Here is a 56,176-nt window from a genome sequence, read left to right on the forward strand (position 1 = left end):
AGGGGCGCGAGATGTGGCGGGTGGACGTCTTGGGCGGAGACGGGCCGCTCGACCGCGTGCAGAACCCGCAGGAATCGCTTGCTCTCGCCTTCGACTCGTTGAACTGGAACCGGGTTAAAGCGAGCCTTTCGCGTTGATAAGACGACGCGGCGGCCGTCTCGCAGGTGCGGGCGCTCGCGGACATCGTCGACCAGGCCGGCGCGACGGGGATACCGGCCTCGCGATCCGCACCCACTCGCTGCTGTCGAAGCTGCTCGACGAGCTCCGTGCACGCCGTGTCGAGCAGGGCACGCAGGCGGCCGCAGTCGCGTCGGCGCCAAACGTCACCCCGATCGCGTTGAAACGGCCCGTGCCCCGCCCGCAGTGACGGTATGCAAACCGACGCAACACCGACGTCCATTTAACGGATGTGTTTCGTTTGTCGTATCCGGAAGCCTGCTTAACTGCAGGGACAATCGGTAATTCCTGATGCCGACACGTGGAGCGGCTTGTCACACGTAGCTCGCGCGCTCGTGGCACCAGTGCCTATGCAGCATCCATCGTCTGCTCTAAAGTTGAGCTCGCGATCCTCGGTCTATGTTCACTTAAGAACTAGCATGGTGAGAGGAATCACCTGTCAAATTGCGGAGAGGCGAGAGTAAAGTTTTGACTGAACTTCGCATCGAGCCTATATTTGAAGGAAACGACAGCATAAGCATCGTTTCAACCGCAGGAGAATCGGACCGTGTTGCTGAATTCCTGACAAGCCTCAATGACCGTGTGCGTTCTCGTTTCCACTACTTCTTTTTGAAACTAAGCATGAAAATGCGCCTGAAAAGTCCGCAGCATATGCGACAGATCAAGGGAGTTAGGGATCCCTATGGCAAGGGAGCTGAAGTTCATGAGCTTAAGGTCGACGTAAGTCCTGGATACAGGGTGTACTTGGTTCGGTTCAACAACCGTTGGTTTGTAACGCATGGGCGAAAAGGCAAACCTAAGGATCGTGATGTTCCGAAGGAGGCCGAAAAAGCCTTGAGTATTTTCTATAGCGACATGGGACAAATCCAAGAAGGGGAAGACCAATGAGTGTGTTTCCAGTAGGCGATGCAGCTTATGACGCCATTTTTGCCGAAGAAGCAGCGATGATCGATGCTTCAGAATCGATCGCCGAAGCTCTTGAGCGCAGCGGCTTGTCCCAGGTCGAACTCGCCGAGTTGCTAGGCGTGTCGAAAAGTGAAATTTCAGCGCGACTCCGTGGCGAACGAAATATTACGGTTCGCAAGTTAGCCGCCACTTTGCACGTGCTCGGGGCGTCTCTGAAGATTGAAGCTAACTTCGCTGGGTCAGAGAAACCTCAGCAGTCGACGAAATGGCGATTTAAGCCAGAAGCACATGCTCATCGTGTTTCACAGAGCGAGCTAGCGTCCGCATACATCAGCCGTTCTTTGATGGCCGCATGAGCGGCTCTACACAGTTTCTACTAGTCAACCCAGAGGTCATCTCCATTTCATCGCATCGCCACGATGCAGAAGGAGACGAACTCATTTGGGAAACCGGAATCGCTCCCGAAGGGATTAGCGATATGGGTGGCCGAGTGGTTTTCGGAACTCTCCAAGCTGGCTGCGACTCAGGCGGCGGTGCGGTGATTGTGGCGTCGATCTTCCGTCAACCGGAGGGGGAGCTCCTAGAGCTTGAGGCTTTTGAAGAGGCTTTTGTAGATTCCGATGCTCTCGAAACACTTTACGACATTGCCAGGGCATCCTTAAGACAGGTTCTTTCGTTCATCGAAGTTCAGATCGACCTGCCCCGAAAAGCTCCAGAGCCCCAGATCGGCTACCTGACGAGACAACATGAGGATCGTGAAACGGAAGAGCTATACGAGGAGCCTGGCGCTTCTTGAGCTTTCGAAGCTGAGTGCGAACATGCCTCGATATGGCATTCGAGGATGCGGGAACCCTCTCCCGAAACATTTGTCGTGGCAACATCATGGCAACATTCGACGTGAAAGTTACTGATTCCGACTGATCCCGATAATCGTAGATCGCTGTAATAACGCAGATTCTGGCGGAGTCGACCAACTTGATTCGTGCTTTGGTGGAGTTCGATTCCCAGGATCCACCGACAGACACCCCGGCCTCAGTGCCGGGGGTGTTGTGTTTCACGTGGAACGTGTGACGAGGATCCGAAGTGCGGACGCGAGGGTAGGGGAAACCCGAATGGGACCGTCGGGCCTGCTGGCTCCTCTCGGGTGCGGGGGAGCGCCTACCGTAGAACCATGACCACTCCCCACCCCTCCGAAGCGCCGACGACGCCACTGCCGCCGACGCGCGGCCTTCCGCAGACTGCGACCGCAGGCATGCAGTCGGATGCGCAGAGCACGGCGCCGATGCACCCGCAGGCCGACGCGCAGGCATCGGCCCAGCCGCACGCGCAGACGACTCCGTACCCGCGGGTGGCGCCGCAGACCGCGCCCACAGCCCCACCGGCACCCCCGGCAGCAGCCGGTCTCCCGCACGCGGCCCCGCAGCAGCAGGTGCGATCGGCGGCCGCGCCCACCTCGAAGACCCCCTTCCGTCTGCTGCTCACCTGCCTCCACCTCGCCGCACTCGGCATCGTGGGATTCACCATCACGCTCGTGCTCGCCGCGCTCCTCGGCACCGGCATCGGCATGCTCATCATCGGGATCGGCCTGGTGCTGCTCGTCGCGGCGGTCTACGCGCTCTTCGGCATCGCCTGGTTCGAGACCTTCCGAGTCGGCGGCCTCTACGGGATCTCGGTCACGGCTCCGGCGTGGCAGCAGCGGCGCGGCCCGGGCTTCGGCGGTTGGTTGGGCTCCGTGCTGCGGCAGTCGGTGGATGGGCGGATGTGGCGCGCGGTCGCGAACTTCGCGATCTCGAGTGCGCTGGGCGCTGCCCTGCTCGGGCTCGTGCAGGGCTTCGTGCAGGCCTTCGTCTCCGTGTTCCGCACCTCGTCGGTGTGGTGGCAGCCGGGAATCATCGGCATGCTGATCTGCGCCGGCGGCATCGTGGGTCTCGCGCTGCTGCACCGACTGATCGCCGTCGCCATCATCGGTTCCACCGCGGCCGAGGCGGAGCTCACGGAGCATGCGCGCGTCTCCGACGAGCAGCGCGCGGGGGCGGTGCGCGCAGCAGACGTCGAGCGCACCCGCATCGAACGGGACCTGCACGACGGCGTGCAGCCCCGGCTGGTGTCGGTCGGCATGACGCTCGGGCTCGCGCAGCAGAAGATCGACTCCGACCCCGACGCGGCGAAGATGCTGGTCGCCGAAGCGCACACCTCGACGAAGGCGGCGATCACCGAGCTGCGCCAGCTCGCGCGGGGCATCTACGCCTCCGTGCTCGACGATCGCGGGCTCGACGCGGCCCTCTCCGCACTCGCAGCCCGGTCGCACATCCCCGTGCAGGTCGATGTGCGGCTCTCCGGCCGCTGCAGTCGCGATGCCGAGGCCGCCGTGTACTTCGCCATCGCGGAATCGCTGACGAATGCGGCGAAGCACTCCCGCGCGAGCGAGGCGCGCGTCATCGTGCGTATGCGCGACGACGACGATGCGCCGACCCCGTTCCTCTGGGCCCGGGTCGAGGACAACGGCATCGGCGGCGCGCGAGTCACCCCCGGGGGCGGCCTCGACGGCATCATGAATCGGGTGCTCGCCGCCGGCGGCACCACCCGCCTCGACAGTCCGCGCGGCGGCCCCACGACCCTGGAGGTGAGCGTCCCGTGCGCATCCTGATCTGCGAAGACTCGGTGCTGCTGCGCGAAGGGCTGGTCCGTTTGCTCGAGCACGGCGGGCACAGCGTCGTGGCGGCTCTCCCCGATGCGACGTCGCTGCACCAGACCGTCGCTGCGACCGAGCCCGAACTGTGCATCCTCGACGTGCGACTGCCGCCCTCCTTCACGGACGAGGGGATCCTCGCAGCACTCGAGCTGCGTCGCACGCACCCGCGTCTTCCGGTGCTCGTGCTCTCCCAATACGTGGAGGAGCGCTACGCGAGCGAGCTGATCGCCGCCCAGGGCGGGGCCTTCGGCTACCTCCTGAAGGATCGCGTCGCGGACGTCGGCGAGTTCATCGACTCGGTGCAGCGCATCGCGTCGGGGGCGACGGTGCTCGACCCCGAGGTCGTCGCCCAGCTGCTCACCCGCCGGTCTCGCGACGATCGCATGCGCGCACTCACGGAACGCGAGCGAACCGTGCTCGCGGCGCTCGCCGAGGGTCGATCGAATCAGTCGATCGCAGCCCTGCTGTTCCTCTCCGAGGCGAGCGTCGAGAAGCACATCACCGCGATCTTCCAGAAGCTGCAACTCGAACCCGACGGCGGCGGCAATCGCCGAGTGCTCGCCGCGATCGCCCATTTCGAGAGCGTGGGGGGTACGCCTGCAGCCGGGCCCGACGCCCGACGTTCCACCCCCGAACCACAGACCGGAGCCTCAGCATGACCACGCCCACCACTCCCGACGAGTCCCACGATGGATCGATCGCGCAGCCGACCCCGCAGCCGACGACTGCGCAGCCGACCCTGCAGAACGGTGCGCCGACGCCCGGGACCACCGGGCCGGACGCCCCGCAGCCCGGGGCATCGCAGCCCGGGGAGCCTCAGCAGGCGAGGCCCCAGCCGATGAGCACCGCACGCAAGGGAACGCCCTCGACGCGCGTGATCGTCGCGGTGACGGCGGCGGTCGGGGGAGTGGCGCTGCTCGCGGTCGCCGCATCGACCGCTTACTCCTCCGTCATGCCCGAGCGCTACGACGCGATCGATGCGTTCGTCGGCAGCGCGGTCGATTTCGACGGGAGCGAGGGTCCGGGCGGCGCGGCGCCCGGCTCGGAGCAGCTGGTCGATGACGGTTCGGGCACGGTGACGCACTTCGCCCCCATCGACGAGGTGCGGTCACTGGACGTGGAGATCGCGGGCGCATCGTTCGACGTGGCATTCGGCGACGTCGGCGAGGCGGAGCTCGCAGTGACGGGAGATCGCGCCGCGAACTGGACGCTCGCGGTGCGCGAGGGCCGTCTGGTCGTCGAGACGCCGGATCGCGGGTTCACCACGGGCTGCTTCGTCAATTGCGGCTCCGGCTCGCTCGGCGACGCCTCGGGCACGCTGACCCTGCCGCAGTCGATGATGGAGGATGGCATGCTCGACGCGGAACTGAGCGTCGAGGGCGGAGCACTGCGAGGCTCGGGATCCTTCCGCTCGCTCGACGTCAGCGTGCAGGGCGGCGACATCCGTCTCGACGGCAGCGCCCAGAACGTCGAGGTCGAGGTCGAAGCCGGCAAGGCGGAGCTCGAGCTCGCGGATGTGGGAACGGCCGAGGTCGGCGTGGAGGCGGGGTCGGTTCGGGTGACGATGACCGGCGCCGCTCCGGATCGCGTCTCCGTCGAGGCGAGCACCGGCAGTGCCGCGCTCGATCTGCCGGAGGCCGACTACCGCGTCGATGCGACGGCCGAGCTCGGCGAGCTCGACGACCGTCTCACGAAGAGCGAGGACTCGAAGCACGTGGTGACGGTGCGTGCGGAGGCCGCGAAGGTCGTGCTGCAGTAGCCTGCACGGACCGAGACGCCTGCGCACACCGAGACGCCCCGGCTCCGCGGGCGCACCGTACACTGGGCGCATGGACCACGGCGGAGACGCAGGGCGGGACGGCGGAAACGCAGGGCGTCACGGCGGAGACGCAGGGCGTCACGGCGGAGCGGTGCCGGTGCGCCCGGCGCCGGGCGCGCCGGCGCCGTCGGGCCCGCACGCGGACCGGTCGGCGACGCTCGGCGCCTCGGCCCGGTTCGCTCCGCGCGGGCCGGAGGGCCGGGCCCGCGCGGAGGCGAACGGGAGCGCCGGGCCCGCATCGTGGGCCCGCACCCCGCTGCGATGGGGCGCCGATGTGCTCGGCGAGGGCTTCGAGGCGGCGGAGCTGGACCTCGGCGCGGACGACGAGGGGCCGCTCGTCGCGACCCTCGTCCGCTCCCTGCCGACGCCGCCCGGCCTGATCGATCGCCTGCTGCGCCGCACACCGCCTCTCGCCGATGTCGATGTGCTCTACGTGCACGGCTGGTCCGACTATTTCTTCCAGCGCAGCATGGCGCGCTTCTGGACCGATCGGGGCGCCCGCTTCTACGCGCTCGACCTGCGCAAGTACGGCCGAAGCCTGCGCGACGGGCAGACGCCGGGCTACATCGAGAATCTCGATGACTACGATCTCGAGATCGGGTTGGCGCTCGCGGCGATCGGGCACGGCGAGCCGCTGTCCGGCGCGGAGCCCCCACCCGGTCCCGGGCCGCAGGGCGGGGCGGCTCCTGCCGGCTCGGCACCGCGAGACGGGGGCGCCCCGCGCAGACTCATCCTCTTCGGTCACTCCACGGGCGGCCTCATTCTGAGCCTGTGGGCAGCCACCCATCCGGGCCGGGCCGACGCGCTCGTGCTCAACAGCCCGTGGCTCGAGTTCCAGCTGACGGGAGCGGGCCGGCAGATGCTCGCCCCGCTCCTCGATCTCGGCGCGAGGTTCAATCTGCGGGACTCCGCACCGCAGTTCGATGCGGGGCTCTACACGCGCGCGCAGCGCACTGTGGGACCGCAGGACGAGCTGGCCGTGATCGACGAGCGCTGGAGGCCGGCGCGCAGTCACGCGGTGCTCACCGTGTGGCTCCGCGCGATCCTCGCCGGCCATGCGCGGGTGAGTCGCGGCCTCGCCATCGAGTCACCGATCCTCATGCTGCTGTCGGCCCGCTCGGCGCTCCCGCTGCGCTGGGACGAGTCGCTGACGAGCGCCGACACGGTGCTCGAGGTCGATGAGATCGCGAAGGCGTCGCTGCGGCTGGGCTCGACGCTCACCGTCGAGCGACTCGACGGCGCCCTGCACGACGTCTTCCTGTCGCGGGACACGGTGCGCGCCGAGGCGTACGCCCGACTCGAGCGGTGGGTGACGGGCTGGACGGCGGCGCAGCGCGCGGCGGGAGGGCGCGCACCGCGGCGCCGGCGCGAGCGGGCCCACCCCGGCGCGGTCTGAGCGCGTCGGCGCGGGCGGAGCGGCCTCGACGCCCGACCGACTAGGCTCGGATCATGGATCTTCGAGTCGCCGCCTACGCCGTCGTTGAGCGGCGCGGCAAGATCCTGCTCACGCACTGGCGTCGGGGTCATCTGCACGGGTGGACGCTGCCGGGCGGCGGCATCGAGAGCGGCGAGGATCCCCGGGACGCGGTCGTGCGCGAGGTGGCGGAGGAGACCGGCCTCGAGGCGAAGGTCGGCAAGCTGCTCGGGGTGGATTCGCGTGTGATGGTGCGCGAGGAGGTGCCGGCGGGCGACGACCCCGAGCTGCACACCATCCGGATCGTCTACCGGGCGACCGTCGTGGACGGGCCGCTGCGCAACGAGGTCGACGGGTCGTCGGACGAGGCGCGGTGGGTGGCGCTCCGCGACATCAAGTCGCTGCGGACGCTCTCGCTGGTGCAGACGGGGCTGCGAATGGCGGGGCTGAATCGGCGCCCGGTGGGCAAGCCGGGCAAGGGCGCGAACCGTCAGGGCCGCTCGGGGAAGCCGCGCAAGTAGTCGTTCGAGGGGATCGCGGCTCGCCGGAGAGAGGCAGCCGTTCGCGCACTGTCGGCGGGCGAGGATCGCGCCGACGGCGCGCAGAACGCGAATGGCGCCCCGGCTGGTGAGCCGGAGCGCCATTCGTCGTTGCAGATGCCTCAGTTCTCGGGCGCGACCCAGAGCTCGTCATCCGTGCGGAAGGCCTGCCAGAGCGCGTAGCCGACGCCGACCGCTGCGGCGACGCCGAGCCCGACGGCGACGACACCGCCGGCCTTCTTCTTCGGCTTCAGGTACCCCGAGCGCTCGCCGAACCCGCGGACCTTCTTCGCCGCCTTGGGGTTGTCGATCTCGTCGAGCGTCTGGATCGTGCGCGCGAGCGCGCTCGCAACGATCGGGGTGGTCGCGCGACGCACCGTGCTCGCCGCACGACGGGCCGTCGCCACACCGCGATCGAGCGTCGGGCGCACCGCCTCAAGCGCGCCGTCCACCCGCGGCATCAGATGCTCGTCGCTGAGGTGGCGGGCCTGACCGCCGACCTGGCCGAGCACCTCCCCGGCGTGCCCCAGCACCACGCGCTGCTGGTCGAGCAGCTCCTGGGCGTTCTTCCGCAGCTTCCGGAGTTCGCGGCGGCGCTTCCGTGAGAGATTCATTCGTATCCTCCTTGCTCGACGAGGCAATCCTTTGAGCCATATCACCCGTAGCCTCCACGCTACACCGAACCCGCCCGTCGGCGGCGGAGCGAGTTCCGAGAACCGCGCGTTGTCAGGGTTTCCCAGGCTCCGAAGGGCCTTGACAACACTTTCTTCCCACCCCTCCAGCCCTACACTGGTCGCATGACGATTCACTCCTCAGTAGCGACCATCCACACGAACCACGGCGACATCGTCGTCAACCTCTTCGGAGACCACGCTCCGAAGACGGTGAAGAACTTCGTCGACCTCGCCGAGAAGGGGTTCTACGACGGCGTCATCTTCCACCGCATCATCCCGAACTTCATGATCCAGGGCGGCGACCCGACCGGCACCGGCACGGGCGGCCCCGGCTACACCTTCGACGACGAGATCCACCCGGAGCTCACCTTCAGCGAGCCCTACCAGCTGGCTATGGCCAACGCGGGCAAGCGCCCCGACATGACGGGCCGTCTCGCAGGCACCAACGGCTCGCAGTTCTTCATCACGACGACGGCGCCCGACTGGCTGAACGGCAAGCACACCATCTTCGGCGTCGTGGCCGATGACGCCTCCCGTTCGGTGGTGGACGCGATCTCGAACGTGCAGACCGGTGCGCAGGATCGTCCGGTCGAGGACGTCGTGATCTCCGGCGTCGACGTCGCTGCGGCCTGAGGACGAGCGCAGGTGACGAACGGGTCGGGGCCGGTGTACGGCGAACGCGTCGAACCCGGCCCCGACGACGTCTGCTACCGCCACCCCGGCGTGCGCAGTTTCGCGCTGTGCCAGCGGTGCGGACGCACGATCTGCGGGGACTGCCAGGTCGTGTCTGCGGTGGGGGTGCTGTGCCCCGAGTGCACGAAGGAGATGCGCGCACCCGCCGGGCAGCGAGCGGCGCGATCGACTCGGGTCGCGGGGCGCAGGATCGCGGCGCTCGATGCGCCGGTGACGTACGGGATCATGCTGCTGTGCGCGGTCGTCTTCGTCGCGCAGTGGCTGAGCGCGACCTTCGGCGGGAACGGCGTCACGGCGGCCCTCTGGTACGCGCCGCTGTATTCGATGCCCGGCGCGTTCGAGCCGTGGCGACTGCTGACGGCGATGTTCACGCACTCGCCCACGTTCTTCCTCCACATCCTCTTCAACCTCTACGCGCTGTGGTTGTTCGGGAGGAATCTGGAGCAGGCGATCGGGCGGGCGGCGTTCGCCGTGCTGTTCCTGTTCGCGGGAGTCGGGGGATCGCTGGGCGTCATGATGTGGGCCTACGTCGATCCGCAGGCCCTGGTCGCGCCGACTGTCGGCGCTTCGGGAGCGATCTTCGGCGTGCTCGCCGCGACGCTCGTCGCGATGCGGGCCGCCCGCGCCAACATCACGTCGCTCGCCGTGCTGATCGCGATCAACTTCGCGATCGGCCTGATTCCCGGAGCCGCGATCTCCTGGCAGGCGCATCTCGGCGGTCTGATCGTCGGGGCGGCGACGATGTGGCTGCTGCTCGCGACGCGCGGGCCGCGGTTGCGCCGGCGGCGCGTGGCGGGGCTCGTCGGGCTCGGCGCGCTGCTGGTGCTGATCTCGGGAGCGTACTTCGTCGTCGCGCCCGCAGCGCAGTTCGTCGGCTGATCTCTGCTCGACAACTGACTGAGGCCCGGCGGATGCCGGGCCTCAGTCAGTTATCCACAGGTTCCTCCCCAACTGGGGAGAATTACACCCGTGTGATTCACGACACGTTTCGGGTCACTTCCACCACGGTGTCATGAGGAAGCCGACGAGCACGAGCCCGAAGCCGATGAAGATGTTGGCCTGACCGAAGGCGGGGATCGGCAGTTGCAGGCTCGAACTCGTGATGTAGTAGAGCACGATCCAGATCAGACCGAGCAGCATGAAGCCGAACATGACGGGCTTGAACCAGATCGGGTTCGGAGCCTCTTTGCGCGCAGCCGCCAGATCAGCGCGATTCTGCGCGACCTCGGCCGAATTCCGCTTGCTTACATTCTTCCCAGCTGCTGCCATGGGTGACAGTCTACCCGGAACCTGGTTCGCGCCCAGTGAGCACGCTTTAGAATGTGGGGGTGAACGAGACAGTCCAGAGGGGTCGCCGCCGTCGCGCGAGGCTGAGCCCGTTGACGGTGATCGGCGAGCTGCTGCTGGTCGGAGGCCTCGCCGTCATGGGCTACATCGTCTGGCAGCCCTGGCACACCGGAGTCGGAGTCACCGCCAAGCAGACCGGCCTCTCCGACGAGGATTCGGCTCGGTGGGACAGCGAGGCGTCAGCGGAACCCTTCGACGGCGTCGTCCCCGTCCCGGCGCAGCCAGAGCCCGCGGAGGTCTTCGCCGTGCTGCGCGTCCCCTCGTTCGGCACCACCTACGCCAACCGGGTCGCCGAGGGCACGGACTGGGACACCGTGCTCAATCTCGACGACAAGGGGATCGGCCGGTACGAGACGACGCAGATGCCCGGTGAACCGGGCAACTTCGCCCTCGCCGGCCACCGCTCGGGGCCGCTCATCAACTCATTCCGCGAGGTGATGAATCTGCGCGTCGGGGATCCGCTCTTCGTCGAGACGGCCGACGGCTGGTACACCTACCGATTCCGGTCGATCGAGTACGTGACGCCCGACGAGGTCGACGTGCTCAATCCGTTCCCGCGCCTGGAGGGCACCCCCGGCGACGATCAGATCCTCACCCTCACCACCTGCCACCCCAAGATGGCGGGCAGCGACGAGCGAGCGATCGCCTACTCGGTGTTCGAGGGCTTCCAGCCCCGATCCGACGGCCCGCCGCAGGAACTCCTCGACCTCAATCCGACGATGGGCGCGACTCAGGCCCTCAGAGGGGATCAGGAATAGTGTTCTCGATACTCTGGCGCTTCTTCCCGGGACCGGCATGGCTGCGCGTCATCGTGCTGCTCCTGGTCGCAGCAGTCATCGTGTACGCGCTGATCGCGTACGTCTACCCCTGGGTCGCCACGCAGATGCCGGGCGAGGAAGTGACGGTCGCCACATGAGCAGAATTCTCGTCATCGACAACTACGACAGCTTCGTCTACACGCTGAACGGCTACCTGCAGCAGCTCGGCGCCGAGACGCACGTGATGCGCAACGACGAGGTGACGCCCGCCGGCCTCGAAGCGCTGGTCGCCGAATACGATGGGGTGCTGATCTCGCCCGGGCCGGGCACTCCCGCCGAGGCGGGTGTATCGATCGCCATGGTCGATCTCGCCCTCCGAACCGGTGTGCCGCTCCTGGGCGTGTGCCTCGGGCACCAGGCGATCGCCGAGGCGCTGGGCGGCGTCGTGACGCACGCCGAGGAGCTCATGCACGGCAAGGTGTCGCGCGTGGTGCACACCGACGATCCGTTCTTCGACGGCGTGGCCGCGGAGTTCGACGCGACCCGTTATCACTCGCTCGCCGTGGTGCGCGACACGGTGCCCGAGAGCCTCGTCATCACCGCCGAGACCGCGAGCGGCATCGTCATGGCGTTCCGCCACCGTGAACTGCCGATCTACGGGGTGCAGTACCATCCCGAGTCGGTGCTCACGGAGGGCGGATACCAGCAGCTCGGCAACTGGCTCACGGTCGTGGGCGTGCCCAACGCCGCCGAGGTCGCGCGCACACTGTCGCCGCTGCTCACCGACTGATCCGCGTCGGCGCGGGCTGAGGTTCGGCGGCGCCGACGGGCGCGGTCTGAGGTTCGGCGGCGCCGACGGGCGCGGGATCGGCCGCATCGCAGCGAACGGGATCGGCCGCGCGCGGTCGCCTCAGCCCGAGCAGTACTTCAAGCTGAGCGCCGAACGCTGCGCCTGCGAGCCGACGATCGACTGCTCGATGATCGGGTAGCCCTCGACCGTCGGGCACGACGGTTCGGGTGTGTAGGTCACGTTGAGGCCCAGGCTCTCCACCATCGACTTCGCGACCTGCATCGGCTGCGCGACGACATCGGGAACCTGCACGTTGCCGCTCGAGACCACCATCTCGATGCCGGTGCCCGACTGCACCTCGGTGCCGGGCTCGGGGCTGACGCTGAGCACGCGGCCGGCGGCCTCGGTGGGATCGTCGCGCTTGGAGACGATGCCGACCGTCAGGCCGAGATCCTCGATCTTCTCGCGGTAGTCCTCTTCAGACATGCGTCCGATGGCGGGCACCTTCGCGGTCTCCGGCCCGGTCGACACGTAGACGGTGATGCTGTCGCCGGCCGTCAGCACCGATCCTGCCTCGGGAAGCGTGGAGATCACGTGGTCGTTCGCGATGGTGTCGCTCGTCTGCTCGACGCTGATCGTCGTCAGCTCCAGCTCGCGCAGGCGATCGAGGGCCTCAGCACTCGGCATGTCGACGAGCTCGGGCACCTCGCGGGAGGAATCCGGCATGAACTCCTGCGGGGCGAGGGTGACCAGCCAGAACACGACGGCGGCGATCACCGCGCCGATCGTGAGAATCGCGGCCCAGGTCCACATCACCGGCGGGCGGCTCTGCGTGCGGGTCGCACCGCCATCCGAGAGCTGGCGGAGCGCGAGATCCGACTCCGACACCTCCTCGCCGCCGGAGAACAGCACCGTGTCCTGCTGCTGCACTGCGAGCTTCGGCATGCGGCCCTCGGCGGCCTCGCGCAGCGCCTCGCGGAACTCGGAGGCCGACTGGAAGCGCTTCGCGCGATCCTTCGCGAGACCGTAGAGCACCACGCGGTCGAGCTCGGGGGTGACCTCGGGCTCGCGCTCGCTCGGCGGCTTCGGCCGCTCGCTGACGTGCTGATACGCGACGGCCACAGCGGTGTCGCCGCGGAACGGCACGTCGCCCGTGAGCAGTTCGTAGAGCATGACCGCGGTCGAGTACAGGTCGGTGCGCGCGTCGATTGACTCGCCCTTCGCCTGCTCGGGCGAGAAGTACGCCGCGGTGCCGAGAATGGCCGTCGTCTCCTGCAGCGTCGACGACGTATCGGAGACGGCGCGGGCGATGCCGAAGTCCATCACCTTCACCTGACCACTCTTCGTGATCATGATGTTGGCGGGCTTGATGTCGCGGTGCACGATGCCGGCGCGGTGCGAGTACTCGAGCGCCGTGAGCACGGAGTCGACGACGCGGCACGCCTCCGTTTGCGAGAGGCGCCCCTCGGCTTCGAGCTGGCGCAGGTTGGTGCCCTCGACGTACTCCATCACGATGAACGGGAGGCGCTTCGGGCCCTCAGCGGTCTGAATCAGGTCGTCTCCGGCGTCGAACACGCGCACCACCGTGGGGTGCGCCATCCGCGATGCCGACTGCGCCTCCTGACGGAAGCGGGAGCGGAACTGCGCGTCACCCGCGAGGTCGGCCTTCATGACCTTGATGGCGACCTGCCGCCCGAGCTTCGTATCGGTGCCCCGGTACACCGTCGCCATGCCACCCTGGCCGACGAACTCCCCGATCGCGTACCGGCCGGCGAGAATCCGCTGTTCGCCGACGTCGGTCGTTTCGGGCATGTTCACCTCTTCCGTGGTCATGGATTACCGTCCTCAGTTTACCTTCATGCGAACCGGGTGTTCGCCGTGTGGCCGACCTGTTATCAGTCGGTCCCGCTCACCGCTCGGCCGCCCTCACCGGTCCGTCCAGCTCACCGGTCGTCGCCGATCAGACCGGGCGCAGGGTTGCTGTTGCCGCCGCCCGAGCCGTTCGCACCCGAGTTGCCGCTGCCGCCCGTTCCGTTCCCGGCGCTCGGCTCCTCCTCGGGAGCCTCGACCGTGATCGAGAGATCGGGCGAGGCGGGCGACACGCGCTCGGTGCCGTTGCCCTGGCAGGCGACGGTGTAGTTCACCGTGATCGTGCCGCCCGCGTCGGGCGACTTCGCCTGGAGGTTCGCCGTCGTGCCCGAGATGCTCGCGAGGCTGCCGTCGCCCGACACCGTGACGTTGTAGTTCGACACCTGCATGCCGGTGGGGCACACGTACGTCGGCAGCGAGACCGTGAACGATGCGCCCGACTCCACCGAGCTCGGCCCGGTCGGCGCTCCCGGCGCCGGCGCCTCGCCGTAGGCCACGTTGTACGTCAGCGTGATGGGCTCGTCGAGCGGCACGCTGCTCCCCGTCGGGTTCACCGAGGTCACCAGGTTCACCTGATCGTCGGGTGCCTGGTTGCCCGGAGCCGTGGTGACGTTGGTGAAGCCGAGGCCCTGCAGGTAGGCGACGGCCTCGTCGACGTTGCGCCCGACCACCTCGTCGCCGTCGACGACGCCCGTGGTCGGCTCGGGCGGCGTCGTGGTCTCGGCCGGGGTGGTCGTGCGCGTCGGCGTCGACGTGGTCGGCGGCGTGTCGGCGTCATTGCTGCCGTTCAGCAGCGCGATGGCGGTGCCGCCGCCGATGAGCAGCAGCAGCACCAGCAGCGTGATCAGCGGCCAGGTCCACGGACTGCGCTTCTTCTTCTTCGGCTCCTCGTCGACCGGGGTCTCGTCCTCGGACGGCGCCTCGAGCGGCAGGGCGCCGGGCATCGCCGTCGTCTGCGGCAGCGCCGTGGTCGCGGCGTCGGAGACGGAGGTCTGCGGCAGCGCCATCGTCGCGGGCTGGCTGTCGCCGAGCACCTGCGGCACGTAGCTCGCGGCGAGCTGCACGTCGCCGCGGTGCAGCGCGGTCGCGGCCTGCGCGAGCTTGGCGGCCGTCATCGGGCGGCCGGCCGCATCCTTCGCGAGGCAGGCGAGCACGAGGTTGCGGACGGGCTCGGGGATGTCGGTCGGCAGGTCGGGCGGCGTGTCGTTGATCTGCGCCATGGCGATGGCGACCTGCGACTCGCCGGTGAAGGGGCGCTTGCCGGCGAGGCACTCGTACGCGACGACGCCGAGCGAGTAGATGTCGGTGGCCGCGGTCGCGGTGTGGCCGCTGGCCTGCTCCGGCGCGAGGTACTGCACCGTGCCCATGACCTGACCGGTCGCGGTCAGCGGCACCTGGTCGGCGATCCGCGCGATGCCGAAGTCGGTGATCTTCACCCGGCCCTCGGGCGTGATGAGCAGGTTGCCGGGCTTGATGTCGCGGTGCACGAGACCCGCGTCGTGCGCCGCCTGCAGCGAGGTCGCGGTCTGCGCGACGATGCCGAGCACCCGGTTCGCGGGCAGGCGCCCCTCGCGGTCGATGATCGCCGACAGCGGCTCGCCGGGCACGAGCTCCATCACGATGTACGCGGAGCCCTGCTCCTCGCCGTAGTCGAACACGTTCGCGATGCCCTCGTGGTTCACGAGCGCGGCGTGGCGCGCCTCGGCGCGGAAGCGCTCGAGGAAGCCGGGATCGCCCATGTACTCGTCCTTGAGGATCTTGATGGCGACGGTGCGGCCGATAATGCTGTCGGTCGCCTTCCAGACCTCACCCATGCCACCGACGGCGATCCTCGAGCTGAGCTCGTAGCGTCCGCCGAATGTGATCCCTGCCGCTGGCCTCATTCGCTCAACACCGCTTCCATTACTCGTTTTCCAACAGCCGTCGGAAGCTCGAACGAGCCTCCCTCATTTCCGAAGTTCGCGCCACCGCCGTCGGCGATCACTACGGCTACCGCGACCTCCGGATCCTCCACCGGTGCGAAACCAGTGAACCACAGCGTGAAGGGAAGATCATTCCCATCCGCGTCCGTGCCGTTCTCGGCGGTGCCCGTCTTCCCCGCGACGCGGACGCCGTCGATCGCCGCGTTCTGCGCGAGCCCCTCCGGCTTGTTCACGCCGTGCTCCATCATGCTCGCCACCGCGTCGGCCGTCTTCTCGGAGACCGGCTGACTGAACTGCTCGGGGGAGAACTCCTTCTCCACCGTCAGATCGGGCGTGATGACCTTGTCGACGAGGTACGGCTTCATGACGGTGCCGCCGTTCGCGATTCCGGCCGACACCATCGCGATCTGCAGCGGGGTGGCCCGCACGTCCTGCTGACCGATCGACGCGAGGGCGACCTGCGCCTTGCTCTCGGGCACGGGCGACTGGCTCGGGGTCACCGGGGTGGGGATCGCGAGATCCTGCCCGAACCCGAACTTCGCCGCCATGTCGGGCACCGCGTTGTCGTCCATCTTCGTCGTCATCTCGGCGATGGGGATGTTGCACGACAGCACGAGCGCCTGATCGAGCGTCGCCTTGTCGCCCGACCCGCACGTGCTCCGCGACGCGTTCTGCAGCACGGAGCTCGACTGCGGCAGCGTCCACTGCGCCGGGTTGTCGAACTCGGTCGAGGGCGTCGCCGCACCCGACTCGATCGCCGCGGCGGCCGAGATCAGCTTGTAGACCGATCCCGGAGGGTACAGATCGCCCGCGATGGCGCGGTTCTGCAGCGGTTGCGACGGGTCGTCGTTGAGCTGGCGGTAGTTCGTGATGATGTCTGCGTCGTTGTTGCTCGAGAGCGCGTTCGGGTCGAACCCGGGCGTCGAGGTGAGCGCGAGGATCTTGCCGGTCTTCGGCTCCAGCGCGACGACGGCGCCCTCGAACCCGTTCTCGGTCATCGCCGTGTACGCCGCCTCCTGCGCCGCCGGGTCGATGGTGGTCTCGATCGAGCTGCCCTGCGGCTCGACGCCGTTCAGGGTGTTCATGATGCGCGTGAAGAACTGGGCGTTGCCGCTGCCCGACAGGTCCTGGTTCATCGCGGCCTCGAGACCCGTCATGCCCTGCGTGCGCGAGAAATAGCCGGTGAGCGGCGCGTACATGGGGCCGTTCGCGTACTGCCGCACGTACTGGAAGTCGTCGTCGGTCGGCGTGGAGAAGGCGACGGGATCGCCGTCGACGAGGATCGCGCCGCGCTCGACCTTGTAGCTGTTCATCAGCGCGCGCGAGTTCAGCGCGTTGGCGCGCAGGTCGTCGGCCTGCACGAACTGGATCATCGTGACCGAGAAGAACAGCACGATGAACATGCCGAACACGGCGCGAGTGATGAGCTTGAGGGGCTTGTTCATGAGCGGATCACCAGCTTCGGTCGGTTGCGAACCGAGTTCGACAGGAGGATCAGGAGGGCGATGATGATCCAGTTCGAGACGAGCGACGAACCGCCCGCGGCCAGGAACGGCGCGGTGAGGCCCGTGAGCGGGATCACCCGGGTGACGCCGCCGACCACGATGAAGACCTGGAACGCGATGGTGAACGCGAGGCCCGCGGCGAGCAGCTTGCCGAAGTCGTCGTGCCCGGCGAACCCGATGCGGAGGCCCCGGCCGACGAGCAGCAGGTAGGCGGCGAGGATCACGAAGAGCCCGATGAGGCCCAGCTCCTCGCCGATGCTCGGAATGATGTAGTCGCTGAACGAGAGCGGCGTCACCGCCGGGTACCCCTGGCCCAGGCCGGTGCCCGTCATGCCGCCGTTCGCCATGCCGAAGAGGCCCTGCACCATCTGGTAGCTCGCGCCGTTCGGATCGGCGAACGGGTCGAGCCAGTTCGCGAACCGGTTGCCGACGTAGGGCAGCGTCTGGCTCGCGATCAGGCCGCCCGCGAGGAAGAGGCCGAGGCCGAGGATGATCCAGCCGATTCGGCCCGTCGCCAGGTACAGCATCGAGAGGAAGAGGCCGAAGTAGAGGAGCGAGGTGCCGAGATCGCGCTGGAACACGAGCACCGACATCGCGGCGAGCCAGAACACGATGAGCGGACCGAGGTCGCGTGCGCGCGGGAAGCGGATGCCGAGGATCTTCTTGCCCGCCATCGCGAGCGAATCGCGGCTGCGCACCAGGTACCCGGCGAAGAAGACGGCGAGCAGGATCTTCGCGATCTCGCCCGGCTGGAACGAGAAGCCGCCGATGTTGATCCAGACGCGGGCGCCGTTGAGCGTCTGGCCGATGCCGGGAAGCATCGGCAGGAGCAGCAGCACCACCGCGGCGAGACCCGTGAGGTACGTGTACCGGAACAGCACCATGTGGTTGCGGATCACCCAGAGCACTGCGATGGCGGCGACGACCGCGATGGTCGACCAGAGGAGCTGCCGCACCGGGAAGGCCGCCTCCTCGTCGAAGGAGATGCGGTAGATCATCGCGATGCCGACCATGTTCAGCATCGCCGCGATCGGCATGATGAGCGGGTCGGCGTCGGGCGCGATGCGGCGGATGGTCAGGTGCAGCCCGATGAGCGCGACGGCGAACGCGGCGCCCATCGGCAGGAGCTCCGTCGACGGTGCGCCCCCGAGGGTGAGATCGATGATGACGATCGCGCCGACGCCGATGGCGACCGCGAAGACGAGCAGCGCCAGCTCGAGCGCCTGCAGCTTGCGCGGCGCGCGCAGCGCCGTGATGCGCTGCAGCACCGTCTCGCTGGTGCGGGTCTTCTCGAACGTGCGGGCCTGCCCGCCGTCGGCCGACTGGGCGTCACTCATCGGTATCCCCCAATCGCAGCACGATGTCGCGCGCCTCCTCCAGGGAGCCCGCCGTCAGCGTGCGCTTCACCTGCCGCTGCTCGAGGCCGTCGAGATCCTCCAGCGGAATCTCGGTGTCCTCGGCGACCGAGTAGAGCGAGAGCGCGCCGATGTTCTGCTGCACGCCCTGGTAGATGATGACCGTGCGGTCGTCGGTGCCGACGAAGTAGCGGGTCTGCGTCCACTGGTAGCCGACGAGCAGCGCGCCCCCGATGGCCACGAGCACGGCGATCCCGCCGAACGCCCACAGCAGGCGCCGGCGACGATTGCGGCGCTTCGTCTCCGCGATGAGCTCGGCCAGGTACTCGTCGACGCGCGACTCGAAGTGGCTCTCCTCGACCACGGGCGCCTTGCGCACCGCGCGCTTGCGGCTGAGCAGGCGGTTGCGGGCCGTCGACGTCGTGCCGTCCATCGCGGCCTCGGTCGTCGCGGCCGATCCGGCGAAGCGCCGGCCCTCCTGCTTGAGCTCGAGGGTGTCGCCCGGGTCGACCGCGGGAGCGGCGACGGTCTCGACGAGCACGACCGTCACGTTGTCGGGCGCGCCGTGCGACAGGCTCTTGTCGATGAGCGCGTCCACGCCGTTCTGCAGCGTCGAGCGGCGGCGCAGGATCTTCTCGATATCGGCGTCGTCGACGTAGCCGCAGAGGCCGTCCGAGCACAGCAGCCAGACGTCGCCCGGCTGCGTGTCGACCACCAGGGTGTCGACCTGCGGCGAGGAGTCGACGTCGCCGAGCACCCGCATCAGCACCGAGCGGCGCGGGTGGGTCTTCGCCTCCTCCTCGGTGATCTTGCCGCTGTCGACGAGGCGCTGCACGAACGTGTGATCCTTGGTGATCTGCTGCAGCGCGTCGTCGCGCAGCAGGTACAGGCGGGAGTCGCCGATGTGGCCGATGGCCAGCTGATCCTCGACCGGGATGAAGCCCGTGAAGGTCGTGCCCATGCCGGCCAGCTCGGGGCGGTCGCGCACGGTGGAGCGCAGCTTCGTGTTCGTGTCGAGGATCGCCGTGCGCAGCACGTTCGTCATCGCCTCTGGGCTGCCCGTCGGCGGTACGTCGAGCTCGGCCATCGCCTTCGCCGCGATCGCGGAGGCCACGTCGCCGCCCGCGTGACCGCCCATGCCGTCTGCGACGAGATAGATGTGATCGCCGGCGAACGCCGAATCCTGGTTGTTGGACCGCACCATGCCCACATGGGAGCCGATGGCGCTCTCGTACGTGACCGTCACGCTCAGGGCCTCAACTCGAACGTGGTCGTGCCGATGGTGACCGGCGTGTACGGGGGCACGGGAACCGACTTCGTGACGCGCGCGCCGTCGAGACGGGTGCCGTTCGTGGAGTCGAGGTCGGTGAGGATCCACTCGCCGCCGGTGCGGGCGAGGCGGGCGTGATAGGTCGAGGTGTACTCGTCGACGATCACCAGGGTGGAATCGCTGCTGCGCCCGATCGTCACCAGGTCGTCGTCGAGCACGATCGAGGTACCGGACGCGACGCCCGACGTGATGACGAGGTGCTTGGGAGCGCCCAGGCCGCCGGCCGTGGGCAGCGCGCCGCCGCTCGGGGTGATCGCCGGGGGCCCCGTCGCCGCCTGCGGTGCAGCGGGCGCGGCGGGGGCGGAGGACCGCGGAGCCGCCGCCGGGGTGACCGCCTGCACCGATGCAGACCCGTCTCCCTTCATGCGACGCACCGGGGCGCCGAACAGGTCGCTGCGCAGCGCGTAGACGATGGCGAAGATGAAGATCCACAGCACCAGCAGGAAGCCGATGCGCAGGATCAGGAGGGTGAGTTCGCTCACAGGCCTCTCCAGAAGTCTTCGTCGATGCCCGGAGCCGCGTCTCGCGCGGGCTTCGGGTTCGACGTGCGGGGGGTGCTGCGCCCGACGCCTCGGTCGGGTGCGTCCGCCGCGCGGGGCGCGGGGCCGGCGCTCGGCGCAGCGCTCGGGAAATCTGCGGGGGGCGTCAGTCGCTGCGCAGGCCGGGCGGGCTGCGGCGGCTGCGCCGATTGTGCGGGCTGCGCGCGCGTCGGTGCGGGAGGCGCTGCTCGCCGGCTGCTCTCCCGGCCGGGGACCAGCTGGAACTGCAGGCTCGTCTGACCGATGGTGATGACGGTGCCGGGGGAGAGCGCCGCTTCGCGGAACCGCTGGCCGTTGATCTTCGAGCCGTTCGTGGAGCCGAGGTCGCGGGCGATGCCCGCCGCCCCGTCCCAGATCAGCTCGAGGTGCTTGCGCGAGGCGGCGTTGTCGCTGATGCGGATGCCGCAGTCGCTGCCGCGGCCCACCGTGGTGGTGCCCCGGCCCAGCTCGTGGCGCGTGCCGTCGACGTCGATGGCCGCGACCCAGTCGACCGCGCCCTCCACCCGCGAGGCGTCGACCTGCAGCACGCCGACCGTGATCGAGCTGTCGCTGCGGATCTCGACGTCGGGCTCGCCGAGCAACTGGTAGCTCTGCCGCTTCGCGTGCTTCACGATGATGCCCCGCAGCTCCTGCCCGAGCGTGCTGCCGAGCTGGTACAGGCGATCCGCGTCCTTCTCCGACACGCGCACGACGAAGCGGTTCGGGGCGAGCACGCGGTCGCGGTCGACCACGACGGCGCCGATGTCGAGCTCGCGCTTGAGCGCCGAGGCGATCTCGACCGGCTGCACTCCCGAGCGGAACGTGCGCGCGAACGCGCCGTTGACGGCTCGTTCGAGCCCGCGCTCGACGCTGTCCAGAATGCCCACGTGCCGTGTCGTCCCTTCGTCAGCCCCGGATCGCGCCCGAGGCGGTTTGGTTTAGTTTAGCCCGCTTTGGCGAGTCGGGCTTCGGCTGCTAAGCTAGGGGAGTTGTCTGAGTGGAAGCGCTCAGGAAACGACTCGCGCGAGTGGCGGAATGGCAGACGCGCTGGCTTCAGGTGCCAGTGCCCGCAAGGGCGTGGGGGTTCAAGTCCCCCCTCGCGCACGAGTGCAGCGCCCGGTCCCGGAAGGGGTCGGGCGCTGTTGCGTTTTCCGGGGGAGCCCGCGCAGCGCGCGATATCGCGCGGGCCTCGCTCATGCGGCCGTGCTCGTGGGGCAGTACTCGCGCGGTGGACGCGCGCCTCTCGCGCAGGGGATCCGCGTTCGTACAGGAGGCTTCTGCTCTTTGCGACCGCGTGACGCCGGATCTCCTGCATAACGGAGGGCGGAGCATGACGGGGGCTCGGAGCATGGCGGGGCGCCGGAGCGCAACGCCCCGCTGCGGGCGCACTAGAGCGAGTAGCTTGGCCTCGAGACGATGCGCGCGAGCGCGAACAGGGGTGACGATGATTCCGATGTGGCTGCAGGCCCTGTGGTGGGGGTTCGTGGGCGGCGCCGCCCTGCTGCTCGGAGCGTTCGTCGCCTGGCGGTGGCGGATCCCGCCGAAGGCGATCTCGACGATCATGGCCTTCGGCGCCGGCGTGCTGATCTCGGCCCTCGCCTTCGAGCTCGTCGACGAGGCCGCCGACGGCGGCGGGCTGCTCCCCACCGTCTCCGGCTTCCTCACCGGTGCCGTAATCTTCGTGGCGGCGAACGCCGTACTCGCCCGGAAGGGCGCGCGGCACCGCAAGCGCTCGAACGGGCGCCAGAAGAGCGAGTCGGAGCAGCCGGGCAGCGGCACCGCCATCGCGGTCGGCGCCCTGCTCGACGGCGTTCCCGAATCACTGGTGCTCGGGCTGGGGCTCGTGACCGCGGGCGCCGTGAGCCCCGCCATGCTCGTCGCCGTCTTCATCTCGAATGTTCCCGAGGGGCTTTCGAGCAGCGCCGGCATGAAGCAGGCGGGCCGCAGCGCGGCCTACGTGTTCGGCGTGTGGAGCGTCATCGCGGTGCTGTCGGGCGTGTCGGCCGCGGCGGGGTTCCTGCTGCTCGACGGCGCCCCCGACGGGCTGATCGCGTTCATCACGGCGCTCGCCGCAGGCGCGATCCTCGCGATGCTCTCCGACTCGATGATTCCCGAGGCGTTCGAGAACGACCACATGCTGACGGGGCTCACCACGGCGCTCGGCTTCGCCGTCGCGTTCACCGTGCACTCCCTCGGCGGCTGACGGGCGGGCGCGGCGCACCGCCGCGAGCGAAGTGGTGCTTGCGGTCGGCGACGCGACGGGAGTTTACTGGGCGCAGGGGGAACTCGAACCAGGGGAGGCTCGATGTTCGAAGTCGACATGGAGGGCGTGCGGCAGCGCGCCTCGACGGGTTCGCTCCCCGGGCGCGAGCGCGTCGCCGAGCTGCTCCGCGAGGCCCACGAACGCTACGCCCCGATGCGAGACGGCGTCGTCGCCGACTACATCCCGGTGCTCGCGCGGGCCGATCCCGATCGGTTCGGGCTCTCGCTGATCGGCGTCGACGGCGCCACCTCGGAGGTCGGCGCCGCCGGCGATCCGTTCACCATCCAGTCGATCTCGAAGGCGTTCGTCTTCGCGCTGGTCTGCGAGGCGATCGGCCACCACGCCGTGCACGAGCGCGTCGGCGTGAACAACACGGGCCTGCCGTTCAACTCGGTGATGGCGCTCGAGCTGAACCTCGGCAGTCCGATGAACCCGATGGTCAACGCGGGCGCGATCGCGACGACCGCGATGATGCCGGCGGAGTCGCACGACGAGCGCTGGGAGGCGATCCGGGGCGGGCTCTCGCGCTTCGCGGGGCGCGAGCTCGCGGTCGATGTCGAGGTGTACGAGTCGGAGATGCGCACGAACACCCGCAACCGGGCCATCGCGCGGCTCCTCGAGGGGTACGGCCGGCTCGAACGCGACCCGGCCGCCATCGTCGACATGTACACGCGCCAGTGCGCCCTCACCGTGACCGCCCACGACCTCGCCGTGATGGGGGCGACGCTCGCCGACGGGGGCGTCAACCCGGTGACCGGCGTGCGCGTCGTCGCCGAGGAGGTCGCGCGCGACACGCTCACCGTGCTCGCCTCATGCGGCATGTACGAGCGCTCCGGCGAGTGGCTCTTCGAGATCGGTCTGCCGGCCAAGTCGGGGGTCTCGGGCGGGATCGTGGCGATCTCGCCGGGCAAGGGCGCTCTCGGATCGTTCTCGCCGCCGCTCGATCCGGCCGGCAATAGCGTGCGCGGCCAGCGCGCGTGCGCCTTCCTCTCGCGCGCACTCGGTCTCAATCTGTTCGCCAGCGGGGTCTCGAGAACGGGGAGCACGGCATGAGCAATGCACAGCGCACGACGGTCGCGGCGGCGGAGGAGCGCAGATCCTGGATCCCGATGATCGGGCTCTTCTTGGCGCAGGTGCTGATGTCGTTCAACGTCGCAGCGCTGCCGATCTCGCTCGGCGGGTTCGTCGAGGACTTCGGCGTTCCCCCGACCACGGCCAGCACCACGATCGTGGTCTACGGGCTCGCGGTCGCCGCACTCGTGATGACCGGTGCGAAGCTGGGCCAGCGCGTCGGGTGGGTGCTGATCTTCCGCATCGTCCTCGTCGCGTTCGCCGGGTCGTCGCTCCTCATGATCTTCTCGCCCTCCATCGAGTGGGCCATCGGGGGGCAGGTGCTCGCCGGCGCCTCCGCTGCGATCATCGTGCCGTCGCTCGTCGCCCTCATCGCCGAGAACTACCGTGGGGATCAGCAGGCCACCGCGGTGGGTTCGCTCGGCTCGGCCCGCGCCTTCTCGGGGGTCAGCGCCTTCCTGATCGGCGGCACGCTCGGCACCCTGGTCGGGTGGCGCCCGGTGTTCATCATCACGCTCGGTCTCGCGGTCGCGGTGTTCGCGCTGAGCTTCCGCCTGCGATCCGACCGCGGCGATCGCTCCGTGCGCATCGACGTCGTGGCCTCCGTGCTCATCGGCGTCGCGATCGTCATGCTGACGCTCGGATTCAACAACCTCAACGGCTGGGGCGTGGTCTCGGTGCGGGAGGGGGCGCCGTTCTCGGTGCTCGGGCTCTCGCCGGCGCCCGTGCTCGTGGTGCTCGGCGTGGTGTTCGGGCAGCTCTTCTTCATGTGGACGCGGCGCCGCATGCGCAGTGGCAGAACGCCGCTCGTCGACCTGAGCGTGCTCGACCGGCCGCAGGAGCGCGCGGCGATCTACGCCATGTTCATCATCGTGCTGATGGAGGCGGCGGTGAACTTCGCGCTGCCGACCTACATCCAGGTGGTGCAGGGGCGCACGCCGTTCGACACCTCGCTCGCGATGATGCCGTTCAACCTGACCGTGTTCGTCACCGCCACGCTGATCGTGCGCTTCTACTCCCGATTCGCGCCGCGCACGATCGCCCTGTTCTCGTTCGGGCTGACGACGGCGGCCCTCGTGTGGCTCGCGTTCGTCGTCACGAACAACTGGGAGACGATTCCGACGATCGCGGGGCTCATCGTCTTCGGGGTCGGCCAGGGCGCGCTCGTCACGCTCGTGTTCAACGTGCTCGTGACCGCCGTGCCGAAGCATCTCGCGGGCGACGTCGGCTCGATCCGCGGAACGACGCAGAACCTGGCGTCGGCGGTGGGCACGGCCGTGATGGGCGCGGTGCTCGTGACGCTGCTGACCACGGGGGTCGCGCGGGCGGTGGAGGATCACCCGGAGCTGCCGCCGGAGCTCGTCGCGCAGGTGGATCTCGACTCGGTGAACTTCGTCGGCAACGACGAGCTGCGCGGGGCGCTGGAGGGCACGTCGGCGACACCCGAGCAGATCGACGCCGCGGTGGCGGTGAACGAGGATCAGCGGTTGCGCACGCTGAAGCTCGGCTTCCTCATCCTCGCCGGCATCAGCGCGGTGGCAGCTCTGCCGGCTTCGCGGCTGCCGAGTTACAAGCCCGACGAGATTCCGGATCCCGAGGCCGAGTAGCGCTGCGCCCTCGAGCGGGGCGGGGTGCGGGAGCGCCCGGAACACGCCCGGCGGTGGCCTCGGCGCGCCCGGGCACGGGCAGAGAACTGAACACTGCGCGCCGTCCGAGTAGCGAGGAATTCCCGGAATTGCTGGACTCGAGGCGAGAAAGTGATACAGTCGTTCAGAAATCGGGCGACGCGCGCGTCCGATGCTCGCACCGGAACGAAGGAGTTTCTCGTGTCCCCCGACCTCCACCCCGCCCCCGCACTGGGCAGCACATCCGGCACCGCCGGCGCCCTCGCCCCGGGCAAGCTCGGCACCCTCGACATCGTCTTCTTCGTCGTCTCGGCCGCCGCCCCCCTGACCGTCGCGGTGAGCTCGGCTCCGCTCGCGTTCCTCGTCGGCGGCATCGGCGCCCCGGGAGCGATGCTCGCGAGCGGCGTCGTGCTCATCCTCTTCGCCATCGGCTTCACCGCGATGTCGCGCTACGTGCGCAACACGGGCGCCTTCTACGCGTACGCGGCAGCCGGCCTCGGCAAGCCGATCGGCGTGGGCGTCGCCTTCATCACGATCGTGTCGTACGCCTTCCTCTGCATCTGCTTCTACGCCCTGCTCGGCTTCTTCGCGCAACTCACATTCGCCCACCTCCTCGGTCTCGACCTGCACTGGGGCGTCTGGTCGATCGCCTCCGTGCTCGCCGTCGGCGTGCTCGGCTACCGGCGCATCGACGTCGGCGCCAAGGTGCTCGCCGTGCTCCTCACCGCGGAGATCGCGATCCTCCTCATCATCGCGCTCGCCACGATCGCGCAGAACGGGGCGAACATCGCCGAGGCGACCGCCGCATCCTTCGACCCCCGCAACGTGCTCTTCGCCTCGGGCGCGAGCGCGCTCTTCGTGTTCGGATTCGGCGCCTTCCTCGGCTTCGAGGGCACCGTGATCTACGCCGAGGAGGCGAAGCGCCCGAGACGCACCGTGCCCCGCGCGACCTACGTCGCGATCGCCTTCCTCGCCGTGTTCTACGCGTTCACCTTCTGGTCGCTCACCGTGGCGTTCGGCGTCGACGGCATCATCGCGCTCGCGCAATCGGAGAACTTCGAGGAGATGATGTTCATCGCCGGCGAGAACGCGCTCGGCGCGTGGGCCGGAGTGACGGTCGAAGTGCTCATCGTCACCAGCTTCTTCGCCTGCACGCTCGCCTTCCACAACGCCTGCTCGCGCTACCTCTTCTCCCTCGGCCGCGAACGGCTGCTGCCCGCCGTGCTCGCGCGCACCCACCCCCGCATGCGGTCGCCGTTCACGGCGAGCCTCACGCTCACCACGATCAGCCTCATCGCGATCCTCGCCGCCGTGCTGGCCGGGGCCGACCCGTTCCTCGGCGTCGGACTCTGGAGCTACGCGATCGGCGTGGCCGGCCTCGTCTTCTCGCAGGGGATCGCCGCGATCTCCGTCGTCGGGTTCTTCTGGAGGGATCGCCGCGGGCACGGCGTCTGGGAGGTGGTGGTCGCGCCGATCCTCGGAGCGACCGGGCTGCTCGCCGCCTTCCTCGTCATCGCCACCCACTTCGACCTCGTCTCCGGCGTCGAAGGGCCGATCAACGGGTTCATGCTCGCCTGCGTGCCGCTCGTGTTCGCCTTCGGCGTCGTCGTCGCTATCGTGATGAGACGGCGATCGCCGGAGAAGTACGCGGCGCTGACGCAGACCGTCACGGTCGTGCCCCAGACGGAGACGGAGAACGACTGATGGCAGCAGCCAAGACCGCCCAGCGCCGACGCGACCTGCTCGAAGCGACCACGCGCATCATCGGCGAGCGCGGGCTGTCGGGGGCGAGCGTGCGCGCCGTCGCCGAACGCGCGCAGGTGAGCGCCGGGAGCGTGCTCTACCACTTCGAGAGCTTCGACCAGCTCGTCGAAGCGGCCGTGCGCGGGGCGATCGGGGAGTTCATCGACGCCCGCCGCGCAGTGGCCGAGGGGCATCGCGATCCCGTCGACCGACTCCGCGCCACGATCCACGCCGGCATCCCCGAGCGCATCAGCGACGACCTGCGCATCGTGTACGAGGCATCGGCGGTCGCCCGCGAGCAGCCGCGGTTCCGCCTCGACATCGCCCTGCTCCTCGAACGGCAGGTCGCGCTGTACACCTCCATCATCGTCGTCGGCGTCGCCCTGGGCGCCTTCGCGCCGCGCATGGACGTGCCCGCGATCGCCGCCAACCTCGTCGCCCTCGAAGACGCGTACGACCTGTACCTGCTCGATCCCGACAACTGGCAGCGGGAGACGTACCTCGCCAACACGCTGCAGTTCGCGGAGATCGCACTCGACTGCCGCCTCACCGGCGACCGCACCCCGCCCGCCGCGCGCACCGACTCCGAGGAGACCGCATGACGACCCCCGCCGCCCGACCCCGCCTGCGACCCGGCCCGCGCGCCCGCGACCTCGGAGTGCCGCTCGACGGGGAGCCCGGAATCGAGAACGCGATCACCGATGTGCCCGGTCTCACCGTCGGCTACACGACGCTCATCGGCGACGATCCGGTGGTGACGCGCACGGGAGTCACCGCGATCCTTCCCCGGGGCGCCGACCTCGCGGGGGCCCCGTGCGCGGCGGGCATCGCCGTGCTCAACGGCAACGGCGAGCTCACCGGCCGCAGCTGGATCGAGGAGTCCGGCCAGCTGCAGACGCCCATCGCGATCACGAACTCCCACGCCGTCGGGGCCGTGCACCAGGGCGTGGACGAGTGGATGGCGGAGCGGCATCCGGCGGCCGCGGCCCAGTGGATGCTGCCCGTGGTGGGCGAGACGTGGGACGGCTATCTGAACTCGATCAACGCCGGCGCCGTGCAGCCCGAGCACGCGCGCGCCGCCCTCGACTCGGCGGCCTCCGGCGCGATCGCCGAGGGCGACGTGGGCGGTGGCACGGGCATGAACTGCTACGGGTTCAAGGGGGGCACGGGAACCTCCTCCCGACTCGTGCGCGCCGGCGAGCAGCAGTGGACGGTCGGGGTGCTGCTCCAGGCGAACTTCGGATCGCGGCGCGAACTGCGCGTCGTCGGCCGCCCGCTGGGGCGCGACTCTGCGGCGCCGTGCCCCATGGAGGCGAGCGACTGGTTCGAGCGCGAGGTCGAAGCGGCGGGCGGCGCCGCGCTCGGACGGGCGGTGCCGGGCGCGGGCAGCGTCATCGTGGTCGTCGCGACCGACGCCCCCCTCCTCCCCGATCAGTGCCGCGCCCTCGCGCGGCGCGTGCCGCTCGGCCTCGCGCGCACGGGCACGACGGGGAGCCACTTCTCCGGCGACATCTTCCTCGCGTTCTCCACCGCGAACAGCGGCGGGCTGCGGTCTCGGATGGGCACCCCCGGCGGCACGGTCGAGACCCTCGCCCACGTGAGCTGGGGCGCCATCGACGCGCTCTACACCGCCGTGGTCGAGGCGACCGAGGAGGCCGTGCTGAACGCACTCGTCGCGGCGCGCGACATGGAGGGCCGCGACGGCCACGCCAGCTTCGCGCTGCCCCACGACGAGGTGCGCGCTGCGTTCTCCGGGGCGTCCTAGCCCGCCGTGCGGAGCGGGCGCCCGCCGCGTCCGCGAGGCGCGCAGCGCCTGAGTCCGCCCCGGCGCGCAGCGCCTGAGTCCGCCCCGGCCCGCGGCGCCTCAGTCCACCCCGGCCCGCAGTGCATCAGTCCACCCCGGCCCGCAGCGCCTCCTGCACGGCTCGCGGCGCCCCCTGCTCGAACGGGGCGCCGTGGCCGGGCAGCACGAGCTCCGCTCCGGTGCGGGCGAGCGGGTCGAGGGAGCGGAACCCGAGATCGGCGTCCGCCGTCGCCGCCCGCGCGACCACGCGCGGGCCCCGCTTGCCCGTGTACGGGTCGTAGGTGACGAGCGCGTCGCCGCTGAACAGCACGTCGACGGGCGTTCCGGCTCGCGAGGCCCGGTACTGCAGCGCGCAGTGCCCGAACGTGTGCCCCGGGCTGAATACGGGGGTGAAGCCGCGCGTGGCCGCGTCGCGGTCGAGGAGGTCGCGGTGCTCCGCGACGCCGCGCACGCCGAGGGCCCCCGCAGCGACCATGCGCCCGAGGCCGGGGACCGCCGCGGGGTAGCGCAGCGGGTACTTGAGGCGCGCGGACTGATGCGCGTAGCGGTAGGGGTACCGCAGCAGCGGCGCATCGGCGTCGTGCACGTGCACCGGCACGCCGTGGTCGTGCTGCAGCTCCCTGCAGAGGCCCACGTGGTCGAAGTGGGCGTGCGTCAGCAGCACCGCGACGAGATCTCGAGGCCGGTGCCCGAACATCGTCAGCGCCTCCGCGAGCAGACGCCGGCTCCCGGGCAGCCCGGCGTCGACCAGCACGGGGCCCTCCGTCGCATCCACGAGGTAGCAGTTCACATTCGCGCGGGTGATCATCGCCACGTCGTCGGCGACGAGGCGCACCCCGTCGCCCGGCGGGGAGGGGCGCGCCTCATCCACGACGGCGCCCCCGCAGCAGCAGCGACCCGACGAGGGCCGCCCCGAGCACCCAGGGGCCGGCGACGATCAGCGGATCCAGCCACGCGTGCCGGAGATCGACTCTGCCCCTCCCGACCCGCGAGCGCACGGGGTGCGCGCGCAGTTCGCCGAGCACACCCGTCTGCGTCACAGGGTTGTCGGGGCGCAGGGTGGCGAACGAGCGCAGGTGCGCGCCGACCGCCTCGACGCGATCGCCGAGCACGAGGAGCAGCCAGCGCGTGTTCTTCCCCTCCCCGAAACGGCGATACGCGAGGCGCCGGATCGATCCCGACACCCCGCGCAGAGGCTGCGCGGTGCCGAACACCGGAGGCAGCGTCTCGTGCTCGATCGAACGCTCGCGGCTGCCGTCGTCGGGCTGGCGCTCTGGGAACTCCCAGTGCGCGCCGGTCGGCTGCGGCTCGGCGGTCTCCATCGGCCATGACGGCCGCTGCGCGGCGTCGAGGTCGGCTCCCCAGCCCGGGATGCGCGCCCGCAGCTCGTCGGAGGAGGGCGCCCGGTTCGAGTGTTCGGCGCGATACGGCATGGTGCTACTCCGTTCCCGTGAGAATGACCGGCTTGATGCAGTCGTCGAGTTTCGAGGAGAACAGGTGGTACCCCTCGGCGATGTGCTCCAGTGGAATGCGGTGCGTCAGCAGCTCGCCCGGGTGCACGTCTCCGTTGCGGATGTGCTCGAGCAGGCGCGGCCACTGCCGCTTCACCGGCGCCTGGTTCGCGCGGATCGTCAGCCCCTTGTTCATCGCGTCTCCGAACCGGATCGCGGAGGGGAGCGGCCCGTACGCCCCCAGCACCGCCACGCGGCCGCCCTTGCGAGCCGAGTCGATCGCCCAGTTGAGCGCCACCGGCGATCCGCCCTGCAGCTTCAGCTTCGCGGCGGTGACGTGCTGCAGCACGCCGCCGTCGGCCTCGGCCCCGACCGCGTCGATGACGACGTCGGCCCCGAGCCCGTCGGTGAGCCGCTTCATCTCCACGACGACATCGCGGTGGTCGCCGATGGCGACAGTCTCGGCGAACGCGAACGTTCGGGCCTTCTCGAGCCGGTAGTCCAGGTGGTCGACCACGATGACGCGGCCGGCGCCCATGAACCAGGCGGAGCGCGCGGCGGCCAGCCCGACGGGCCCCGCGCCCAGCACGACCACGGTCTCGCGCTCCGCGATCTCGCCGAGCTGCGCGCCGAAGTATCCGGTGGAGAACGCGTCGGTCAGCATGAGCGCGTCGTCGTCGCTCAGCCAGTCGGGGATCACCGCGGGGCCGACGTCGGCGAACGGAACGCGCACGAGCTCCGCCTGCCCGCCGTCGTAGCCTCCCGCCGAGTGCGAGTACCCGTAGATGCCCCCGATGGCGGTCGCGTTCGGGTTGACGTTGTGGCAGTTCGACAGCAGGCCGCGCGCGCAGAAGTAGCACGAACCGCAGGAGATGTTGAAGGGCACCATCACTCGATCGCCCGGCGACAGGCTCTCGACCGACGGCCCCACCGCTTCGACCACTCCCACGATCTCGTGCCCGAAGGTGTGGCCGATCCGGGTATCGGGGATCAGCCCGTGGTACAGGTGCAGGTCGGATCCGCAGATCGCGGCCCGCGTCACCCTGACGATCGCGTCGTTCGGGTGCTCGATCCTCGGTTCGGCTTTGTTCTCGACGCGCACCTGGTACGGGCCGCGGTACGTCATTGCTCTCATCTCGTGCCTCCTCCCCCCACCCTGAGAGCTCGGCGCGGCGAGTGAGAGTGCCTTGCCAGGGCGAGTCGAGTGAGGTAACGGACCCGGGGGTGGGGGATGATGTTCCTCAGCGAGACAGATACCTTGGAACGGGCCCGACGGCTCGGGCCGAGGCAGTGACACCGAGGGGGAGCCCATGGCACCGCACGTCGAAGGCGCTGGGACGAAGCAGCAGCGCGGCATCGAGACGCGCATGGCGCTGCTCGAGGCGTCGGGGCGGGTCTTCTCGAGACTCCCGTACGACCAGGCGAAGCTGAAAGACATCTCCGACGAGGCGGGGGCGAGCCAGGGCTCCATCTACTTCCACTTCGGCAACAAGTACGACATCGCCGAGGCCGTGCTCGCGGTGCAGCAGGAGCGCATGCGGGCCGCACTCGACGAGGAGCTCGCCGTGGGCCGCAACGGCTACGAGACCATCGTCGTCATGCTGCGCCGGCTCGCCGATCTGATGGCGACCGACCGGCTCGTGCAGGCCGGACTGCAGCTCGTCGACTCCCTGCCGGAGGCGCTGCGGGATCACGGCCACAACTCCTACGTCACGTGGCAGGCCAATGCGGCGATGCTGATCGAGCGGGGCGTCGCCGACGGGTCGATCACGTCGACCGAGTCGCCGCGGCTGCTCGCGGAGGTCATCAACGAACTTTACGTGGGCGCGCAGATGATGGCGGGTATGGCGGATCGCTGGGGGTCGCTGCCCGACCGCGTCGACCGCTTCCTCCCCTTCGTGCGGCTGCTCCTGCGCCCCGAACCCGCGCGCTGACTCCGCGCGCTGACCCCGTGCGCTGACCCCGTGCGCTGACTCCGCGCGCGAGGCCGGGCGGGGCTCACTCGGCGAGACAGGCGCCGGTCGGCACGGGCGACTGCGCCGTGTCGAGGGTCGCGAGCACGGGGAGCAGCTCGGCGAGCGTCATCGCGTAGCCCACGTTCGCGCGCTCCGTGTCGCGCGCGAAGATCACCCCGGCGACGCCGCCCTCGGCCGTGAGCAGCGGACCGCCGGAGTTGCCGGGCCGCACGTCGGCGGAGAGCACGTGCACCGACCGCGGCGATGTCGACGAGCCGTAGATGTCGGAGATCGGCACGTCGCGCGTGGCGAGCACCCCCGCCGCCACTGTGGTGAAGGGGCCGCCGTACGGGTATCCCTGCACTGCCCCGGCGCCGCCCGCGACGAGCGAATCGTCGAGGGGGAGCGGGTTCGCATCCACGTCGGCGGCGATGACGGCGAGGTCGTCGACGGGATCGAAGTACACGACCGTGCCGTCGCGGGCGGGCTCCCCGGGCAGTTCCACGAGCGGCCGTTCGATGCCGGCGACGACGTGGGCGTTCGTGACGATGCGATCCTCGGCCACGACGAAGCCGGTGCCCGTCGGCATCGTGCCGCAGCCGTACGCGAGCCCCGAGATGCGCGCCACCGACGCCGCCGCCGAGGCCAGCGCGGGGTCATCGGTGTCGATCGCGGCGGCGGGCGTCTCCGTGCCGAGATCGGAGTCGAGCAGCGCGTCGACGGTCGGGATCACGGTGTCGCCGAGCACCGCCGCGTGCAGGCGGGCGGCCGCGTCGGTGAGCGGTTTCGGCGTCCACTGCTGCAGGGTGCGCAGCACCGAGGACGAGGCGACGGCCGACGAGACGACGGGCACGCCCGACGAGGCGATGGCGGCGCCGATGAGGGAGACCGCCGTCACCGAGGCCACGAGACCGAGCGCCCCGCCCAGCAGGCGCTCGATGGCGCGGAGCTTGAGGCGATCCGCCCCGCGGCGCAGAAACCTGCCGATGAGCGAACCGAGCCACGCTCCGAGAGCCAGCAGCAGGATCGCCGAACCGACGACCGCGGCGCTGCGCGCCCCGTTCTCGGGCAGCTCGCGGGCGACGAGCGGCAGCAGCCACGGCGATACGGCCGAGCCGACCACGAGGCCCGCGAGGGCTCCGAGCACGGAGAAGAACCCGGAGCGCACGCCGGCGAGCGCGGCCACGATGAGTACGACCACGATGATGATGTCGACGATCGGCAGCACCCGGTCCCGTCCCCTTCCGCGCGCGGGCCGCGTGCCCGCTGCGTCTCGGGAACACTACTGAGCGGGGCTGGGAACCCTCCGCAGGATCGCTGAGCGCAGCCGCACTCGGCTGAGCGCCCAGACCAGCGCGCCGCTCGCGAGGAGGGCGACGAGCAGCGCACCGCTCGTCGCCAGCAGCGCGGCCGCGCCGCGCTCGGGCAGGAGGAAGCCGTACGGCACCCATCCGTCGGTGGCTCCGCGCAGGAGCACGACCGCGAGCCAGAGGAGCGGGTACGGCAGTACGACCCAGAGGCTGCGCCAGGGGAGCGGTGGCCGATCGTGGATGCAGACCCAGTCGAGCAGGAGCAGGGCGGGGAATGCGGCGTGCAGCGTCGCACTGATCCAGGGCGCCGCCGAGCCGGTGCCGGGCACGACGGCGTTGTAGACGACCGCCACGATCAGCATGCATGCGAGCGCGGTGCCACGGCCGAGCGGAAGCCACCGCGGCGCGGAGCTCCGCCGCATTCCGATGCACCCGGCCGCGATGAGGAGGGCGGCCGACAGTGCGCTCGTGAGGTTCGTGAAGTAGCCGAAGAAGTCGAACGCGGGGCCGCCGCCCGCCTGGACGTAGGCGACGATGAGCGTGACGACGACGGCGGCGCCCACGAGGATGCGCGCCCCCGCGACCGCGATAGGGGCGGCGCTCGCCGCAACCCGTTCCGACTCGCTCCGGCTGGTCACCGTGCGAGTCACCGCTTCGGCCATTCCCAGCGCGGCACGTCGAGCGGGCCCTGGCCCGCCACCTCCGTGCCGAGTCCCTCCGAGATCAGCTCGATCGACGAGCCCGCGCCCTCGAGCGCTCGGCGGAGCACGCTCGAGTGCGTCACGACGATCACCTGTGTGCGCTGCGCCGCGGTGGCGATGAGCGACGCGAGGGGCAGGATCAGATTCTCGTGCAGCGAGGCCTCCGGCTCGTTGACGACGATCAGCGGGGGCGGGTCGGAGGGGAGGAGGGCCGCGCAGAGCAGGAGGTAGCGCAGCGTGCCGTCCGAGAGTTCGGCGGTCGAGAGCGGGCGGAGGAGCCCAGGTTGGCTGAGCATGAGCCGGAACACCCCGCCTGAGACGTCGATCGACACCTGCGAACCCGGGAATGCGTCGCCGACCGCAGCGGCGAGGTCGCGGTGCTGATCGGCCTCGATCGCCGTCGCCCAGACGGCTGCGAGGTCGGCGCCGTCGTCGCTGAGCCACCGCGTGCGGGTGCCCACCTGCGGGGCCCGGGAGGGGGCCTCGCGGTCGGTGCGGAAGTGGTCGTAGAACCGCCACTGCGCCATGCGGTGACGCAGGCGCAGCGTGTCGGGAAGCGCCGCGGCGTCTTCGAGGTCGAGCAGCACGCTCTGACCCGGGCCGAGCGTCTGCGCCAGCATTCGCCACTCCGGGTCCCGAACGCGCACCGCAGTACGCGTGCGATCGACGATGACGGACGCCGGCCGGGCGAACGGCCCCACGAAGACCTGCTCGCGCTTCACCTCGGGATCCTGCACGAAGAAGCTGCGCCCCGAGTCGACCTGCGGGAGGCCGAGGTCGGTCAGGTAGCCGAACTCCTCCGAGCTGAACCCGAGGCGCAGCGAGACGGGGTGCTGGGAGCCGCCGCCCGCCACCGGCCCGGCGGTGCGCCGGGCCACCTTCGGGCCGGCCCAGAGCGCGCTCGCCAACCCGCCCTCCCGCGCGATCGAGCCGATGATGCGCCCCTCCCCGGCGGCGGCGAGCAGCCGCATCGCGCGGTAGAGGTTCGACTTACCCGTGCCGTTCGCCCCCGACACCACGGTGAGCCGATTGAGCGGCACGATGAGGTCGACGAGCGATCGGTACCCCGAGACGGCGAACGTGGTGAGCATGGCTGCATTCTCGCAGCGGCCGCCGACAATCGCCGGGGCGACCCGCGCCGCTTCGACGGGGCGTCAGGGGTGCGGTGCGCGACTTCCGGCCCGCGACGCCCGCGCGGGCGGCGTCTCGTACTCCTCGTCCTCGAGCCGTGGCGCCACGTAGCGCCCGAACCGTGTGGTCGTCTTCGCCTTCTCGGATGCTCCGCCTGCACCGCCCCCCATCATGACGCCGCCGGGGCGCAGGCCCCGTCCGGTCGGACCCGCTCCCGACCCGGCGCTCGACGGGCGCCCGGTCCCATTGCCGGCGGCAGCCGAGGCGGTTCCGCGAGGGCCGCCGCCGGCCGCGCCAGGGGCACCCGTGCCGGCTGCGCCCGCAATCGCGGCGAGAGCCCCGCCGACACCGCTCCCGCCCCCGATGCCCGCCGCTCGCGCGGCGGCCGCGAGTCCGGCCGCCGTCCGCGCGGTGCTCCCGGGCCCGCCGCGCAGCGTGGAGCCGTCGAGCGTGCTGTCGACGCTCGGGCCGGAGCCGGGGTGCACCGGCGCGACGCCTGCGGGGCCGGGATCGCCGGGGTGCGCCCGTCCGGGGCCCTCCCCGGGCCGGCCGTGGCGTGGTGCGGGATCTCCGGGCGAGGTCGCATCCGGATCGGTGATCGTGTGCGGGCTTCTCGGAGCAGGCGTCTCGCCCGGGTGCCCCGGCACCGGGGCTCCATCGCTCGGCGGAGGAGTCGCCGCCGTCTGATGTGCGGCGGGCTGCGATGCGAGTGCCGGGCCGCCGCCACTCGAGCCGATGCCGCCGGCGCCGGCGGGCTGCTCGGCGCCCCCGCTGCCACCGCCGCTGCGCGGACCGCCGTCTTCTGCGCCGCCGCTGCCTCCGCCGTCGCGACTCGTGCCCGCGGCATCGACCCGGGCGAACCCGGTCTCGATGCAGGCTTGCACAGATCGACTGTGCGCCTCGATCATCAAGATGATCTCGCGCCTGGCTACCTGAGCAGCCTGCTCGCGCGCGTCCGCGAAGTGCGCGTTGAGCTGCTCCAGCCCCCTCGGACCCGCGGCCACCGCGGAGACGCCGTACGCGGTGAGCACGGCGTGCCGGCCCTGCGAGAACGCGTCCCAGACGGCCAGCGGAAGATCCCCCGAGGGGAGCGCGTCGAGCAGCTCGTTGGCGCGGTGCGGAATATCGGTGTTCGCGGTGGTGAGGAGTCGGGATACGGAGTTCACCCACTCGTTCGCGTTCCCATGGCTCTCGAAGGCGGCGTGCAGGTGCGCGGCCGCCGCGCTCGCCGCCGCACCCGTCCACGCACCGCTGCGGATCTCGGTCTCCAGTCGCCGGATGCGGGCGCCGATCATCGCCAGCGCGCCGGCCATTGGTCTCAGCGCGGGCAGCGCCCACCCGCTGCTCGATGCGATCTCCTCGAGTTGCCGTTCGGCTTCGCTCATGACGCCTCACCCCGCTCCTCCGAGCGCCCTCGCGATCGTGCGCGCCGTGCAGCTGATCTCCAGACGATGACGCCGGCGGCCGCCAGGCCCACGAGCGACACGGCGCCGAGGGCGACCGACGTCCGCAGATGCGACGAAACGGTCGACGGCTCGCGCCCGGTCTGCGCCTCGGCGCCGGCATCGGTCTGAGGTTTCGAGTACGGGGTCTCGATCGGTTCGTCCAACGTCATGATCGGCTCCCCGTCGACGTACACCGCACGGTACTTATCGAGGCCCTCGGGAAACGGGCCGGTCGTCCAGTGGCACCTGGGAAGCCCGTTCGACTCGTCGAAGTGCCCTTCGGTGCCTTCGGCGTCGACGCATCGCGGATCCTCGAGACTCGTCACCCACTGCGGGTTCTCGTCGGGGAAATTTCGCGGGTCGGCCGCGAGCAGTTCGGGCACGTTCAGGTATCCGGCTCCGAGACGGTCCTGCGCCCACTCGATGTCGTGCGCTCCGCCGGTACCCGTCGTGCGCAGCACGGCCTGCATCACCTGGAACGGCGTGGCCTCGGGGTGCTGCTCCAGGGCGAGTGCCACCGCCGCAGCGGTGATGGGCGTCGCGTACGAGGTGCCCGCGATGAGCGTCGGCCCCCACCCGTCGGCGCCGCCCACGCCGAGCAGCTGGTCGCCGGGCGCTGCGACGGCGATGTTGTTGCTCAGCATGCCCGACGACTTGCCGGTCTCCCGGTCCGTCAGCAGCCGGCCATCGGGCTCGATCGCGTTCACCGGGAACAGGCCGTTCGTCCCGATCGGACCGGCCGGTAGCATCAGCTCCCGGAGCGGGTTCAGCACGCCGAACACGATGGGCACCTCCGCGATCATCGACTCGAACGCGACCTGCTCCCAGTTGGCCGACGATCCGCTGAGCACCGACATCGTTATGACATCGGCGCCGTCGCGGATCGCTGCGCGGGCGGCGAGCGCCGTCGGGTCGCCCAGTCCTTGTATATTCTCCTCCACCTCGCCGGCGAACCAGGAGAGGTCGCGGGTGAGATCGATGCCGTCGGCCTCCACGGTCGGATCCTGCAGTGCGCAGTGCTCCGGATCGGCCGCATCGAGGGAGCCGACGCCGTAGAACCAGACCTCGGCATCCGGTGCGACGCCCCGCGCGCCGGGGCCGCCGTCGCCCGCCTGGCCGGTGCCCACCAGCATCGACACGACGTTCGTGCCGTGGGCTGCGTGCGCGGGGTCGTCGCTCACGATCTGCCTCGGCGCCCCCGTCTCCGGGTCTGCGCAGGTGGATCCGCGCACCTGCACGTCGGCGCCCTGCAGCTCCGGCACGTCGGGGTTGATGAACGTGTCGATGACCGCGATCGTCACGCCCTCCCCGGTCGCGCCCTCCGCCTGCACCGCGTCGAGGCCCAGCATGTCGACGTGCCAGAGCCCCTCGGCTCGCTCGTCAGCCCCCACCGTTTGCGCTGCCGCGGGCGTCACCGGCGCCAGGACCAGTGCTGCGGCAGCGGTCACGATCACCGTGGCGCTCCATCGACTGCGCGATCTACTCCGCACCGGGCACCCCCCGGCTCTGGCGCGCGGCCGCTGGCCCTGCGCCATCTGCGCCACCGGTGACGCCCGCGTCATCGACGCCCACCTCGAAGCGCGCCAGTGCCGCGCGCAGCTCGTCGGCGATCGACGCCTCCGTCTCCTGCTGATCGGCGACCGCGGCGGCGACGGTGCGCTCCAGAGCCTGCAGGTCGCGATCCAAGTCCATGATGACGCTATGCATGCGGCCGGCGCCGGCTGCCAAGTCGTTGGCGATGTGCTTCCCCAGTCCATTGCCGGGGCCGGTCACGGCCTGCATCTCGTCGACGCGGGGGTACTGCGTCTCCGTGTTCCGAATGAGTGCCAGCTGATCTGCGAAGCCGCTCTCCATACTGATGCGCTGTTCGCCCATGGGTCGTCCTCGTACCTCTCTCGTGCGTCACTGCATCGAGCGACGGCGTCGGGTGCGCATGCGCACGACGCCGGCATCGATCTGTGCCATCGACGGTAGGTATGGACGCGGCACCGCACCCGGTGCTCACGCGTTTTGCAGTATCAGATGCGGGCGAAAGCAGTATGTCGCCGGCGGGATTGCAGTAGGACTCTTCGGAGATGCAGTGCGCCCTACGCGCCCCGCCTGCGCTCGCACCGTCCGCGACGGGGCGTCAGGCGGCGCGGATGAGTGCGAGGGCCGTGTCGATGGCGGCGACCGCGCTCGCGCCGTCGATCCGGGCGAGGGCCAGCGCCGCGATGACCTGCCCGGTGCAGGCGTCGGCCAGGCGATCCGCATCCCGCTGCTCGAGATGCGGCAGACGGGCCGCGACGCCGCGACCGAGGGCTGCGCGGAGTTCGCTCCGGTAGGCGGCGACCGTCGCGGCGACCGCCGCGTCGTGCCCGATCGGGGAGCCCGCCGTGTTGATGAGGAGGCAGCCGCTGCGGGCGGAGTGCGAGGCGGGATCGGCGAGTGCGGCGCGCAGCCCCTCCAGGTAGGCGACGATCGCGTCGGGGGCGACCTCGTCGTCGTGCAGCAGGCGCACGCGCGGGCGGATCACCGTATCGAGGTACTGCTCGACGGCGGCGTCGAAGAGACCGCGCTTCGATCCGAAGCTGTTGTAGATGCTGGATCGCCGCAGCCCCGTCGCCTGCTCGAGATCGGAGATCGCGGCGCCCTCGTAGCCGACGGACCAGAACACGTCCATCGCGGCGCGCACGACGGCTCTGCGGTCGAAGCCAGCGGTGCGTGCCATGGGAGCGCCTTTCGGGAACGGTCGTTCCAGTATATATTGGAACGACCGTTCCGAATAGCCGAGGCCCCGCCCGGCACCCGAGGGCGCACCATCGCCCAACACCTGGAGGTATCGTGACCGCACCCACCGCACCCATCAGCACCCAGATCCAGCTCGTCTCGCGGCCGAGCGGCTGGCCCACCCACGACGACTTCCGCACCGTGCAGGTCGAGCTCGCCGACCTGCAGCCGGGGGAGGTGCGCGTGCGCAACGAGTTCGTCTCGGTCGACCCCTACATGCGGGGGCGCATGAACGACGCCCGCAGCTACGTCGCGCCCTACGCGCTCGGCGAGCAGATTCAGGGCGGGGCCATCGGCCGCGTCATCGCCTCCGCCTCCGACGACGTTCCCGAGGGCGCGGTCGTGCTCCACCAGCACGGGTGGTCGGACCTCGTGCAGGCCGACGCCGGCACCTTCCGCGTCGTTCCCGAGATCCCCGGCGCGCCGCTCTCGCTGCGCCTCCACATCATGGGCATGACCGGGCTGACCGCCTACGTCGGCCTCACCGCCATCGCGAAGATGCGGGAGGGGGACACCGTCTTCATCTCCGGCGCCGCCGGAGCGGTCGGCACCGCAGCCGGGCAGATCGCGAAGCTCCTCGGAGCGGGCCGGGTGGTCGGCTCCGCGGGATCCGCCGAGAAGGTCGCGCTGCTCACCGAGAAGTACGGCTACGACGCGGCGTTCAACTACAAGGACGGCGACGTGCGCGCCCAGCTCGCCGAGGCGGCCCCCGGCGGTATCGACGTCTTCTTCGACAACGTCGGCGGCGATCACCTCGAAGCCGCACTCGACGCCTTCAACGACGACGGTCGCGCGGCGCTCTGCGGCGCCATCTCCCAGTACAACACGTCCGAGGCCGCCCCCGGGCCCGACAACATGGCGAACATCATCACCCGGGCCCTCACGCTCGAGGGCTTCACCGTCGGCAAGCACCTGCAGCACGCGCCCGAGTTCCAGGAGCGCATGGCGCAGTGGTTCGCCGCGGGAGACATCGCCTACGACGAGACCATCGTCGACGGCATCGAGCACACGGTCGACGCGTTCCTCGACATGATGCGCGGGGCCAACACCGGCAAGATGCTCGTGCGGGTGTAGCCCGCCGGTGTGCGGACGGCGCTCGTCCCCGGCCGCGCACGACGCAGCGCCCGCGCTCTCTCCCGAGACCGCGGGCGCTGCCCATCGGTACAGCAATGTGCCCGCCTCTCCTGTGCGAGCGACGGGCACATTGGTCTTGCAGGCGATCGGACCGCGTCGACGCGGACTCCGATGCCGGGTCTTGCAGGCCGGCGAGATTACTCGGCCGGCGGCATCAGCACGCTGTCGACCAGGTACACGGTCGCGTTGGCAGTCTGCACGCCGCCGCAGATCACGTTCGCGTCGTTGACCATCAGCTCGTCGCCCGAACCGGTCACCTCGAGATCGGCACCCTGCACGGTGGTGTGCATGCCCTCGATGTCGGCCGGCTCGATCTGGCCGGGGACCACGTGGTAGGTCAGGATGCTGGTGAGCAGGTCGCTGTCGGTCTTCAGCGTGTCGATGGTGCCCGCGTCGATCTTGGCGAACGCGTCATCGACCGGCGCGAAGACGGTGAACTCGTCACCGTTCAGCGTGTCGACGAGATCCACATCGGGGTTCAGCTGGCCGCTGACCGCCGAGACGAGCGTCTTCAGCATCGGGTTGTTCGATGCGGCCACCGCGACCGGATCCTGCGACATGCCCTGGATCGATCCGTCGCCGTCCGGCACCGCCTCGGCGTAGGCCGCGCAACCGGGGCCTACGAGGTTCGCGGCCGGATCCATCGCGTCCGACGACTCCGTCGGCTCCTCCATCGGCGTCGACTCCTCGGTCTGCTCCGTCGTCTGATCCTCGGCCGCCTCGTCCGATGCCCCCATCGAGCAGCCGGTGAGCATTGCGGCGCCGACCAGCGTCATTGCGAACGCGGCGCCGAGGGTCTTCTTCTTGGTGAACATGGTTCCTCCTCAGATGAGATCCGCAGTTTTCCGCGGCTTGTGAACGTCTTCGGAGCCCTCCTGGGGTCGGATGGAAAATTCTTCGAAAAGTTTTCGATGCGGCTCCCGCGTGCGGGCTCGGCCGTCTGGCTGCCGGGTGCCCCGCGGGCGCCGGCTGACGGAGAGGCGACAGAATCTCTGCTGAATCCGGCCCCGCGAATGGACCTTCTGTCGCATCTCTCACTGGAGGCGCGAGCGCGCGCACGCGGGCGCGCGCGAGCCCGCGACCCGCGCACCTGCGCACGACGCATGCCGGGCGAGGATCCTCCGCGGTCCCGAAGTGCCGCGAGTGCATCGGGTCGCACGACCCATCCGAACGGCCGTCCGCTCCGAAGCACCTCTCAACAGGAAGGCTTCTCATGGATATCGTGCTTATCGGTCTGCTCGGCGGGCTCATCACCGGCATATCGCCGTGCATTCTGCCGGTGCTCCCGGTCATCTTCCTGACGGCGGGGGCCCGGCCCGCGGCGCCCGGCAAGGCGCCCGAGGTCATCGCGGCGAAGCGCAGCCGCCCGTTCTGGATCATCGCGGGGCTCGTGATCAGCTTCTCCGTGGTGACGCTCCTCGGGTCGCTGCTCCTCGGCCTGCTGAACATTCCGCAGAGCGCGATCCGCTGGGCGGGCGTCGCCGTGCTGCTCATCATCGGCGTCGGCATGCTCTTCCCCGGTTTCGAGCAGCTGCTCGAGAAGCCGTTCCAGCGTCTGCCGCGGCGCAAGGTCGGCGAGGGCGGCAACGGCTTCGGCATGGGCCTCGCCCTCGGAACGGTCTTCGTGCCCTGCGCGGGCCCCGTGCTCGCCGCGATCATCGTGGCAGGCGCGACGGGTCAGATCGGGATCGAGACGGTGCTGCTCACGGTCTCCTTCGCGGTCGGCGTCGCGATCCCGCTGCTCGTGTTCGCCCTCGCCGGGAGCAAGGTCGCGCAGCGCATCCGCGGCTTCCGCAAGCGGGAGCGCGTGCTGCGCATCGTGGGCGGCGTCGCGCTGATCGCGCTCGCCGTCGGCCTCGCGTTCAACGTGCCCCAGGCGCTTCAGCGCCTGCTGCCCGACTACACCTCGGGCATCCAGAAGGATCTCGCCGAGAGCGAGGCCGGGCAGAGCGCGCTGAACCTCGGCGGGCTCGTCACCGACGAGAACCGCGATCTCGACAAGTGCGCGAACGACGCGGAGGAGCTCGCGTCGTGCGGCAAGGCGCCCTCCATCAAGGGCATCGAGGCGTGGCTGAACACGCCGGGCGGCGAGGCGCTCGACCTCGACGATCTCAAGGGGCAGGTCGTGCTCATCGACTTCTGGGCCTACTCCTGCATCAACTGCCAGCGCTCCATCCCGCACGTGGTCGCGTGGGATGAGGCCTACGGCGACCAGGGCCTCCAGGTGATCGGCGTCCACTCGCCCGAGTACGCGTTCGAGAAGGAGCGGGCGAACGTCGAGGCCGGCATCGCGGACTTCGGCATCGAGTACCCGGTCGCCATGGACAACAACCTCTCGACGTGGACGAACTACCGCAACCGGTACTGGCCCGCGCACTACCTCATCGACGCTGAGGGCACGGTGCGTCACATCTCCTTCGGCGAGGGCAACTACGAGACCACGGAGAAGCTCATGCGCGAACTGCTCGAGGAGGCGAACCCCGACGAGCAGCTCCCCGAGGAGACGGACGTCTCCGACGCCACGCCCGAGGTCGGGAGCACCACGCCCGAGACCTTCCTCGGCTCCTCGAAGGATCGCAACTTCGCCGGCCCCGGCGAGTACCGCGCAGGCGAGGGCGAGTACGAGTTCCCGGAGCAGCAGCAGCAGGACACGTTCGCGCTCGACGGCGCATGGACTGTCGAGACGCAGTACGTGACGCCGACGGCCGGAGCGGGCGACGGTTCGAAGATCCGCCTCGACTACCGCGGGCAGGAGGTGCGCACCGTCGTCGCCGGCAGCGGCACCATCGAAGTCGCTGTGGAGGGCGGCGGCACCCGCACCATCGAGATCGACGGGACGCCGCGCTCGTACCGGGTGGTCGAAGCGGACGATCCCGCCGAGGGCGTGCTCGAGATGACCGTGCCGGAGGGCGTGCAGGTCTACTCGTTCACGTTCGGGTAGAGCGGATCCGGGTGCGGAGGAGCGTTCGATGTACGCGACGAGACCACTCGCAGGGATGCGACGAAGCGACTCGCAGGATGCGACGAAGGCGGAGTGGAGGTGAATGAGGCATGCTAAGTGTGATGGTCATTGACGGGGTGGAGATACCGGAGGACGGCGCGAGCGTCGATCCGGCGGACAGGGCGCTCGCACGCGCCGCGGTGGGAGACCAGCGCGCCTTCGCAGAGCTGTACGATCTGCTCTCGGCTCGCGTGTTCGGCCTGATCCTCAGGGTGCTGGTCGATCGGTCGCAGAGCGAGGAGGTGCTGCAGGAGGTCTTCCTCGAAGCGTGGCAGACCGCCGACTCGTTCGACCCGGATCGCGGCCGGGCCCGCACATGGCTCCTCACGATCGCCCACCGCCGAGCCGTCGACCGGGTGCGCGCCTCGCAGGCGTCGCGCCGCCGGGACCTCGCCGTCGGCACCCGCGACCTCGTCGCTCCGCAGCCGGGGGTCGACGACGAGGTGGAGCTGATGATCGACGGCACCCGCGCCGTGCGGGGCCTCGGCGAACTGCCCGAGCCGCAGCGGCGCGCGATCGTGCTCGCCTATTTCGGCGGGTACAGCCAGAGCGAGATCGCAGTGCTCCTCGGAGCCCCGCTCGGCACCATCAAATCGAGAATTCGAGACGGCTTGACCCGTCTCAGGAAAGAAATGGAGGCGACGCGATGAACGAGCAACAGTTCCGCGAGCTCTCCGCGGCCCGCGCCCTGCACGCGCTCTCCCCGGAGGAGGAGCAGGCGTTCTCGGAAGCGCTGACGGCTCACCCCGAGTGGCTCTCGGTCGTCGATGAGGATCGCGAGACCGTCGCAGCACTGGCGACGTCGATCGGCGAGGTCGCGCCGCCCCGCGCGGCGCGCGCCGCGATCCTCGACCTGATCTCGCGCTCGCCGCAGTTCGAGGCGGACGCGGGCGGCGCGGCGCGCCCCGGCGGGCCGGTCTCCGGCTCGGCCGCGAGCGGCGCCTCCGATGCGGCTGCCGGATCCGGTGCCGCGGATGCCGCGGATGGCGCGGATGCTGCGGACGGCGCCGGCGGCGCTGCGGGGGATTCGCGCCCCGCCCGGCCGTCAGACCTGGTGCCCGAGCTGATCGAGGAGCCCGAGGATCCCGAGCTCGCGTTCACGCGGGCTCGCCGCAAGAAGGCCTGGTTCGGGCTGGCCGCGTCGGTCGCGGTGCTGCTCGCGATCGCGCTGGCGCTGCCGCTGCAGGGCGGCATGGGGCCGCAGGATCCGGTGTCGGTCGCGATGCAGCAGGTCGAGGCCGCTCCCGACGCGCAGTCGGCGACGGTGAGCGTCGGGTCGGCGGAGGCCACGCTCCACTGGTCGGACTCGACGCGGCAGGCCGTGTTCATGACCGAGGGCATGGATCCGGCGCCCGAGAACCACGATTACGAGCTGTGGATCGTGCGCGGCGACGAGCCCATCTCGCTCGGCGTGATGCACGCCGACGCGAACGGCGGCGCCGCGGTGCTCGCCGAGGGCTTCACGCCCGGCGATGCGCTCGCCGTGACGGTCGAGGATCGCGGCGGGTCGCCCACGGGCGCCCCGACCACCGACCCGATCGTCGTCGTCGCCTCCGCGTAGCACTCGGAGAGCACCCGTCGAGAGCGCGTTTCGGGCTCCCGCTTCGCACGAGTGGAGCCAGAAACGCGCTCTCGGCGCAGAAGGCCCCGGGATCCCGCGGGATCCCGGGGCCTTCGCGCTCGTCAGAGGGCGTGCGCCGTATCCTCCACCTCGCCCACGAGCTCCTCGACGATGTCCTCCAGGAACAGCACGCCCGTGAACCCGCCGTCCGCCGAGCGCACGCGGGCGATGTGCGCACCGCGTTCGCGCAGCAGCTCGAGCGCCTCCTCGACCTCGGCGTCCGAGGTCACGGTCGGGAGTTCGCGCGCACGATCCGCGGGAATGGGCGCGTCGATCTCGCTCGGCGTCGAGAGCTCGAGGATGTCCTTGAGGTGCAGGTAGCGCTCCGGAGTGCCGTCGGCCGAGTGGAGCACGTAGCGGGAGTAGCCGTGCTCCGACACCGCCTGCTGCACCTGGCGCGGGGTGGCGTCGAGCGGCAGCCGCACGAGGGAGTCGAGCGGCACCTCCACATCGGAGACGTGCTTCTCCGTGAACTCGAAGGCGGCCGAGATCGTGCCGCTCGTGTCCTCGAGCGTTCCCTCGCGCGTCGACTGCTCCACGATGCTCGCGACCTGGTCGATGGTGAACGCCGTGTTCGCCTCGTCCCTCGGCTGCACGCCGCAGAGGCGCAGGAAGCCGTTGGCCACCCAGTTGAGCGAGCGGATCAGGGGCCCCACGACCTTCGACACGAAGACGAGGGGCGGCGCGAGCAGGAGTGCTGCGCGATCCGGCACCGAGAACGCGAGGTTCTTCGGCACCATCTCGCCGAACACGACGTGCAGGAACGTGACCAGCACGAGGGCGACGATGAACGCCGTGACGGAGACCGCTTCGGCGGTGAGTCCCGTCCAGGCGAGCAGCGGGATCTCGAGGAGATGGTGGATCGCGGGTTCGGAGACGTTCAGGATGACGAGCGAGCAGACGGTGATGCCGAGCTGACTCGTCGCCAGCATGAGCGTCGCGTGCTCCATCGCCCAGAGCGTGGTCTTGGCGGCCTTGCTGCCGGCCGCTGCACGGGGCTCGATCTGCGAGCGGCGCGCCGAGATGACGGCGAACTCGGCGCCCACGAAGAAGGCGTTCACCACCAGCAGCACGACGAGCCAGATGAGGCCGGGAAGGTACTCGTTCATCGGTCGACTCCCTCGCGTCGGCTCTGCGTCTCAGGGTGCGCGCTCGGCGCGGTCGGCGCGGGTGCGCGATCCTCACGGGGGACCTGCTGGCCTCGCTCGAACGCGTCGATCACCTTGTTGCGGGTGTCGAAGGCGGGATCGTTCTCGCGGTCGGAGGTGAGGTACCGGAGGCGGGTGATGCGCGATCCGTCGAACTCCTCGACGCGCAGAGTGCCGTGGCTCAGCGGAAGCTCCTCGCCGAGATCGGGGATGCGCTCCAGGGTGTCGAGCACGTACCCGGCGATCGTCTCGTACTCCTCGCTCTCGGGGACGCGGATCGCGAGGCGGTCCCAGAGCTCGTCGGGGCGCAGCGAGGCGGGGAAGAGGATCTCGTCTCCGCTCACCACCACGTCTTCGAGGAGGGCGTCGTGCTCGTCGCGCACCTCCCCGAGCAGCTCCTCGACGAGGTCCTCCAGTGTGACGACGCCCGCGGTGCCGCCGTGCTCGTCGACCACGACGGCCATCTGGTAGCTGCGCTGCCGCAGCACCTCGAGCAGCGATTCGACCCCGGCGGCCTCGGGCACGCGCACGGGCTCCGACATGATCTCGGAGACGGACGTGTACTCGCGGCGCTCGAAGTCGACTCCGTAGGCGGACTTCACGTGGACGATGCCCACGATGTCGTCGACGCTCTCGTCGAAGATCGGGTAGCGGGAGTGGCCGGTCTCGACACTTCGCGCCACGACCTCGGCCGCCGTCGCGGTGCGGGGCAGCATCTCGGCGACGACGCGCGGCGTCATCACATCCTCCGCGGTGCGCGACGAGAAGGAGAGCGTTCGGTGCAGCATGGTCGCCTCGTCGTGGTCGAGGGATCCCTCGAGCGCCGAGCGGCGCACGAGGAAGCTGAGCTCCTCAGCGGTGCGCGCCCCCGACAGCTCCTCCTTCGGTTCGACGCCCATCGACCGGATCAGCCGGTTGGCGGTGCCGTTCAGCAGTGCGACGACCGGGCGGAAGACGAACGTGAACGCGATCTGCAGCGGGATGACGACCTTCGAGGTCGCGAGCGGAACGGCGAGCGCGAAGTTCTTCGGGATCAGTTCGCCGAAGATCATCGAGAACAGTGTGGCGAGCACGATCGCGACGACCGCTCCGACGCCGACGACGCCCGCCTCGGGTACCCCGGCGCTCATGAGCGGCCCGCGCAGCAGCGAGCTGATCGCGGGCTCGAACGTGTAGCCGGCGAGCAGCGTCGTCAGCGTGATGCCGAGCTGCGCCGCCGAGAGGTGCGTCGACGTGATCTTCAGCGCCGAGATGGTCGGGCTCAGGCGCCGCTCGCCGCGGGTGCGCCGCTGCTCGAGCTCGGGCCGGTCCAGGTTCACGAGTGCGAACTCAGACGCCACGAAGACGCCCGTGCCGAGCGTCAAGAGGACCCCCGCGAGGAGGCCCCAGATTTCCCCTGTCATCGCTCACCCCCCGCGCGTTCCGGGCGGGTGAGCTTCGTACTATGACCGGGTCTGTCGTCCATGGGACAAGAAAGTAGCGGTGCCAGCCGTGAAAGTGCCGAGACTCGGCGGGCTCGCGGCGCACCCGCGATCAGCCTGCTGCGCGCCCGCGATCCGCCCGCTAGCGCGAGTGCGTGGAATGCGAAAGCCCCTGATATCGCGCCCGCCACCCGCCGTACGCTCGGTGCATGTCGGGATATGAAACCACCTTTGATGACCATGACGAAGCCCTGATCGCCGCGCCGAGGGCGCTGCTCATCAACTGCACGCTGAAGCCCTCGCCCCAGCCGTCGAGCGGCGATGTGCTCGGCGGGCAGGTGCTGCGTCAGCTGGAGGAGCACGGCGTGCAGGGGTCCTCCATCCGCGCCGTCGACCACCGGATCCTGCCGGGCGTCGAGAGCGACATGGGCGAGGGCGATGCGTGGCCCGAGATCCGCGAGGCGGTGCTGCAGGCCGACGTGCTCGTCTTCGTGACGCCCACCTGGTTGGGGCAGCACTCGAGCGTCGCCCAGCGGGTGCTCGAGCGGCTCGATGCCGAGATCTCGGCGACCGACGAGACCGGCCGGCCCACGCTCTTCGGCAAGGTCGCGATCCCGGTCGTCGTGGGCAACGAGGACGGGGCGCACCACATCTGCGGCATCCTCGCGCAGGCGCTCGGCGACACGGGCTTCACGATTCCCGCCCAGTCCTCCGTCTACTGGAATGGCCGCGCGATGGAGGGCGTCGACTACCGCGAGCTCTCGGAGACGCCCGAGGCGGTCGCCACGGCGATCCGCACCGCCGCGGCGAACGCGGCGCACCTCGCGGAGCTGCTGCGGAGCGAGCCCTACCCGGCCTGAGCGGCCGCCGTCTCGTCGCGCTCGGCGAGACGGCGCACCCGTGGTGTCACGGATCGAGGCGGTAGGTCTCGTTCAGGTGATGCCGCAGCAGCGACTCGAAGCGGGCGAGCGCTCGTTCGGCGCGAGCGGCCTCGCCGGTTTCGGGCGGCGCTTGCCCGGGCGCTCCCGCTTCGTGCAGCGCATCGAGCATCGCCGCATGCTCGGTGAGGATCTCGTCGCTGCGATCGAACAATCGCCGCCCGTAGCTGAACAGCAGGAAGCGCTGGCGATCCGCCAGTCGGTCGTAGAGCTCGGTGAGCACCGCATTGCGCGCCGCGGTGACGAACGAGCGGTGGAACTCGATGCTGAGCTCGACGAACGCGGGGAGGTCGCGCGCCTCGAGGCGCTCGCGCTGAGCTTCGAGCTGCGGGCGGAGTGCGTCGGCCGTGCGGCGACGCGAAGTGGGCGGGGCCGAGCGCACGGCGCCCGATTCGAGGAGCACCTTCGATCCGGCCAGGTCGGCGACCGCCTGAGCGCTCACTTCGCGTACCAGTGCGCCGCGCTTGGGGAAGATGGTCAGCCAGCCCTCGTCCTGCAGGCGGATCAGCGCGGCCCGCACGGGGGTGCGGCTCATGCCGATGGAGGAGGCGACGGCCGACTCGCTGAGCATGCTGCTGCCCGGATGCACGCCGGAGAGGATGCCGTCCAGGATGGCGCGGTACGCGCGGGAGGCGGCGGACTCGTCGGCGGCAGCGTGCATGGGACCATTCTCCCGTGTCGGGCCGGATCGGGCCGGATCGGGCCGGATGGGGCCGGATGGGGCCGGATCGGGCCGGCAAGGATACATCTTGTATCCTAGATTCGTGTCGCAGCGATCAATCCCCTCTCGAACGTCTCAGCGTCGACTGAAGTCCTGGCTCTTCCTCGCGGCCGCGGTGATCGTGTTCCTCGGCGTCGTGATCTTCGCGCAGGCGTCAATGAACTCGGGCAACGGCTCGTTCGGCTCGGCAGCGAAGCAGGGCGAGGCGGCTGCAGACGGCAGCGGCGCCGACACCGGCGACTCCGCGGCGCGGACCGGCTTCGAGACGCGCGATCCCGCCGACCCCATGGCGATCGGAGACGCCGACGCGCCGGTCGTGCTCGTGGAGTGGACCGATATGCGCTGCCCCTACTGCGCGGTCTTCAACCAGGAGACCCTGCCGACCATCGTGGACGAGTACGTCGAGGCGGGGACGGTGCGCATCGAGGTGCGCGACGTCGCGTTCTTCGGCGAAGCCTCGGAGACGGCCTCCGTCGCCGCCCGGGCCGCCGGCGAGCAGGGCAGGTTCATGGAGTACCTGGATGCCGTCTACGCAGCGGCGCCCGCAGAGGGGCACCCCGATCTCCCCGTGGATCAGCTGATCGGATTCGCCGAGGAGGTCGGCGTGCCCGACATCGCGAAGTTCACGGCGGATCTCGAAGACCCGGCACTGCGCGCCGCCGTGCAGCAGAGCACCGCGACCGCGCAGCAGCTGGGCGTCACCGGCGTTCCGTTCTTCGCGGTCGGCACCGACGCGCTCTCCGGCGCGCAGCCGATCGACGCGTTCCGCAGCTTCCTCGACGCCGCGATCGAAGCGGCGCCGGACTCGGCCGGCTGACCCGTGGAGCTCGGCCTGCTCGGAGCCTTTCTCGGCGGGGTGCTGACGCTGTTGAGCCCCTGCTCGGTGATGCTGCTTCCCGCGTTCTTCTCGTACGCCTTCACCTCGCCCGGTGCGATGCTGGCCCGCACGGGCGTCTTCTACCTCGGGCTGATCACGACGCTCGTGCCGCTCGGGGTGCTGGCCGGCACACTGGGCGCCTTCGTGAACGCCCACCGCGAGGCGTTCGTGCTCGTGGCCTCGGTCGTCATCATCGTGCTCGGAGCGATGCTGCTGCTCGGCATCCCCATGCCCTTCATGCGCGGTCGCGAAGGCGGGGCCGGCACGACCGCGCTCTCCGTCTACGCGCTCGGCACGGTCTACGGTCTCGCCGGGGTCTGCGCCGGGCCGCTGCTCGGCGCGGCGCTCACCATGGCCGCGGTCTCGGGCAACGCCCTGCTCGGCGGCGTGACCCTGCTGGTGTTCGCCGCGGGCATGGCCGTGCCCCTGCTCGTCCTGAGCCTGCTGTGGACGCGCCTGCCGTTCGTGCGCCGCATCGTCAGGCCGCGGGAGGTGCGCGTCGGCAGGTGGCGCAGCACGTGGAGCAGCATCATCGGAGGCACCCTCAGCATCGGCATCGGCGTCTTCATGCTGGCGACCCGCGGCACCACGAGCCTGGGCGGTGCGCTCAGCGCCTCCGATCAGATGCGTCTCGAGGGGTGGGTGCTCGAGCAGTCGCGATCCGTGCCCGACGCCCTCGTCGTCGGCATCGCCCTCGCGGTCGCGGCTAGCGCCCTGTGGTGGTCGCGCCGTCGCGCTCGGCGAGACGACGCACCCGCTGGGCCCGGATCGCCGCGTTCCACCGCTTCGCGCAGAGCGCGGTGACGATGGCGGCGACGACGCCGGGGACGGCGATCGTCATGATCAGGATGAGTGCCTGCGGTTCCATGCTTCGAGCCTAGGCGCGGGTTGGCCCCCCGCGCCTCCCCCCAGAGGATGAGCGTCGCTACAGTGGAACGCGGAAGCGTCGTGCACCACGCCGCTCCTGGCGCGTCGAAGCGCCGCCTATCTGGAGGAAAGATAACCATGTCCAAGTACCGGGTGCAGAATCCTGCCACGGGTGAGGTTCTCGAGACGTTCGAGGCCGCCACCGACGCGCAGATCGAGGAGGCGCTCGCGGGCGCCGACGCCGTATACCGGGAATGGCGGGAGCGGGGCGTGCAGGAGCGCGCCGCTGTCGTCAAGCGAGTCGCCGAGCTGTTTCTGGAGCGGAAGGACGAGCTCGCTCGTCTGATCGCGCTGGAGATGGGCAAGTCGATCGCCGAGTCGATCGACGAGGTCGAATTCGCCGCCCAGATCATCGAGTACTACGCCGTGCACGGTCCGAGCCTGATCACGGATTACGAGATCCCGAGCACCATTCCGGGGAAGGCATACATCGAGCACCGTCCCGTGGGCGCCCTGCTCGGCGTGATGCCGTGGAACTTCCCGTACTACCAGGTGGCCCGCTTCGCGGCGCCGAACCTGGTGCTCGGCAACACGATCCTGCTGAAGCACGCCGATGTCTGCGGGCGCTCGGCGCTGACCATTCAGGAGATCATGGAGGAGGCCGGCGTTCCCGTCGGCGGCTACCAGAACGTCTTCGCGTCGCACGACCAGATCGCCACGATCATCGCCGACCCCCGCGTGCAGGGCGTCTCGCTCACGGGCTCCGAGCGGGCCGGGGCGATCATCGGCGCGCAGGCCGGATCGCACCTGAAGAAGGCCGTGCTCGAACTCGGCGGCATCGACGCGATGGTCGTGCTCGACTCCGACGACGTCGCGGGTGTCGCGAAGCAGGCGTGGGACTTCCGCGTCTACAACGCCGGCCAGGTGTGCAACTCGAACAAGCGCCTCATCGTGATGGACGACATCTACGACGAGTTCGTCGCCGAGCTCGTGCGCCTCGCCGAGGGTCTCGAACCGGGCGACCAGCTGGACCTGCAGGAGGGGCAGTACGTGCCGCTCTCCTCGCGCGGCGCCGCCGAGACCGTCGACGCCCAGGTGCGGAAGGCCGTCTCGGAGGGCGCGAAGCTGCTCGCCGGCGGCGTGCTCTCGGAGGGGCCCGCGGCGTACTACTCGCCCGCCGTGCTCGTCGACGTGCCTCGCGACTCCGAGTCGTACGGCGAGGAGATCTTCGGACCGGTCGCCACGGTGTACCGGGTGTCGAGCGATGCGGAGGCGCTGGAACTCGCGAACGACTGCGCGCTGGGCCTCGGCGGTTCGGTGTTCTCGACCGACGAGGCCCGCGCGGCGCGCGTCGCCTCGCGCCTCGAGACCGGCATGAGCCACGTGAACACGATCGCGGCGGAGTCTGCGGAGATTCCGTTCGGCGGGGTGAAGCGCTCGGGCTTCGGCCGCGAGATGGGGCCGATCGGCATCGGCGAGTTCGCCAACAAGCGGCTCTACTTCGTCGCGAAGTAGGTCGTTCCCTCCGTTTCGAACGGGCCGCAGCACCTCGGTGCTGCGGCCCGTTCGTCGTTGCAGGGCGGGCTGCACCGCGCGGGTGACCGGAGGATGCTCCCTCGGCCCGTTCGCATGCATCGGGTGCACACTGGAGGCATGCGCATCCGCACCGAGTTCGAAGCCGACTGCCCGCCCGAGGCGGCGTGGCGAGCCCTGCACGATCCGAGCGTCGCGACCCAGCTGTACGCCCCGCTCCTCGTCATGCGCCCCGAGACCGCGTTTCCCGAGACCCTCGGCACCGGCACCGAGATGCGCACGCGGCTGCGGGCCCTCGGCGTGCTGCCGGTCGGCTCGCAGCTGATCCGGATCACGGATCTCGCCGCCCCCACCGGGCCGGCCCCGGCAGGCACCGCGCCCGCCGGCACCGCCCCCGCCGCCTGGCCGCGCACCATGCGCGACCACGGCCGGCCGCTCTCGGGCCCGCTCGCCGTGCTCACGGAGTGGCGCCACGAGATGACCGTCTCGCGCTCGCGGGCGTCGCAGCACCGCGCGGTCTGGACCGACGAGCTGCACATCGGGGGTGCACTCGCCCCGCTGTTCCGGCCGGTGCTCGCCCTCATGTGGCGGTGGCGGGGGCGCAAGCTCAAGCGGCTGTCGCGGGACTGGCGGTAGCGGGAGTGGGGGGCGCGGATGCGCAGCGCGCGGCGGCGGCGCAGCGCGGAGGATACGTGCGCATCAGCGGGGTCGACCTCTACGCGGAGACCGCGGGTGCGGGCGAACCGGTCGTGGTGCTGCACGGCGGCTTCTGCTCGCTGGAGTCGCTCGCCCCGATCGCCGAGGCGCTCGCCGCCGAGTACCGGGTGCACGCCTACGAGCGGCCGGGCCACGGGCGTTCGGCCGACATCGCCGGGGAGTACGACTACGACCGCGGCGTCTCCGACGCGCTCGCGTTCCTCGACGCCCACGGTCTCGCCGACGCGCACGTGGTCGGGTACAGCGACGGCGCGATCATCGGGCTGCTCCTCGCGATGCGCCGCCCCGAGCGGGTGCGCTCGCTGACGGCCATCAGCGCGAACCTCGATCCCTTGGCCTACGATCAGGACCCCGAGGTGAACGGGCCGATCCTGCCCCCGCTGCCTCCGCTGCCCCCGCTGCCCCGGGGACCCCGCGTCGATGGGGCGACGGGTGCGGGCGCGGAGGAGGATCGCGTGAGCCCCGAACGCGCAGCCTACGAGCGCCTGTCGCCCGACGGTGCGGCGCACGCCGACGCCGTGTGGGAGAAGTGCGTGCGGCTCTGGACGACCGAGCCGCACATCGACCCCGCCGACCTCGCGGGCGTCGCCGTGCCGACCCTGGTGCTCGCCGGCGATCGCGACACGGTGCGCCCGCTGCACACGCTGCGCATCGCGGCGGCACTGCCGAACGCGCGTCTGGGTCTCGTGCCCGGCACCACGCACGGCCTCGTCGACGAGAAGCCGGAGCTCGTGACGGCGCTGGTGCGCGACTTCCTGGCGGAGGTCGCGCGGCGGTGACCGCCGGGTGCGTCGACGGCGGCGCCAGTGCACCCCGTGCGCGCCGATGCACATGCGAATACCGGGTGCGTCGGCGAGGATGACGTGCACCGGCGGCGGGGCGGCCGCGCGCGATCGCCGGTGGCGGGCACGCCGACCGTGCGCGAGAATCGAGGCGTGGACGGCGAGACGATGCAGCGGCGAGCGGCGCTGCGCGCGGACGAGCTGCCGGGCGCCTCGCTCGAGCACCCGTTCGGCCCCGATTTCGACGTCTTCAAGGTTTGCGGCAAGGTCTTCATGCTGATGTCGGATCTGCGCGGCACCCCGATCGTGACCGTGAAGTCGGCGCCCGCCGACGGGAGCGTGCTGCGGGAGGCCTACCCCGAGATCACGCCGGGCTATCACATGAACAAGCGCCACTGGATCACCATCACGGGAGGCGGCGCACTCGCACCCGGGCTGCTCGACGATCTCGTGACGGAGTCGTACCTGCTCGTCGTCGAGACACTGCCGCGGCGGCTGCGGCCCGTGGACCCCGCGACCTTCGGGCGCCGCGCATAGCGCTGCCCCGCGACTCGGCGGAGTCGCGGGGCAGTCGCCGGGCGGGTGGCCGCGCTCAGCGCGCGGAGCGACGCGCCGCGCGCCCGCCGAGCACGAGCGCGCCGGTCAGCAGGAGCGCGGTGGCGACGCCCGCCCATGGCCCGACGGGGGCGCCCGTCGCGGCGAGCTCGGCCGAGCTCGCCGATGCGGGAGCGGGCGCCGCGGCGGAAGCGGGAGCCGAGTCGCCGCTCCCGGCGGTGCCGTGCGCACCGGTGGCAGCGTCGGAGCCATCCGCGCCCGAGCCGGCAGCTCCCGAACCGGCAGCTCCCGAACCGTCGGCCGCACCATCGGCGCCGCCCACTGCCGTACCATCGGCTGCTCCGTCGGTGCCGTCGGCAGCCCCGTCGGCAGCTCCGTCAACACCACCGTCGGCAGCGCCGCCGTCAGCCCCGCCATCGGCGGCCTCCCCGGCGTCGGCCGGGACCGTCGCCGTCACCGAGAACGGCAGGGGCACCTTCTCGGCGTCCATGGCCGCCCCGGTCGTCAACCACCACGGGCGCAGCTGCGGATCGAGCCACTGCACGAAGTCGGCGGGGTAGGAGTCGGGGTACGTGCGCCCGTCCAGTTCGAGGGCGCGCCCGGCGAACTCGGGCGTCGCGGTCATGGTGAGCCGGTCCCCGTCGCGCGAGACCTCGGCGTTCGAGAACGTCGCGAGGGTCACGCGCCGGTAGCCGTCGCTCGCGAGCGAGCCGGTGACGCGCCATGCGACGTCGAACGACAGCGATCCGGTGCCGTCGGCGGCGATCTGCAGGCGCGGGTTGCCGAGGATCGTGCTGACCTCGGGTGCGAGGCCCGGGTAGTGCTGCACGAAGATGCCGTCGCGCCACACGAGGTCCGCGGCCCCCGTCGCCGGGTCGACCCATCCGGCGCCGTCGGCGAAGGCGAACTCCGCGTTCTCGCGGGTGGTCGCGCCGAGCGGGCGCGGCGACCACGCCAGCATGTAGTCGTTGACCGCCCAGGCGAGCCCGCCGTCGTCGACCGATGTCGCCCCGGCGGGCGCGTCGCCCGGCTCGGGTGCGGCCGGGCCCTCCCAGGGGCTGTTCTCCGCCGGCGGCTCGGGCTCCGCCTCCTGCCCGGGCGTGACGGCGCGCCGCGTCGGCTCCACGATGTCGCCCGACCGCACGAGCTCGCTCAGCCGGTCGGTGTAGGGGTGGGTGACGAAGATGCGCGATCCTCCGGCCCCGACGCCGAGCCCCCAGGTGTCGGCATTGCCCGACCCGGTGCCGCCGGTGACGCCCGCCGCGGTGAAGTCGACGGCCTGCTG

Annotated in this window: 56 protein-coding genes and 1 tRNA gene (2 of these 57 running past the window's edge); 33 read left to right on the forward strand and 24 right to left on the reverse strand. The window is 70.4% G+C overall.

Translation table 11 applies throughout. The annotated features are described in order from the left end of the window. The 9 genes from NS354_RS01835 to NS354_RS01860 form a co-directional block, all read left to right on the forward strand. Positions 1-137, forward strand: partial view of a hypothetical protein gene (locus NS354_RS01835; protein ID WP_153002072.1) — the 3' end only. 181 nt of this gene lie to the left of the window's left edge; the window shows 137 of its 318 coding nt (coding positions 182-318); its start codon lies beyond the left edge, outside the window; its stop codon occupies positions 135-137. Between the two features lie 508 nt (positions 138-645). Then, a complete protein-coding gene (locus NS354_RS13275; protein ID WP_153002073.1) occupies positions 646-1,065 on the forward strand; it encodes a hypothetical protein in 420 nt (139 codons plus the stop codon). Further along, positions 1,062-1,439, forward strand: a complete 378-nt coding sequence (locus NS354_RS13070; RefSeq protein ID WP_082677848.1) for a helix-turn-helix domain-containing protein — start codon at positions 1,062-1,064, stop codon at positions 1,437-1,439. The genes NS354_RS13275 and NS354_RS13070 overlap by 4 nt, the downstream gene beginning before the upstream one ends. Beyond that, positions 1,436-1,879 (forward strand): hypothetical protein, encoded by a 444-nt coding sequence (locus NS354_RS13280; RefSeq protein ID WP_153002074.1) that lies wholly within the window; start codon positions 1,436-1,438, stop codon positions 1,877-1,879. The genes NS354_RS13070 and NS354_RS13280 overlap by 4 nt, the downstream gene beginning before the upstream one ends. A gap of 375 nt (positions 1,880-2,254) precedes the next feature. Further along, positions 2,255-3,730: a sensor histidine kinase gene (locus NS354_RS01840; RefSeq protein WP_241490298.1), complete on the forward strand. Its 1,476-nt coding sequence runs from the start codon at positions 2,255-2,257 to the stop codon at positions 3,728-3,730. Next, entirely contained in the window at positions 3,718-4,434 is a 717-nt protein-coding gene (locus tag NS354_RS01845; RefSeq protein ID WP_058592916.1) for a response regulator, read from the forward strand. The genes NS354_RS01840 and NS354_RS01845 overlap by 13 nt, the downstream gene beginning before the upstream one ends. Then, entirely contained in the window at positions 4,431-5,534 is a 1,104-nt protein-coding gene (locus NS354_RS01850; protein WP_058592917.1) for a DUF4097 family beta strand repeat-containing protein, read from the forward strand. Before NS354_RS01845 ends, NS354_RS01850 begins: the two co-directional genes overlap by 4 nt. Before the next feature lie 70 nt (positions 5,535-5,604). Then, a complete protein-coding gene (locus NS354_RS01855) occupies positions 5,605-6,990 on the forward strand; it encodes an alpha/beta hydrolase (protein WP_241490299.1) in 1,386 nt (461 codons plus the stop codon). A 53-nt stretch (positions 6,991-7,043) separates the two neighbouring features. Continuing rightward, positions 7,044-7,529 carry an NUDIX hydrolase gene (locus NS354_RS01860; protein WP_058592918.1) on the forward strand — a complete coding sequence of 162 codons (486 nt, stop codon included), beginning with the start codon at positions 7,044-7,046 and terminating at the stop codon, positions 7,527-7,529. A 140-nt stretch (positions 7,530-7,669) separates the two neighbouring features. On the opposite strand, the gene NS354_RS01865 is transcribed toward NS354_RS01860, so the two are convergent. Beyond that, entirely contained in the window at positions 7,670-8,161 is a 492-nt protein-coding gene (locus tag NS354_RS01865; protein ID WP_058592919.1) for a hypothetical protein, read from the reverse strand. A gap of 183 nt (positions 8,162-8,344) precedes the next feature. Between NS354_RS01865 and NS354_RS01870 the strand changes: the two genes are divergently transcribed. Together NS354_RS01870 and NS354_RS01875 are read left to right on the forward strand one after the other, a co-directional pair. Then, complete coding sequence (locus tag NS354_RS01870) at positions 8,345-8,854, forward strand: peptidylprolyl isomerase (RefSeq protein WP_058592920.1); 510 nt, start codon at positions 8,345-8,347, stop codon at positions 8,852-8,854. A gap of 12 nt (positions 8,855-8,866) precedes the next feature. Then, a complete protein-coding gene (locus NS354_RS01875) occupies positions 8,867-9,793 on the forward strand; it encodes a rhomboid family intramembrane serine protease (protein WP_058592921.1) in 927 nt (308 codons plus the stop codon). Positions 9,794-9,907: 114 nt separating this feature from the next. On the opposite strand, the gene NS354_RS01880 is transcribed toward NS354_RS01875, so the two are convergent. Continuing rightward, a complete protein-coding gene (locus NS354_RS01880; RefSeq protein ID WP_058592922.1) occupies positions 9,908-10,183 on the reverse strand; it encodes a cell division protein CrgA in 276 nt (91 codons plus the stop codon). Positions 10,184-10,242: 59 nt separating this feature from the next. Between NS354_RS01880 and NS354_RS01885 the strand changes: the two genes are divergently transcribed. The 3 genes from NS354_RS01885 to NS354_RS01890 are packed head-to-tail and all read left to right on the forward strand — an operon-like array spanning position 10,243 to position 11,809. Beyond that, positions 10,243-11,019: a class E sortase gene (locus NS354_RS01885; protein ID WP_241490300.1), complete on the forward strand. Its 777-nt coding sequence runs from the start codon at positions 10,243-10,245 to the stop codon at positions 11,017-11,019. Then, complete coding sequence (locus NS354_RS13510) at positions 11,019-11,177, forward strand: hypothetical protein (protein WP_010155575.1); 159 nt, start codon at positions 11,019-11,021, stop codon at positions 11,175-11,177. Before NS354_RS01885 ends, NS354_RS13510 begins: the two co-directional genes overlap by 1 nt. Further along, positions 11,174-11,809, forward strand: coding sequence for an anthranilate synthase component II (locus NS354_RS01890; RefSeq protein WP_058592923.1), 636 nt, complete (start codon positions 11,174-11,176; stop codon positions 11,807-11,809). The genes NS354_RS13510 and NS354_RS01890 overlap by 4 nt, the downstream gene beginning before the upstream one ends. Positions 11,810-11,929: 120 nt before the next feature. Here NS354_RS01890 and pknB read toward each other — a convergent pair whose 3' ends face one another. From pknB to NS354_RS01925, 7 genes are all read right to left on the reverse strand, one after another. Further along, positions 11,930-13,642: a Stk1 family PASTA domain-containing Ser/Thr kinase gene (gene pknB, locus NS354_RS01895; protein WP_082677849.1), complete on the reverse strand. Its 1,713-nt coding sequence runs from the start codon at positions 13,640-13,642 to the stop codon at positions 11,930-11,932. 110 nt (positions 13,643-13,752) lie between these two features. Continuing rightward, complete coding sequence (locus NS354_RS01900; protein ID WP_058592924.1) at positions 13,753-15,561, reverse strand: serine/threonine-protein kinase; 1,809 nt, start codon at positions 15,559-15,561, stop codon at positions 13,753-13,755. Next, positions 15,558-17,045 (reverse strand): peptidoglycan D,D-transpeptidase FtsI family protein, encoded by a 1,488-nt coding sequence (locus NS354_RS01905; protein WP_058592925.1) that lies wholly within the window; start codon positions 17,043-17,045, stop codon positions 15,558-15,560. The genes NS354_RS01900 and NS354_RS01905 overlap by 4 nt, the downstream gene beginning before the upstream one ends. Next, positions 17,042-18,442, reverse strand: a complete 1,401-nt coding sequence (locus NS354_RS01910) for an FtsW/RodA/SpoVE family cell cycle protein (protein ID WP_058592926.1) — start codon at positions 18,440-18,442, stop codon at positions 17,042-17,044. Before NS354_RS01910 ends, NS354_RS01905 begins: the two co-directional genes overlap by 4 nt. Next, on the reverse strand, positions 18,435-19,706 hold the full coding sequence (locus tag NS354_RS01915) for a Stp1/IreP family PP2C-type Ser/Thr phosphatase (protein WP_010155568.1): 1,272 nt from the start codon (positions 19,704-19,706) through the stop codon (positions 18,435-18,437). Before NS354_RS01915 ends, NS354_RS01910 begins: the two co-directional genes overlap by 8 nt. A 2-nt stretch (positions 19,707-19,708) precedes the next feature. Further along, on the reverse strand, positions 19,709-20,272 hold the full coding sequence (locus NS354_RS01920) for an FHA domain-containing protein FhaB/FipA (protein WP_058592927.1): 564 nt from the start codon (positions 20,270-20,272) through the stop codon (positions 19,709-19,711). Further along, a complete protein-coding gene (locus NS354_RS01925) occupies positions 20,269-21,195 on the reverse strand; it encodes a DUF3662 and FHA domain-containing protein (RefSeq protein WP_058592928.1) in 927 nt (308 codons plus the stop codon). The genes NS354_RS01920 and NS354_RS01925 overlap by 4 nt, the downstream gene beginning before the upstream one ends. Positions 21,196-21,329: 134 nt before the next feature. Between NS354_RS01925 and NS354_RS01930 the strand changes: the two genes are divergently transcribed. From NS354_RS01930 to NS354_RS01960, 7 genes are all read left to right on the forward strand, one after another. Next, positions 21,330-21,412: transfer RNA gene (locus NS354_RS01930), tRNA-Leu, on the forward strand. A gap of 343 nt (positions 21,413-21,755) precedes the next feature. Next, the gene (locus tag NS354_RS01935) at positions 21,756-22,511 is read left to right on the forward strand and encodes a ZIP family metal transporter (protein ID WP_058592967.1); all 756 of its coding nucleotides are present in this window, start codon (positions 21,756-21,758) and stop codon (positions 22,509-22,511) included. 102 nt (positions 22,512-22,613) lie between these two features. Next, complete coding sequence (gene glsA / locus NS354_RS01940; protein WP_058592929.1) at positions 22,614-23,624, forward strand: glutaminase A; 1,011 nt, start codon at positions 22,614-22,616, stop codon at positions 23,622-23,624. Beyond that, a complete protein-coding gene (locus tag NS354_RS01945) occupies positions 23,621-25,249 on the forward strand; it encodes an MFS transporter (RefSeq protein ID WP_193750682.1) in 1,629 nt (542 codons plus the stop codon). The genes glsA and NS354_RS01945 overlap by 4 nt, the downstream gene beginning before the upstream one ends. Before the next feature lie 219 nt (positions 25,250-25,468). Beyond that, on the forward strand, positions 25,469-26,971 hold the full coding sequence (locus NS354_RS01950) for an APC family permease (protein WP_058592930.1): 1,503 nt from the start codon (positions 25,469-25,471) through the stop codon (positions 26,969-26,971). Continuing rightward, positions 26,971-27,612 (forward strand): TetR/AcrR family transcriptional regulator, encoded by a 642-nt coding sequence (locus NS354_RS01955; RefSeq protein WP_058592931.1) that lies wholly within the window; start codon positions 26,971-26,973, stop codon positions 27,610-27,612. The genes NS354_RS01950 and NS354_RS01955 overlap by 1 nt, the downstream gene beginning before the upstream one ends. Next, a complete protein-coding gene (locus NS354_RS01960; protein WP_058592932.1) occupies positions 27,609-28,775 on the forward strand; it encodes a P1 family peptidase in 1,167 nt (388 codons plus the stop codon). The genes NS354_RS01955 and NS354_RS01960 overlap by 4 nt, the downstream gene beginning before the upstream one ends. A gap of 124 nt (positions 28,776-28,899) precedes the next feature. Here the strand turns inward: NS354_RS01960 and NS354_RS01965 are convergent, their stop codons facing one another. From NS354_RS01965 to NS354_RS01975, 3 genes are read right to left on the reverse strand one after another with little or no spacing between them, the layout of a single operon-like run. Continuing rightward, entirely contained in the window at positions 28,900-29,685 is a 786-nt protein-coding gene (locus tag NS354_RS01965) for an MBL fold metallo-hydrolase (protein ID WP_241490302.1), read from the reverse strand. Further along, complete coding sequence (locus tag NS354_RS01970; protein ID WP_058592933.1) at positions 29,678-30,247, reverse strand: hypothetical protein; 570 nt, start codon at positions 30,245-30,247, stop codon at positions 29,678-29,680. The genes NS354_RS01965 and NS354_RS01970 overlap by 8 nt, the downstream gene beginning before the upstream one ends. Before the next feature lie 4 nt (positions 30,248-30,251). Beyond that, positions 30,252-31,400, reverse strand: a complete 1,149-nt coding sequence (locus tag NS354_RS01975; RefSeq protein WP_058592934.1) for a zinc-dependent alcohol dehydrogenase — start codon at positions 31,398-31,400, stop codon at positions 30,252-30,254. A 175-nt stretch (positions 31,401-31,575) separates the two neighbouring features. Here NS354_RS01975 and NS354_RS01980 point away from each other — a divergent pair, with 175 nt between their 5' ends. After that, positions 31,576-32,199, forward strand: a complete 624-nt coding sequence (locus NS354_RS01980) for a TetR/AcrR family transcriptional regulator (protein WP_058592935.1) — start codon at positions 31,576-31,578, stop codon at positions 32,197-32,199. 64 nt (positions 32,200-32,263) lie between these two features. Here NS354_RS01980 and NS354_RS01985 read toward each other — a convergent pair whose 3' ends face one another. From NS354_RS01985 to NS354_RS02015, 7 genes are all read right to left on the reverse strand, one after another. Beyond that, on the reverse strand, positions 32,264-33,448 hold the full coding sequence (locus tag NS354_RS01985; RefSeq protein WP_082677850.1) for a MarP family serine protease: 1,185 nt from the start codon (positions 33,446-33,448) through the stop codon (positions 32,264-32,266). Positions 33,449-33,502: 54 nt separating this feature from the next. Then, a complete protein-coding gene (locus NS354_RS01990) occupies positions 33,503-34,168 on the reverse strand; it encodes a Pr6Pr family membrane protein (RefSeq protein ID WP_241490303.1) in 666 nt (221 codons plus the stop codon). An 8-nt stretch (positions 34,169-34,176) separates the two neighbouring features. Then, entirely contained in the window at positions 34,177-35,322 is a 1,146-nt protein-coding gene (locus NS354_RS01995) for an AAA family ATPase (RefSeq protein WP_058592937.1), read from the reverse strand. A 63-nt stretch (positions 35,323-35,385) separates the two neighbouring features. Continuing rightward, a complete protein-coding gene (locus tag NS354_RS02000; RefSeq protein WP_153002075.1) occupies positions 35,386-36,747 on the reverse strand; it encodes a hypothetical protein in 1,362 nt (453 codons plus the stop codon). Continuing rightward, complete coding sequence (locus tag NS354_RS02005) at positions 36,744-38,261, reverse strand: S8/S53 family peptidase (protein ID WP_058592939.1); 1,518 nt, start codon at positions 38,259-38,261, stop codon at positions 36,744-36,746. Before NS354_RS02005 ends, NS354_RS02000 begins: the two co-directional genes overlap by 4 nt. Before the next feature lie 25 nt (positions 38,262-38,286). Next, a complete protein-coding gene (locus NS354_RS02010) occupies positions 38,287-38,682 on the reverse strand; it encodes a hypothetical protein (RefSeq protein ID WP_153002076.1) in 396 nt (131 codons plus the stop codon). A gap of 253 nt (positions 38,683-38,935) precedes the next feature. Then, positions 38,936-39,517 carry a TetR/AcrR family transcriptional regulator gene (locus tag NS354_RS02015; protein ID WP_058592941.1) on the reverse strand — a complete coding sequence of 194 codons (582 nt, stop codon included), beginning with the start codon at positions 39,515-39,517 and terminating at the stop codon, positions 38,936-38,938. A gap of 113 nt (positions 39,518-39,630) precedes the next feature. Between NS354_RS02015 and NS354_RS02020 the strand changes: the two genes are divergently transcribed. Next, positions 39,631-40,650: an NADP-dependent oxidoreductase gene (locus tag NS354_RS02020; RefSeq protein ID WP_058592942.1), complete on the forward strand. Its 1,020-nt coding sequence runs from the start codon at positions 39,631-39,633 to the stop codon at positions 40,648-40,650. Positions 40,651-40,847: 197 nt separating this feature from the next. On the opposite strand, the gene NS354_RS02025 is transcribed toward NS354_RS02020, so the two are convergent. Next, positions 40,848-41,525: a fasciclin domain-containing protein gene (locus NS354_RS02025; protein WP_010155542.1), complete on the reverse strand. Its 678-nt coding sequence runs from the start codon at positions 41,523-41,525 to the stop codon at positions 40,848-40,850. Between the two features lie 398 nt (positions 41,526-41,923). On the opposite strand from NS354_RS02025, the gene NS354_RS02030 reads away from it, so the two are divergent. The 3 genes from NS354_RS02030 to NS354_RS02040 all read left to right on the forward strand — a co-directional run bounded on the left by NS354_RS02030 (position 41,924) and on the right by NS354_RS02040 (position 45,272). Continuing rightward, positions 41,924-43,651 carry a cytochrome c biogenesis protein DipZ gene (locus NS354_RS02030; protein WP_058592943.1) on the forward strand — a complete coding sequence of 576 codons (1,728 nt, stop codon included), beginning with the start codon at positions 41,924-41,926 and terminating at the stop codon, positions 43,649-43,651. Between the two features lie 122 nt (positions 43,652-43,773). Beyond that, positions 43,774-44,361, forward strand: coding sequence for an ECF RNA polymerase sigma factor SigK (gene sigK, locus NS354_RS02035; protein ID WP_058592944.1), 588 nt, complete (start codon positions 43,774-43,776; stop codon positions 44,359-44,361). Continuing rightward, a complete protein-coding gene (locus tag NS354_RS02040) occupies positions 44,358-45,272 on the forward strand; it encodes an anti-sigma factor (RefSeq protein WP_058592945.1) in 915 nt (304 codons plus the stop codon). The genes sigK and NS354_RS02040 overlap by 4 nt, the downstream gene beginning before the upstream one ends. Before the next feature lie 122 nt (positions 45,273-45,394). Here NS354_RS02040 and NS354_RS02045 read toward each other — a convergent pair whose 3' ends face one another. Both NS354_RS02045 and NS354_RS02050 read right to left on the reverse strand, forming a co-directional pair. Then, positions 45,395-46,441, reverse strand: coding sequence for a hemolysin family protein (locus tag NS354_RS02045; RefSeq protein ID WP_058592946.1), 1,047 nt, complete (start codon positions 46,439-46,441; stop codon positions 45,395-45,397). Beyond that, positions 46,438-47,883, reverse strand: coding sequence for a hemolysin family protein (locus NS354_RS02050; protein ID WP_058592947.1), 1,446 nt, complete (start codon positions 47,881-47,883; stop codon positions 46,438-46,440). The genes NS354_RS02045 and NS354_RS02050 overlap by 4 nt, the downstream gene beginning before the upstream one ends. A 227-nt stretch (positions 47,884-48,110) precedes the next feature. Between NS354_RS02050 and NS354_RS02055 the strand changes: the two genes are divergently transcribed. Further along, complete coding sequence (locus tag NS354_RS02055; RefSeq protein WP_058592948.1) at positions 48,111-48,761, forward strand: flavodoxin family protein; 651 nt, start codon at positions 48,111-48,113, stop codon at positions 48,759-48,761. Between the two features lie 46 nt (positions 48,762-48,807). Here NS354_RS02055 and NS354_RS02060 read toward each other — a convergent pair whose 3' ends face one another. Next, on the reverse strand, positions 48,808-49,500 hold the full coding sequence (locus NS354_RS02060) for a GntR family transcriptional regulator (RefSeq protein ID WP_193750683.1): 693 nt from the start codon (positions 49,498-49,500) through the stop codon (positions 48,808-48,810). A 103-nt stretch (positions 49,501-49,603) separates the two neighbouring features. On the opposite strand from NS354_RS02060, the gene NS354_RS02065 reads away from it, so the two are divergent. The 6 genes from NS354_RS02065 to NS354_RS02090 all read left to right on the forward strand — a co-directional run bounded on the left by NS354_RS02065 (position 49,604) and on the right by NS354_RS02090 (position 54,873). Next, positions 49,604-50,377: a DsbA family protein gene (locus NS354_RS02065; RefSeq protein WP_058592949.1), complete on the forward strand. Its 774-nt coding sequence runs from the start codon at positions 49,604-49,606 to the stop codon at positions 50,375-50,377. A gap of 3 nt (positions 50,378-50,380) precedes the next feature. After that, positions 50,381-51,241, forward strand: a complete 861-nt coding sequence (locus tag NS354_RS02070) for a cytochrome c biogenesis CcdA family protein (RefSeq protein ID WP_058592950.1) — start codon at positions 50,381-50,383, stop codon at positions 51,239-51,241. Positions 51,242-51,442: 201 nt separating this feature from the next. After that, positions 51,443-52,819, forward strand: coding sequence for an NAD-dependent succinate-semialdehyde dehydrogenase (locus NS354_RS02075; protein WP_058592951.1), 1,377 nt, complete (start codon positions 51,443-51,445; stop codon positions 52,817-52,819). 138 nt (positions 52,820-52,957) lie between these two features. Continuing rightward, positions 52,958-53,473: a hypothetical protein gene (locus NS354_RS02080; protein WP_058592952.1), complete on the forward strand. Its 516-nt coding sequence runs from the start codon at positions 52,958-52,960 to the stop codon at positions 53,471-53,473. Between the two features lie 56 nt (positions 53,474-53,529). After that, entirely contained in the window at positions 53,530-54,333 is an 804-nt protein-coding gene (locus NS354_RS02085) for an alpha/beta fold hydrolase (protein ID WP_058592972.1), read from the forward strand. A gap of 156 nt (positions 54,334-54,489) precedes the next feature. Further along, positions 54,490-54,873 carry an MmcQ/YjbR family DNA-binding protein gene (locus NS354_RS02090; protein ID WP_058592973.1) on the forward strand — a complete coding sequence of 128 codons (384 nt, stop codon included), beginning with the start codon at positions 54,490-54,492 and terminating at the stop codon, positions 54,871-54,873. Between the two features lie 55 nt (positions 54,874-54,928). Here NS354_RS02090 and NS354_RS13515 read toward each other — a convergent pair whose 3' ends face one another. Further along, positions 54,929-56,176: the 3' portion of a hypothetical protein gene (locus NS354_RS13515; protein ID WP_193750684.1), read on the reverse strand. It continues 978 nt past the right edge of the window; only the last 1,248 of its 2,226 coding nucleotides appear in the window; its start codon lies off the right edge, out of view — the gene reads right to left on this strand; the stop codon is at positions 54,929-54,931.

This window comes from Leucobacter chromiiresistens (genome assembly GCF_001477055.1).
GTDB lineage: Bacteria > Actinomycetota > Actinomycetes > Actinomycetales > Microbacteriaceae > Leucobacter > Leucobacter chromiiresistens_A.

Bases quoted from the DNA above. Each gene is read 5' to 3' on its own strand.
- NS354_RS01850 (WP_058592917.1), top strand. From the start codon at position 4,431: ATGACCACGCCCACCACTCCCGACGAGTCCCACGATGGATCGATCGCG.
- NS354_RS02015 (WP_058592941.1), bottom strand. From the start codon at position 39,517: ATGGCACGCACCGCTGGCTTCGACCGCAGAGCCGTCGTGCGCGCCGCG.
- NS354_RS02075 (WP_058592951.1), top strand. From the start codon at position 51,443: ATGTCCAAGTACCGGGTGCAGAATCCTGCCACGGGTGAGGTTCTCGAG.
- NS354_RS01860 (WP_058592918.1), top strand. From the start codon at position 7,044: ATGGATCTTCGAGTCGCCGCCTACGCCGTCGTTGAGCGGCGCGGCAAG.
- NS354_RS01955 (WP_058592931.1), top strand. From the start codon at position 26,971: ATGGCAGCAGCCAAGACCGCCCAGCGCCGACGCGACCTGCTCGAAGCG.
- NS354_RS01855 (WP_241490299.1), top strand. From the start codon at position 5,605: ATGGACCACGGCGGAGACGCAGGGCGGGACGGCGGAAACGCAGGGCGT.
- NS354_RS13280 (WP_153002074.1), top strand. From the start codon at position 1,436: ATGAGCGGCTCTACACAGTTTCTACTAGTCAACCCAGAGGTCATCTCC.
- NS354_RS02045 (WP_058592946.1), bottom strand. From the start codon at position 46,441: ATGAACGAGTACCTTCCCGGCCTCATCTGGCTCGTCGTGCTGCTGGTG.
- NS354_RS01945 (WP_193750682.1), top strand. From the start codon at position 23,621: ATGAGCAATGCACAGCGCACGACGGTCGCGGCGGCGGAGGAGCGCAGA.
- NS354_RS01840 (WP_241490298.1), top strand. From the start codon at position 2,255: ATGACCACTCCCCACCCCTCCGAAGCGCCGACGACGCCACTGCCGCCG.
- pknB (WP_082677849.1), bottom strand. From the start codon at position 13,642: ATGACCACGGAAGAGGTGAACATGCCCGAAACGACCGACGTCGGCGAA.
- NS354_RS02030 (WP_058592943.1), top strand. From the start codon at position 41,924: ATGGATATCGTGCTTATCGGTCTGCTCGGCGGGCTCATCACCGGCATA.
- NS354_RS01970 (WP_058592933.1), bottom strand. From the start codon at position 30,247: ATGCCGTATCGCGCCGAACACTCGAACCGGGCGCCCTCCTCCGACGAG.
- NS354_RS02055 (WP_058592948.1), top strand. From the start codon at position 48,111: ATGTCGGGATATGAAACCACCTTTGATGACCATGACGAAGCCCTGATC.
- NS354_RS01905 (WP_058592925.1), bottom strand. From the start codon at position 17,045: ATGAACAAGCCCCTCAAGCTCATCACTCGCGCCGTGTTCGGCATGTTC.
- NS354_RS02080 (WP_058592952.1), top strand. From the start codon at position 52,958: ATGCGCATCCGCACCGAGTTCGAAGCCGACTGCCCGCCCGAGGCGGCG.
- NS354_RS02010 (WP_153002076.1), bottom strand. From the start codon at position 38,682: ATGGGCGAACAGCGCATCAGTATGGAGAGCGGCTTCGCAGATCAGCTG.
- NS354_RS01960 (WP_058592932.1), top strand. From the start codon at position 27,609: ATGACGACCCCCGCCGCCCGACCCCGCCTGCGACCCGGCCCGCGCGCC.
- NS354_RS01890 (WP_058592923.1), top strand. From the start codon at position 11,174: ATGAGCAGAATTCTCGTCATCGACAACTACGACAGCTTCGTCTACACG.
- NS354_RS02040 (WP_058592945.1), top strand. From the start codon at position 44,358: ATGAACGAGCAACAGTTCCGCGAGCTCTCCGCGGCCCGCGCCCTGCAC.
- NS354_RS02000 (WP_153002075.1), bottom strand. From the start codon at position 36,747: ATGAGCGAAGCCGAACGGCAACTCGAGGAGATCGCATCGAGCAGCGGG.
- NS354_RS01910 (WP_058592926.1), bottom strand. From the start codon at position 18,442: ATGAGTGACGCCCAGTCGGCCGACGGCGGGCAGGCCCGCACGTTCGAG.
- NS354_RS01975 (WP_058592934.1), bottom strand. From the start codon at position 31,400: ATGAGAGCAATGACGTACCGCGGCCCGTACCAGGTGCGCGTCGAGAAC.
- NS354_RS02025 (WP_010155542.1), bottom strand. From the start codon at position 41,525: ATGTTCACCAAGAAGAAGACCCTCGGCGCCGCGTTCGCAATGACGCTG.
- NS354_RS01900 (WP_058592924.1), bottom strand. From the start codon at position 15,561: ATGAGGCCAGCGGCAGGGATCACATTCGGCGGACGCTACGAGCTCAGC.
- NS354_RS01865 (WP_058592919.1), bottom strand. From the start codon at position 8,161: ATGAATCTCTCACGGAAGCGCCGCCGCGAACTCCGGAAGCTGCGGAAG.
- NS354_RS13070 (WP_082677848.1), top strand. From the start codon at position 1,062: ATGAGTGTGTTTCCAGTAGGCGATGCAGCTTATGACGCCATTTTTGCC.
- NS354_RS01880 (WP_058592922.1), bottom strand. From the start codon at position 10,183: ATGGCAGCAGCTGGGAAGAATGTAAGCAAGCGGAATTCGGCCGAGGTC.
- NS354_RS01980 (WP_058592935.1), top strand. From the start codon at position 31,576: ATGGCACCGCACGTCGAAGGCGCTGGGACGAAGCAGCAGCGCGGCATC.
- NS354_RS01870 (WP_058592920.1), top strand. From the start codon at position 8,345: ATGACGATTCACTCCTCAGTAGCGACCATCCACACGAACCACGGCGAC.
- NS354_RS02060 (WP_193750683.1), bottom strand. From the start codon at position 49,500: ATGCACGCTGCCGCCGACGAGTCCGCCGCCTCCCGCGCGTACCGCGCC.
- glsA (WP_058592929.1), top strand. From the start codon at position 22,614: ATGTTCGAAGTCGACATGGAGGGCGTGCGGCAGCGCGCCTCGACGGGT.
- NS354_RS01995 (WP_058592937.1), bottom strand. From the start codon at position 35,322: ATGCTCACCACGTTCGCCGTCTCGGGGTACCGATCGCTCGTCGACCTC.
- sigK (WP_058592944.1), top strand. From the start codon at position 43,774: ATGGTCATTGACGGGGTGGAGATACCGGAGGACGGCGCGAGCGTCGAT.
- NS354_RS02050 (WP_058592947.1), bottom strand. From the start codon at position 47,883: ATGACAGGGGAAATCTGGGGCCTCCTCGCGGGGGTCCTCTTGACGCTC.